This is a genomic window from Mycobacterium sp. DL440, assembly GCF_011745145.1.
In the GTDB taxonomy this organism is placed as follows: domain Bacteria; phylum Actinomycetota; class Actinomycetes; order Mycobacteriales; family Mycobacteriaceae; genus Mycobacterium.
The window spans coordinates 2,838,296-2,894,903 of record NZ_CP050191.1; the positions used below are offsets into that span (position 1 = coordinate 2,838,296).

The 56,608-nt window shown below is 66.9% G+C and carries 56 protein-coding genes, 1 tRNA gene and 1 other RNA gene (1 of these 58 only partly in view); 29 read left to right on the forward strand and 29 right to left on the reverse strand.

What is annotated here, in order from left to right; all coding sequences use genetic code 11:
* The 5 genes from sucB to HBE63_RS13770 all read left to right on the forward strand — a co-directional run.
* Positions 1–938: 2-oxoglutarate dehydrogenase, E2 component, dihydrolipoamide succinyltransferase (sucB, locus tag HBE63_RS13750; protein ID WP_166905237.1), on the forward strand; the 938-nt coding region annotated here is incomplete at its 5' end.
* 24 nt (positions 939–962) lie between these two features.
* A complete protein-coding gene (locus HBE63_RS13755; RefSeq protein ID WP_166905238.1) occupies positions 963–1,871 on the forward strand; it encodes a TIGR01777 family oxidoreductase in 909 nt (302 codons plus the stop codon).
* A gap of 27 nt (positions 1,872–1,898) precedes the next feature.
* Positions 1,899–2,597 carry a lipoyl(octanoyl) transferase LipB gene (gene lipB, locus HBE63_RS13760; protein WP_166905239.1) on the forward strand — a complete coding sequence of 233 codons (699 nt, stop codon included), beginning with the start codon at positions 1,899–1,901 and terminating at the stop codon, positions 2,595–2,597.
* 4 nt (positions 2,598–2,601) lie between these two features.
* Entirely contained in the window at positions 2,602–3,546 is a 945-nt protein-coding gene (gene lipA / locus HBE63_RS13765) for a lipoyl synthase (RefSeq protein WP_166905240.1), read from the forward strand.
* Between the two features lie 4 nt (positions 3,547–3,550).
* Positions 3,551–4,303, forward strand: a complete 753-nt coding sequence (locus HBE63_RS13770) for a DUF4191 domain-containing protein (protein ID WP_166905241.1) — start codon at positions 3,551–3,553, stop codon at positions 4,301–4,303.
* Between the two features lie 80 nt (positions 4,304–4,383).
* Here the strand turns inward: HBE63_RS13770 and HBE63_RS13775 are convergent, their stop codons facing one another.
* Positions 4,384–4,869 (reverse strand): RDD family protein, encoded by a 486-nt coding sequence (locus HBE63_RS13775; protein WP_166905242.1) that lies wholly within the window; start codon positions 4,867–4,869, stop codon positions 4,384–4,386.
* A 156-nt stretch (positions 4,870–5,025) separates the two neighbouring features.
* On the opposite strand from HBE63_RS13775, the gene glnA (HBE63_RS13780) reads away from it, so the two are divergent.
* The 3 genes from glnA (HBE63_RS13780) to HBE63_RS13790 all read left to right on the forward strand — a co-directional run bounded on the left by glnA (HBE63_RS13780) (position 5,026) and on the right by HBE63_RS13790 (position 7,591).
* Positions 5,026–6,462: a type I glutamate--ammonia ligase gene (gene glnA, locus HBE63_RS13780; protein WP_166905243.1), complete on the forward strand. Its 1,437-nt coding sequence runs from the start codon at positions 5,026–5,028 to the stop codon at positions 6,460–6,462.
* 182 nt (positions 6,463–6,644) lie between these two features.
* Positions 6,645–7,076, forward strand: a complete 432-nt coding sequence (dtd, locus tag HBE63_RS13785) for a D-aminoacyl-tRNA deacylase (protein ID WP_166905244.1) — start codon at positions 6,645–6,647, stop codon at positions 7,074–7,076.
* 32 nt (positions 7,077–7,108) lie between these two features.
* A complete protein-coding gene (locus HBE63_RS13790) occupies positions 7,109–7,591 on the forward strand; it encodes a DoxX family protein (RefSeq protein WP_166905245.1) in 483 nt (160 codons plus the stop codon).
* A gap of 28 nt (positions 7,592–7,619) precedes the next feature.
* Here HBE63_RS13790 and HBE63_RS13795 read toward each other — a convergent pair whose 3' ends face one another.
* The 7 genes from HBE63_RS13795 to HBE63_RS13825 form a co-directional block, all read right to left on the reverse strand.
* Positions 7,620–8,480, reverse strand: a complete 861-nt coding sequence (locus HBE63_RS13795) for a TIGR03619 family F420-dependent LLM class oxidoreductase (RefSeq protein WP_166909767.1) — start codon at positions 8,478–8,480, stop codon at positions 7,620–7,622.
* On the reverse strand, positions 8,477–9,106 hold the full coding sequence (locus tag HBE63_RS13800) for a PaaI family thioesterase (RefSeq protein WP_166905246.1): 630 nt from the start codon (positions 9,104–9,106) through the stop codon (positions 8,477–8,479). Before HBE63_RS13800 ends, HBE63_RS13795 begins: the two co-directional genes overlap by 4 nt.
* Positions 9,107–9,193: 87 nt before the next feature.
* Entirely contained in the window at positions 9,194–12,211 is a 3,018-nt protein-coding gene (locus HBE63_RS13805; RefSeq protein WP_166905247.1) for a bifunctional [glutamine synthetase] adenylyltransferase/[glutamine synthetase]-adenylyl-L-tyrosine phosphorylase, read from the reverse strand.
* 37 nt (positions 12,212–12,248) lie between these two features.
* Entirely contained in the window at positions 12,249–13,589 is a 1,341-nt protein-coding gene (glnA, locus tag HBE63_RS13810; RefSeq protein ID WP_166905248.1) for a type I glutamate--ammonia ligase, read from the reverse strand.
* A 52-nt stretch (positions 13,590–13,641) separates the two neighbouring features.
* A complete protein-coding gene (locus HBE63_RS13815; RefSeq protein WP_166905249.1) occupies positions 13,642–15,183 on the reverse strand; it encodes an alpha/beta hydrolase in 1,542 nt (513 codons plus the stop codon).
* Between the two features lie 88 nt (positions 15,184–15,271).
* Entirely contained in the window at positions 15,272–16,789 is a 1,518-nt protein-coding gene (locus HBE63_RS13820; protein ID WP_243858639.1) for an alpha/beta hydrolase, read from the reverse strand.
* Positions 16,790–16,854: 65 nt separating this feature from the next.
* A complete protein-coding gene (locus HBE63_RS13825) occupies positions 16,855–18,390 on the reverse strand; it encodes a wax ester/triacylglycerol synthase family O-acyltransferase (protein WP_371815029.1) in 1,536 nt (511 codons plus the stop codon).
* Between the two features lie 14 nt (positions 18,391–18,404).
* Here HBE63_RS13825 and panB point away from each other — a divergent pair, with 14 nt between their 5' ends.
* A complete protein-coding gene (gene panB, locus HBE63_RS13830) occupies positions 18,405–19,250 on the forward strand; it encodes a 3-methyl-2-oxobutanoate hydroxymethyltransferase (protein ID WP_166905252.1) in 846 nt (281 codons plus the stop codon).
* Positions 19,251–19,263: 13 nt separating this feature from the next.
* On the opposite strand, the gene HBE63_RS13835 is transcribed toward panB, so the two are convergent.
* Positions 19,264–19,695, reverse strand: coding sequence for a MarR family winged helix-turn-helix transcriptional regulator (locus tag HBE63_RS13835; protein ID WP_166905253.1), 432 nt, complete (start codon positions 19,693–19,695; stop codon positions 19,264–19,266).
* Between the two features lie 88 nt (positions 19,696–19,783).
* Here HBE63_RS13835 and HBE63_RS13840 point away from each other — a divergent pair, with 88 nt between their 5' ends.
* Positions 19,784–20,650, forward strand: a complete 867-nt coding sequence (locus tag HBE63_RS13840) for an oxidoreductase (RefSeq protein WP_166905254.1) — start codon at positions 19,784–19,786, stop codon at positions 20,648–20,650.
* On the opposite strand, the gene HBE63_RS13845 is transcribed toward HBE63_RS13840, so the two are convergent.
* Together HBE63_RS13845 and HBE63_RS13850 are read right to left on the reverse strand one after the other, a co-directional pair.
* On the reverse strand, positions 20,647–21,432 hold the full coding sequence (locus HBE63_RS13845) for an enoyl-CoA hydratase/isomerase family protein (protein ID WP_166905255.1): 786 nt from the start codon (positions 21,430–21,432) through the stop codon (positions 20,647–20,649). The two genes, HBE63_RS13840 and HBE63_RS13845, sit on opposite strands and share 4 nt — an antisense overlap.
* Before the next feature lie 10 nt (positions 21,433–21,442).
* Entirely contained in the window at positions 21,443–22,141 is a 699-nt protein-coding gene (locus HBE63_RS13850; protein WP_166905256.1) for a TetR/AcrR family transcriptional regulator, read from the reverse strand.
* A 162-nt stretch (positions 22,142–22,303) separates the two neighbouring features.
* Between HBE63_RS13850 and HBE63_RS13855 the strand changes: the two genes are divergently transcribed.
* Positions 22,304–23,800 carry a CYTH and CHAD domain-containing protein gene (locus HBE63_RS13855; RefSeq protein ID WP_166905257.1) on the forward strand — a complete coding sequence of 499 codons (1,497 nt, stop codon included), beginning with the start codon at positions 22,304–22,306 and terminating at the stop codon, positions 23,798–23,800.
* 20 nt (positions 23,801–23,820) lie between these two features.
* On the opposite strand, the gene rnpB is transcribed toward HBE63_RS13855, so the two are convergent.
* Positions 23,821–24,224, reverse strand: an RNA gene (gene rnpB / locus HBE63_RS13860) — RNase P RNA component class A.
* A 29-nt stretch (positions 24,225–24,253) separates the two neighbouring features.
* Between rnpB and HBE63_RS13865 the strand changes: the two genes are divergently transcribed.
* Both HBE63_RS13865 and HBE63_RS13870 read left to right on the forward strand, forming a co-directional pair.
* The gene (locus tag HBE63_RS13865) at positions 24,254–24,706 is read left to right on the forward strand and encodes a helix-turn-helix domain-containing protein (protein ID WP_166905258.1); all 453 of its coding nucleotides are present in this window, start codon (positions 24,254–24,256) and stop codon (positions 24,704–24,706) included.
* Between the two features lie 9 nt (positions 24,707–24,715).
* On the forward strand, positions 24,716–25,135 hold the full coding sequence (locus HBE63_RS13870) for a VOC family protein (protein WP_166905259.1): 420 nt from the start codon (positions 24,716–24,718) through the stop codon (positions 25,133–25,135).
* Here the strand turns inward: HBE63_RS13870 and HBE63_RS13875 are convergent.
* Positions 25,132–26,421, reverse strand: coding sequence for a DUF222 domain-containing protein (locus HBE63_RS13875; protein ID WP_166905260.1), 1,290 nt, complete (start codon positions 26,419–26,421; stop codon positions 25,132–25,134). The genes HBE63_RS13870 and HBE63_RS13875 overlap by 4 nt on opposite strands.
* Positions 26,422–26,456: 35 nt before the next feature.
* Positions 26,457–28,010, reverse strand: coding sequence for an FAD-dependent oxidoreductase (locus tag HBE63_RS31925; protein ID WP_166905261.1), 1,554 nt, complete (start codon positions 28,008–28,010; stop codon positions 26,457–26,459).
* 48 nt (positions 28,011–28,058) lie between these two features.
* Between HBE63_RS31925 and HBE63_RS13885 the strand changes: the two genes are divergently transcribed.
* Positions 28,059–28,640 carry a helix-turn-helix domain-containing protein gene (locus tag HBE63_RS13885; protein ID WP_166905262.1) on the forward strand — a complete coding sequence of 194 codons (582 nt, stop codon included), beginning with the start codon at positions 28,059–28,061 and terminating at the stop codon, positions 28,638–28,640.
* 1 nt (position 28,641) lies between these two features.
* On the opposite strand, the gene HBE63_RS13890 is transcribed toward HBE63_RS13885, so the two are convergent.
* From HBE63_RS13890 to cobC, 4 genes are read right to left on the reverse strand one after another with little or no spacing between them, the layout of a single operon-like run.
* On the reverse strand, positions 28,642–29,739 hold the full coding sequence (locus tag HBE63_RS13890) for a bifunctional RNase H/acid phosphatase (RefSeq protein WP_166905263.1): 1,098 nt from the start codon (positions 29,737–29,739) through the stop codon (positions 28,642–28,644).
* Entirely contained in the window at positions 29,736–30,464 is a 729-nt protein-coding gene (locus HBE63_RS13895) for a zinc ribbon domain-containing protein (RefSeq protein ID WP_166905264.1), read from the reverse strand. Before HBE63_RS13895 ends, HBE63_RS13890 begins: the two co-directional genes overlap by 4 nt.
* A 54-nt stretch (positions 30,465–30,518) precedes the next feature.
* Positions 30,519–31,652 carry a Nif3-like dinuclear metal center hexameric protein gene (locus HBE63_RS13900; RefSeq protein ID WP_166905265.1) on the reverse strand — a complete coding sequence of 378 codons (1,134 nt, stop codon included), beginning with the start codon at positions 31,650–31,652 and terminating at the stop codon, positions 30,519–30,521.
* Positions 31,649–32,611, reverse strand: a complete 963-nt coding sequence (gene cobC, locus HBE63_RS13905) for an Rv2231c family pyridoxal phosphate-dependent protein CobC (RefSeq protein WP_243858724.1) — start codon at positions 32,609–32,611, stop codon at positions 31,649–31,651. The genes HBE63_RS13900 and cobC overlap by 4 nt, the downstream gene beginning before the upstream one ends.
* A 159-nt stretch (positions 32,612–32,770) precedes the next feature.
* Between cobC and HBE63_RS13910 the strand changes: the two genes are divergently transcribed.
* From HBE63_RS13910 to HBE63_RS13920, 3 genes are read left to right on the forward strand one after another with little or no spacing between them, the layout of a single operon-like run.
* Positions 32,771–33,448, forward strand: a complete 678-nt coding sequence (locus HBE63_RS13910) for an HAD-IA family hydrolase (RefSeq protein ID WP_166905267.1) — start codon at positions 32,771–32,773, stop codon at positions 33,446–33,448.
* Positions 33,441–33,944, forward strand: a complete 504-nt coding sequence (locus HBE63_RS13915) for a low molecular weight protein-tyrosine-phosphatase (RefSeq protein WP_166905268.1) — start codon at positions 33,441–33,443, stop codon at positions 33,942–33,944. Before HBE63_RS13910 ends, HBE63_RS13915 begins: the two co-directional genes overlap by 8 nt.
* Positions 33,944–34,774: an SURF1 family protein gene (locus HBE63_RS13920; RefSeq protein WP_166905269.1), complete on the forward strand. Its 831-nt coding sequence runs from the start codon at positions 33,944–33,946 to the stop codon at positions 34,772–34,774. The genes HBE63_RS13915 and HBE63_RS13920 overlap by 1 nt, the downstream gene beginning before the upstream one ends.
* Here HBE63_RS13920 and HBE63_RS13925 read toward each other — a convergent pair.
* Entirely contained in the window at positions 34,728–35,702 is a 975-nt protein-coding gene (locus tag HBE63_RS13925; RefSeq protein WP_166905270.1) for a cobalamin biosynthesis protein, read from the reverse strand. The two genes, HBE63_RS13920 and HBE63_RS13925, sit on opposite strands and share 47 nt — an antisense overlap.
* A 36-nt stretch (positions 35,703–35,738) precedes the next feature.
* Here HBE63_RS13925 and HBE63_RS13930 point away from each other — a divergent pair, with 36 nt between their 5' ends.
* The 3 genes from HBE63_RS13930 (at position 35,739) to HBE63_RS13940 (ending at position 38,397) form a co-directional block, all read left to right on the forward strand.
* Positions 35,739–36,566 (forward strand): oxygenase MpaB family protein, encoded by an 828-nt coding sequence (locus tag HBE63_RS13930; RefSeq protein ID WP_166905271.1) that lies wholly within the window; start codon positions 35,739–35,741, stop codon positions 36,564–36,566.
* A gap of 118 nt (positions 36,567–36,684) precedes the next feature.
* A complete protein-coding gene (locus HBE63_RS13935; protein ID WP_166905272.1) occupies positions 36,685–37,188 on the forward strand; it encodes a hypothetical protein in 504 nt (167 codons plus the stop codon).
* 435 nt (positions 37,189–37,623) lie between these two features.
* A complete protein-coding gene (locus HBE63_RS13940; RefSeq protein ID WP_208301367.1) occupies positions 37,624–38,397 on the forward strand; it encodes a response regulator transcription factor in 774 nt (257 codons plus the stop codon).
* A 31-nt stretch (positions 38,398–38,428) separates the two neighbouring features.
* Here the strand turns inward: HBE63_RS13940 and HBE63_RS13945 are convergent, their stop codons facing one another.
* Positions 38,429–40,660 (reverse strand): SulP family inorganic anion transporter, encoded by a 2,232-nt coding sequence (locus HBE63_RS13945; RefSeq protein ID WP_371815031.1) that lies wholly within the window; start codon positions 40,658–40,660, stop codon positions 38,429–38,431.
* A gap of 353 nt (positions 40,661–41,013) precedes the next feature.
* On the opposite strand from HBE63_RS13945, the gene HBE63_RS13950 reads away from it, so the two are divergent.
* Both HBE63_RS13950 and HBE63_RS13955 read left to right on the forward strand, forming a co-directional pair.
* Entirely contained in the window at positions 41,014–41,784 is a 771-nt protein-coding gene (locus HBE63_RS13950) for a response regulator transcription factor (protein ID WP_166905274.1), read from the forward strand.
* A gap of 248 nt (positions 41,785–42,032) precedes the next feature.
* On the forward strand, positions 42,033–42,329 hold the full coding sequence (locus tag HBE63_RS13955) for a hypothetical protein (protein ID WP_243858640.1): 297 nt from the start codon (positions 42,033–42,035) through the stop codon (positions 42,327–42,329).
* Positions 42,330–42,363: 34 nt separating this feature from the next.
* Here HBE63_RS13955 and HBE63_RS13960 read toward each other — a convergent pair.
* The 4 genes from HBE63_RS13960 to HBE63_RS13975 all read right to left on the reverse strand — a co-directional run bounded on the left by HBE63_RS13960 (position 42,364) and on the right by HBE63_RS13975 (position 44,097).
* Positions 42,364–42,438 (reverse strand) — tRNA-Val (locus HBE63_RS13960).
* 42 nt (positions 42,439–42,480) lie between these two features.
* Positions 42,481–42,942: a peroxiredoxin gene (locus HBE63_RS13965; RefSeq protein ID WP_166905275.1), complete on the reverse strand. Its 462-nt coding sequence runs from the start codon at positions 42,940–42,942 to the stop codon at positions 42,481–42,483.
* The gene (locus HBE63_RS13970) at positions 42,942–43,376 is read right to left on the reverse strand and encodes a DUF3052 domain-containing protein (protein WP_166905276.1); all 435 of its coding nucleotides are present in this window, start codon (positions 43,374–43,376) and stop codon (positions 42,942–42,944) included. Before HBE63_RS13970 ends, HBE63_RS13965 begins: the two co-directional genes overlap by 1 nt.
* 148 nt (positions 43,377–43,524) lie before the next feature.
* Positions 43,525–44,097 carry a hypothetical protein gene (locus HBE63_RS13975; protein WP_243858642.1) on the reverse strand — a complete coding sequence of 191 codons (573 nt, stop codon included), beginning with the start codon at positions 44,095–44,097 and terminating at the stop codon, positions 43,525–43,527.
* Between the two features lie 145 nt (positions 44,098–44,242).
* On the opposite strand from HBE63_RS13975, the gene aceE reads away from it, so the two are divergent.
* The 7 genes from aceE to HBE63_RS14010 all read left to right on the forward strand — a co-directional run bounded on the left by aceE (position 44,243) and on the right by HBE63_RS14010 (position 53,956).
* The gene (aceE, locus tag HBE63_RS13980; protein WP_166905277.1) at positions 44,243–47,032 is read left to right on the forward strand and encodes a pyruvate dehydrogenase (acetyl-transferring), homodimeric type; all 2,790 of its coding nucleotides are present in this window, start codon (positions 44,243–44,245) and stop codon (positions 47,030–47,032) included.
* A gap of 118 nt (positions 47,033–47,150) precedes the next feature.
* A complete protein-coding gene (locus tag HBE63_RS13985; RefSeq protein ID WP_166905278.1) occupies positions 47,151–48,434 on the forward strand; it encodes a CdaR family transcriptional regulator in 1,284 nt (427 codons plus the stop codon).
* A 172-nt stretch (positions 48,435–48,606) separates the two neighbouring features.
* Positions 48,607–49,536 (forward strand): ACP S-malonyltransferase, encoded by a 930-nt coding sequence (locus tag HBE63_RS13990; protein ID WP_166909774.1) that lies wholly within the window; start codon positions 48,607–48,609, stop codon positions 49,534–49,536.
* A 93-nt stretch (positions 49,537–49,629) separates the two neighbouring features.
* Positions 49,630–49,926, forward strand: a complete 297-nt coding sequence (gene acpM / locus HBE63_RS13995) for a meromycolate extension acyl carrier protein AcpM (RefSeq protein ID WP_163660364.1) — start codon at positions 49,630–49,632, stop codon at positions 49,924–49,926.
* A complete protein-coding gene (gene kasA / locus HBE63_RS14000) occupies positions 49,923–51,173 on the forward strand; it encodes a 3-oxoacyl-ACP synthase KasA (protein ID WP_166905279.1) in 1,251 nt (416 codons plus the stop codon). Before acpM ends, kasA begins: the two co-directional genes overlap by 4 nt.
* A gap of 77 nt (positions 51,174–51,250) precedes the next feature.
* Entirely contained in the window at positions 51,251–52,504 is a 1,254-nt protein-coding gene (kasB, locus tag HBE63_RS14005; protein WP_166905280.1) for a 3-oxoacyl-ACP synthase KasB, read from the forward strand.
* Positions 52,505–52,534: 30 nt separating this feature from the next.
* Positions 52,535–53,956 (forward strand): acyl-CoA carboxylase subunit beta, encoded by a 1,422-nt coding sequence (locus HBE63_RS14010; protein ID WP_166905281.1) that lies wholly within the window; start codon positions 52,535–52,537, stop codon positions 53,954–53,956.
* Positions 53,957–54,067: 111 nt separating this feature from the next.
* Here the strand turns inward: HBE63_RS14010 and HBE63_RS14015 are convergent, their stop codons facing one another.
* The 5 genes from HBE63_RS14015 to HBE63_RS14030 all read right to left on the reverse strand — a co-directional run.
* On the reverse strand, positions 54,068–54,424 hold the full coding sequence (locus HBE63_RS14015; protein ID WP_166902190.1) for a hypothetical protein: 357 nt from the start codon (positions 54,422–54,424) through the stop codon (positions 54,068–54,070).
* Positions 54,336–54,788, reverse strand: a complete 453-nt coding sequence (locus HBE63_RS31420) for a phospholipase effector Tle1 domain-containing protein (protein ID WP_371814989.1) — start codon at positions 54,786–54,788, stop codon at positions 54,336–54,338. The genes HBE63_RS14015 and HBE63_RS31420 overlap by 89 nt, the downstream gene beginning before the upstream one ends.
* Positions 54,712–54,906 carry a phospholipase effector Tle1 domain-containing protein gene (locus HBE63_RS31425; RefSeq protein WP_243858644.1) on the reverse strand — a complete coding sequence of 65 codons (195 nt, stop codon included), beginning with the start codon at positions 54,904–54,906 and terminating at the stop codon, positions 54,712–54,714. Before HBE63_RS31425 ends, HBE63_RS31420 begins: the two co-directional genes overlap by 77 nt.
* Positions 54,907–54,986: 80 nt before the next feature.
* Positions 54,987–56,534, reverse strand: a complete 1,548-nt coding sequence (locus HBE63_RS14025; protein ID WP_166905282.1) for a glycerol-3-phosphate dehydrogenase/oxidase — start codon at positions 56,532–56,534, stop codon at positions 54,987–54,989.
* On the reverse strand, positions 56,531–56,608 hold the end of the coding sequence (locus HBE63_RS14030; RefSeq protein ID WP_166905283.1) for a TetR/AcrR family transcriptional regulator. 510 nt of this gene lie beyond the right edge of the window; only the last 78 of its 588 coding nucleotides appear in the window; its start codon lies off the right edge, out of view — the gene reads right to left on this strand; it ends in the stop codon at positions 56,531–56,533. The genes HBE63_RS14025 and HBE63_RS14030 overlap by 4 nt, the downstream gene beginning before the upstream one ends.

The window sequence follows — 56,608 nt, forward strand, 5'->3', positions numbered from 1 at the left end:
GCTCGCCGTACGTCACCCCGCTGGTGCGAAAGTTGGCCGCGGAGAACAGTGTCGACCTCGCTGCGGTGAAGGGCACCGGTGTCGGCGGCCGCATCCGCAAGCAGGACGTGCTCGCCGCGGCCGAGGCCAAAAAGGCCCCTCCGGCTCCGGCAGCACCGGCAGCCCCTGCCGCGGCCGCACCCGCCGCCGCGTCGGCCGCCCCGGCCCTGGCCCACCTGCGCGGAACCACGCAGAAGGCCAACCGGATTCGCCAGATCACAGCGAAGAAGACGCGCGAATCGTTGCAGGCGACTGCGCAGTTGACCCAGACCCACGAGGTCGACATGACCAAGATCGTGGCGTTGCGGGCCCGGGCGAAGGCGGATTTCGCCGAGCGCGAAGGTGTCAACCTCACCTACCTGCCGTTCATCGCCCGCGCCGTGATCGATGCGTTGAAGATCCACCCGAACATCAACGCGAGCTACAACGAGGACACCAAGGAGATCACCTACTACGACGCCGAACACCTCGGCTTCGCCGTCGACACCGAGCAGGGCCTGCTCTCCCCGGTGATCCACAACGCCGGTGACCTGTCGCTGGGCGGGCTCGCACGCGCCATCTCCGACATCGCGGGCCGCGCCCGGTCGGGCAACCTCAAGCCCGACGAGCTGTCCGGCGGCACTTTCACCATCACCAACATCGGCAGCCAGGGCGCGCTGTTCGACACCCCGATCCTGGTTCCGCCGCAGGCGGCGATGCTGGGCACCGGGGCGATCGTCAAGCGGCCGCGGGTGATCTCCGACGCCTACGGCAACGAGTCGATCGGCGTGCGCTCGGTGTGCTACCTGCCGCTGACCTACGACCACCGACTGATCGACGGCGCCGACGCCGGCCGGTTCGTGACCACCATCAAGCGCAGGCTCGAAGAAGGTGCTTTCGAGGCCGACCTCGGGCTGTAACGCCGTTAGGAGGGGCTCCCCACTGTGGCGGACGCCGTCATCGCGATAGCGGGATCATCCGGTCTGATCGGTTCGGCGCTGGTATCAACGCTGCGCGCCGCCGATCGCCGGGTGCTCCGGATCGTACGCAGGGCACCATCGAACGGCGACGAGCTGTTCTGGAACCCCGACACCGGGGAGTTCGACGCTTCCGCGCTCCACGGCGTGGACGCGGTGGTGAACCTCTGCGGCGTCGGCGTCGGCGAGAAGCGTTGGTCGGGCGCCTTCAAACAGAGTCTGCGCGACAGCCGGATCGGGCCCACCGAGGTGCTGGCCGGCGCCGTGTCCGATGCCGGGGTGCCCGTGCTGATCAACGCGAGCGCCGTCGGTTACTACGGCGACACCCGGGACCGGGTGACCGACGAGTCCGCACCCGAGGGACGCGGGTTCCTGGCCGGGCTATGTGCGGATTGGGAGGCGGCCACGGCGCCGGCAATCGCCGCCGGTTCTCGGGTGGTGCTGCTGCGCACCGGACTGGTCATGTCCCCGTCGGGCGGCATGGTGAACCGGCTCAAACCGCTGTTCTCACTGGGCCTGGGCGCCCGGTTGGGCAACGGTCGGCAGTACATCCCGTGGATCAGCCTGGAGGACGAGGTCCGCGCGATCCTGTTCGCGATGGCGAACGACAGCTTGTCGGGCCCGGTCAACCTCACCGGGCCGGCTCCGGTGACCAACGCCGAGTTCACCGCGTCGCTGGGCCGCGCCCTCAATAGGCCCACCCCGGTGATGGTTCCGGGTTTCGCGTTGCGCACGCTGCTCGGCGAGATCGCCGACGAGGGACTGCTCGTGGGCCAGCGCGCCATCCCCGCGGCTCTCGAGCGCGCCGGCTTCAGCTTCCACCACAACACCATCGGCGAGGCGCTGGCCTACGCCACCGCAACCAAGGACCTGTGACTGGGATCCTGGCGTACGGTCGAGGCTGTGACATCCATCCGCTCGGCGGCCGCTCCCGTCGAGGTGCGGCGTGTGGGGACACTCGACTATGAAGCCGCCTGGGCGCTGCAGCGCGAGATCGCCGATGCCAGGGTTGCCGGCGGGCCCGATACCCTGCTGCTGCTTCAGCACCCCGCCGTCTACACCGCAGGAAAGCGCACCGAGCCGCATGAGCGTCCGGTCGACGGCACCCCTGTCGTCGACACGGACCGCGGCGGCAAGATCACCTGGCACGGCCCCGGACAGTTGGTGGGCTACCCCATCATCGGCCTGACCGAGCCGCTGGATGTGGTGAATTTCGTTCGGCGCCTTGAGGAAGCACTCATCAGCGTGTGCGCGGATCTCGGTCTGCAGACCGGTCGCGTCGACGGACGCTCCGGCGTGTGGGTTCAGGGCGACACCGCGGCGAACCGCGCATCAGGCAGAGCGCGGCCGGCCCGCAAGGTCGGGGCGATCGGCATCCGGGTGTCCCGGGCGACGACGCTGCACGGGTTCTCTCTCAACTGTGACTGTGACCTGTCCGCGTTCTCGTCGATCGTGCCGTGCGGCATCGCCGATGCGGGGGTGACATCGCTGACGGCCGAACTCGGCCGGCTCGTCACCGTCGACGACGTCACCGACCGCGTCGCCGCCGCGGTGTGCGACGCACTGGACGGACGGCTGGAACTAGCTCTGAACGTAGGATGAACCTGTGACTGTGGTGCCTGAAGGTCGGAAGCTGCTGCGTCTGGAAGTGCGGAACGCGCAGACACCCATCGAACGCAAGCCATCGTGGATAAAGACCCGGGCCAAGATGGGCCCGGAGTACACCGAGCTCAAGGGGCTGGTGCGCCGCGAGGGCCTGCACACGGTGTGCGAGGAGGCCGGCTGCCCCAACATCTTCGAATGCTGGGAGGACCGGGAAGCCACGTTCCTGATCGGTGGCGAGCAGTGCACGCGTCGGTGCGACTTCTGCCAGATCGACACCGGCAAGCCCGCCGAGCTGGACCGTGACGAACCCCGCCGGGTCGCCGAGAGCGTGCAGGCCATGGGACTGCGCTATTCGACGGTGACCGGGGTGGCCCGCGATGACCTGCCCGACGGCGGCGCATGGCTGTACGCCGAAACCGTGCGCTACATCAAGCGTCTCAACCCGAACACCGGCGTGGAGCTGTTGGCGCCGGACTTCAACGGCGACCCGGACCAGCTGGCAGAAGTCTTCGAATCACGCCCAGAAGTGTTCGCGCACAACGTCGAAACGGTGCCGCGCATCTTCAAGCGCATTCGTCCGGCGTTCCGTTACGACCGCAGCCTGGCGGTGATCACCGCCGCTCGCAACTTCGGCCTGGTCACCAAATCGAACCTGATCCTCGGGATGGGCGAGACCATCGACGAGGTGCACACCGCGCTGCGCGACCTGCACGACGCGGGCTGCGACATCGTCACCATCACCCAGTACCTGCGGCCGTCACCGCGCCACCACCCGGTCGAACGCTGGGTGCACCCCGACGAGTTCGTCGAGTTGTCGAGCTACGCCGAGGGCCTGGGATTCGCCGGTGTGCTGGCCGGACCGCTGGTGCGTTCGTCCTACCGCGCGGGCCGGCTCTATGCCCAGGCCGCGCGGGTTCGGTTCGCTGATCAGCCCCCCGTATCCTGAAGTAATGGCGAAAACCCGCACTGCCGCAGAAACCAAGGCGGCAAAGGCCGAGGCGAAGGTTGCCCGCAAGGCGGCCTCCAAGCAGCGGCGCAGTCAGCTCTGGCAGGCATTCCAGATCCAGCGCAAAGAGGACAAGCGCCTGCTGCCGTACATGATCGGCGCATTCGTGCTGATCGTGGCCGCCGCGGTGGTCGCCGGTCTGCTCCTCGGCGGGTTCACCATGTACACGATGATCCCCCTCGGCGTCGTGCTGGGCGCACTGGTCGCGTTCATCATCTTCGGCCGCCGGGCCCAGAAGTCGGTGTACAAGAAGGCCGAGGGCCAGACGGGTGCCGCGGCCTGGGCGCTGGACAACATGCGCGGCAAGTGGCGGGTCACCCCTGGCGTCGCGGCGACGGGTCATTTTGACGCAGTGCACCGGGTGATCGGTCGGCCCGGCGTGATCTTCGTCGGCGAGGGTTCGGCCACTCGGGTCAAGCCCCTGCTGGCGCAGGAGAAGAAGCGCACCGCACGCCTGGTCGGCGACATCCCGATCTACGACATCGTGGTCGGCAACAGCGAGGGCGAGGTGCCGCTGTCCAAGCTGGAGCGCCACCTGAACAAGCTGCCGGCGAACATCACCGTCAAGCAGATGGATTCGATCGAGTCTCGGCTCGCCGCCCTGGGCACCAAGGCCGGCCCGGCCGGGATGCCCAAAGGTCCGATGCCCGCCGGCGCGAAGATGCGTGGCGTGCAGCGCACTGTCCGCCGCAAGTGAGCGCTTCACGCTGTCGAGCGTGAACAAGATCGCGAGATTTCAGGAGAATGTCGCGATCTTGTTCACATTCGGGTGAGGGGCTACCGCCGCACCACGGCAGTGAACGTCAACCGGTCGTGCAGTCCGCGCAGATCGCTGTCGGAAACCAGCGGCGGGATCACCAGGGCGATCAGCACCACCCGCAGGAATGCCCGGACGATGCCGATCCGGTCGCGCCCGTCGGCGGGCACCACAATCAGGCCGACCGCGAGCTGCCCCGGTGTGAACGAGAAGAGCCGCACCGCGACGGTGCCCAGCACCATCCAGATCACCAGCACCGCTGTGGACAACAGCGGCATAGTCACCAGCCCAAAGGCCATCGCGAGCCCTGCCAGCCCATAGGCCACCAGCCAGTCGATGCACAGCGCACCGAGTCGCCGTCCCATCCGGGCCAGTGAACCGGAGCCGGATTCGGGCAGCCCGAGGCGCTCACCGGGGTATTTTCCCCGTGAGTCCTGTGCGTCCTCGCCGTCACCGGCGTCGAAAGGTCCGGGTCCGGACAGCCAGGTTCCCATCGTGCGCGACATAAGGTCAGAATAGGCGGAGCCGGTTAAGTGACGGTCAGTAGCTCATGTCACAGAGAACGGTCATCGCGTAACTTGCACGCAACATATGGTTGACGACCGCGCAACATCGTGTCCTTAGCGTCAACCCGCGGGTTACCAGTTAAAGGAGAACACTCAGTGGCAGAAAAGACGTCCGACGACATCTTCAAGCTGATCAAGGACGAGAACGTCGAGTATGTCGACATTCGCTTCTGCGATCTGCCCGGCGTCGTCCAGCACTTCTCGATCCCGGCGTCGGCGTTCGACGCGAGCGTCTTCGAGGACGGCCTCGCGTTCGACGGCTCGTCGGTCCGCGGCTTCCAGTCGATCCACGAATCCGACATGATGCTGCTGCCGGACCCCGACACCGCGCGCATCGACCCGTTCCGCGCCGCCAAGACGCTGAACCTGAACTTCTTCGTGCATGACCCGTTCACCCGTGAGGCGTACTCCCGCGACCCGCGCAACGTGGCCCGCAAGGCGGAGAACTACCTGGCCAGTACCGGTATCGCCGATACCTGCTTCTTCGGTGCCGAGGCCGAGTTCTACATCTTCGACTCGGTGAGCTTCGACTCCAAGATGAACGGCACCTTCTACGAGGTGGATTCCGAGTCGGCGTGGTGGAACACCGGCGAGCCCTTCGAGGCCGACGGCGGCCCCAACCTCGGTTACAAGGTCCGCCCCAAGGGTGGCTACTTCCCCGTCGCGCCGTACGACCACTACGTCGACCTGCGCGACGAGATGTCGACCAACCTGATCAACGCCGGGTTCACCCTGGAGCGCGGTCACCACGAGGTGGGCACCGCCGGCCAGGCCGAGATCAACTACAAGTTCAACACCCTGCTGCACGCGGCCGACGATGTGCTGCTGTTCAAGTACATCATCAAGAACACCGCGTGGCAGAACGGCAAGACCGTCACCTTCATGCCCAAGCCGCTGTTCGGTGACAACGGTTCCGGCATGCACGCCCACCAGTCGCTGTGGAAGGACGGCCAGCCGCTGTTCCACGACGAGTCGGGTTACGCGGGCCTGTCCGACATCGCCCGCCACTACATCGGCGGCATCCTGCACCACGCCCCGTCGCTGCTGGCGTTCACCAACCCGACGGTGAACTCCTACAAGCGTCTGGTGCCGGGCTACGAGGCCCCGATCAACCTGGTGTACAGCCAGCGCAACCGCTCGGCCTGTGTCCGTATCCCGATCACCGGCAACAACCCGAAGGCCAAGCGCCTCGAGTTCCGCTGCCCGGACAGCTCTGGCAACCCGTACCTGGCATTCGCGGCCATGCTGATGGCCGGCATCGACGGCATCAAGAAGAAGATCGAGCCCCTGGCCCCGGTCGACAAGGACCTCTACGAGCTGCCGCCGGACGAGGCCGCCAACATCCCGCAGGCGCCCACCTCGCTGTCGGCGGTGATCGACCGCCTCGAAGAGGATCACGAGTACCTCACCGAGGGTGGCGTGTTCACCGAGGACCTGATCGAGACGTGGATCTCCTACAAGCGGGAGAACGAGATCATGCCGATCCAGATCCGGCCTCACCCGTACGAGTTCTCGCTGTACTACGACGTGTAAGTCGGCACGTTCTAGCGCGACGTCCAAGTCGTAAGGCATAAAAAAGGCCGGGTGGCTTCCTTCGGGGGCCACCCGGCCTTTCTGCATCCGTGGCACGCGTCGATTTCGACACCTGGGTCGTTGGTTTTCGAAAAGCACAGCCCAGGGGTAGAAGTCGCGGGCCTCCCCCGCACAATGGACCGATGCGTGTTCTGGTGCAGCGGGTGACCTCTGCGAGCGTGACGGTCGACGGCGCGGTCGTGGGAGCCATCGCTCCGAACCCGCAGGGGCTTCTCGCCCTGGTCGGGGTCACCCACGAGGACGACACGGGCAAGGCGCGCCGGATGGCCGAAAAGCTCTGGCAGTTACGGATTCTCGATGGTGAGAAGTCGGCGTCCGACGTTGCTGCGCCGATCCTGGTGATCAGTCAGTTCACGTTGTACGCCAACACCGTCAAGGGCAGGCGCCCGTCGTGGAATGCGGCAGCACCGCGGCCCGTCGCCGAGCCGTTGGTGACTGAATTCGCCGACGCGCTCCAGAAACTGGGCGCGGTTGTGCAAACGGGGATTTTCGGTGCGGATATGCGGGTGGAACTGGTCAATGACGGGCCGGTAACGGTGATGTTGGAGCTGTGAACTTACTGGGAGTCTGGGCGTACTGTCAGGCCATGACGACCAATTTGGACGCACGGCTTGCGAGCTACTCATCACCTGTCTTGAGTGCATTCCGCATCATCTTCGGTCTGTTGTTCACGCTGCACGGCAGCATGAAGCTCTTCGGCTGGCCATTGGGCGCCGCCATTCCGGTAGGCAGTTGGCCGGGATGGTGGGCCGGCCTCATCGAATTCGTCACCGGGCTACTGATCCTCGTTGGATTGTTCACACGCATAGCGGCTTTCATCGCTGCCGGTCACATGGCCGTCGCGTACTTCTGGATGCACTGGCCGCCGCTGGAAGGTCCTGCAGCCAGTTTCTGGCCGTTCGACAATGCGATGGGTGGTAACGGGGGTGAGATGACGATCATGTATTGCTTCGCCTTCCTGCTACTGGCAACCACCGGCGCCGGCAGGCTTTCGGTGGACGCCCGACGACGGCCGACTGTGCAAGCCGCGACCTCGCCGCGCCGGAGGTTCGGCCGGCTAGCGCGCTGAGCGACACTGGATCCGCGCGCTGCCGTCGTTATCGATCCAGCGCGAGATCCTTGCGGAACCGCTTCATCCCGTCGATCTTCTCGGCCAGGGTGGCGTCGGGGCCCGAGTAGAACATCCACGGCATGGTGATGATGCCCTGGATGCCGCCGGCCTCCGCGCGCGCGTAGTGCTCGGGGGTGAAGGCGTCGGTCAACGGCGTGATGATGGTGAAATCATCCATCGTCAAACCCTTTTCGGCGCGCAGATCCCGCAGCCGGTCGACCCGCTGCAAGGCGGCCTCGGTAGAGATCAGGTCGCCGATCCAGCCGTCATGGCGCGCAGCGCGGCGCAGCGCGATGTCAGACAGACCGCCCACGTAGATCGGGATCGGCGGCGGAGTGGGCTCCATCTCGAGCCGAGGCGTGGTGTAGAACTCGCCGTCGAACTCGGTCCAGCCGGGCTCCCACAGCTGCTTCATCAGCTCGAGCATCTCGTCGGTGCGCTTTCCGCGTCGCGCGAACTGCTGGCCCAGCAGCCCGAACTCCTCCTCGCACCAGCCCACCCCGATGCCGAGTTCCAGCCGTCCGCCGGCCAGATAGGCCGCGGTGCCAATGGCTTTCGCAGCCGAATACGGGTCGCGCATCGCAGGCAGGTAGACCGTGGTGACGAACTTCAGCCGAGTAGTGACCAGTGCCAGCGCCCCGATCATCACCCACGGATCCGGCCAGTCGGTGAACGCCTCCCAGCGCCGCTTGCCGTCCTTTGTGTACGGATACGGCGTGGACAGCGTCTCCAGATTCACCACATGATCCGGGATGCCCATCCCGTCGTATCCGAGATCGTCTGCGGCCCTCGCTACTTCGACGGCCTCCCGGGTGTCCATGAAAGCCATGCTCACGTAGAACTTCATCCGGCGTCCCGCGCCCATGCCGGAGTGATGAAGACGCCTTCCGCCTCGACGGTGATTCCGTCGCCGTCGCTGATGTGGCCCCTGGCAAAGGTTTTGACACCTTCGGTCCGGTCGATGTACGCCTCGGCCCGCAGCGGCCCCAGCGGCGTGCCGCGGCGGTACCGGCAGGTGATGGTGCCGGTGTAGCGCGGTTCGTTCAGTCCCCCGCTGGCCACCTCACCGAGAATGTGGTCGAGCACCAGGGCACAGATCCCACCGTGCACCCAGCCCAGCGGCCCCTCGTAGGCGGCACCCAGCACGAATTCACTCCAGCAGCTGCCGTCCTCGGAGTGCTCGATCACCAGTGGCGGGGCCAGCGCATTGCGCAGGCCGACGACCGGATTCGCCCACACCACCGGACGGTTCGTCTCGGCGTGCAGCATGGCCTGTGACCCATCGCGCTGTTCGCGGCGCAGTGCGGCGGTGACGGCCTCGACAGCCGTGGTCGCCTCGGCGATGGTCTGCGAGTCCACCTCGGTGCGGACTCCGGCGTCGACGAGTTCGCGCATGGCCCGGGCGAACGGCTCATAGAGTGCTTCGAGCCGATCGTGCTCGGCCGCGGTGATGACGTCGAACGTGTGCTGCATCCGGACTCCCAGTGAATTGGTTATACGCCCTTATTAACACCAACCACTGCGGCGTCCCGCACGCGGGGGCCAGTTAGGCCCTACCGACTACTCCCCGCCGAAAATCTTCCGGACCACGCCCTTCGCCCGCCGCGTCACCCGCAGGTAGTTGTCCAGGAACTCCCCGCCGTCGTCGCTGCCCCATCCGGCCGCCAGGGCGACCGCGTTGAGCTGACGGCCCGGACCGGGCAGCTGATCGGTGGGCTTGCCGCGCACCAGCACCAGAGCATTGCGTGCCCGCGTGGCCGTCAGCCAGGCTTCCCGCAACAGCTCGACGTCATCCTCGGCGACCAGTTCGGCCGCGCCGATCACGTCGAGGGTCTGCAATGTCGAAGTGTTGTGCAGCGCAGGCAGCTTGTGTGCGTACCGCAGCTGAAGCAGCTGCACGGTCCACTCGATGTCGGCCAGCCCGCCGCGGCCCAGCTTGGTGTGGGTGTTGGGGTCGGCACCGCGGGGCAGCCGTTCGGCGTCCACGCGTGCCTTGATCCGACGGATCTCCTGGACGGCTTCGGCCGACACCCCGCCGGCGGGGTAACGCGTCTTGTCGGCAATGAGCAGAAAGCGTTCGCCGAGTTCCAGATCTCCGGCCACCCGGTGGGCCCGCAGCAGGGCTTGGATCTCCCACGGCTGAGCCCACTGCTCGTAATAGGCCGCATATGACGCCAGCGTGCGCACCAGCGGCCCGCTACGGCCCTCCGGGCGCAGCCCGGTGTCGACCTCCAACGGCGGGTCCGCGCTCGGTGTCCCCAGCAGGGCCCTCACCTGTTCGGCGACGCTCACTGACCAGCGCACGGCTGCCGAATCCTCGACGCCGGTGTTCGGTTCGCACACGAACATCACGTCGGCGTCGGAGCCGTATCCCAGCTCGCCGCCGCCGAGCCGGCCCATGCCGATCACGGCGATGCGTGCGGGCGCACCGGATTCGGGTGTGTTGGCCCGGATCACTGCGTCCAGTGCGGCCTGCAGCACGGCGACCCAGACCGCGGTCAGCGCCCGGCACACGTCGGTAACGTCGAGCAAGCCCAGCACGTCCGCGGAGGCGATGCGGGCCAGTTCCCGACGGCGCAGCGTGCGGGCGGCGGCGATGCCGCGCACCGGGTCTGGGTGTCGGCCGGCCGAGGCCACCAGCGCGCGGGCCATGCTGTCGGGATCGCCGTCGAGCAGCTTCGGGCCGTTGGGCCCGTCCGCGTAGAGCTGGATCACCTCGGGGGCGCGCATCAGCAGTTCGGGGATGTAGGCCGAGGTGCCCAACACCCGCATCAGCCGCTTGGCCACCGCCCCCTCGTCGCGCAGAGTCGACAGGTACCAGCGCTGCTCGGCCAGTTCCTCGCTGATCCGGCGGTAGGCCAGCAGGCCGGCGTCCGGGTCGGGGGTGTCCGACAGCCAGTCCAACAGGGTCGGCAGCAGCACCTGCTGCACGGTTGCTCGCCGTCCGGTCTGCCCGGTGAGGGCGGCCAGGTGGGTCAGTGCGCTCTGTGGTCCCTCGTAACCCAGTGCGGCAAGCTGTCGTTCGGCCGCCTCGGTGCTCATGCCGGCGCCGATGCCCAGCGCCGGTTGGCCCACCGATTCCAGCAGCGGTTGGTAGAAGAGCTTGGCGTGCAATCGCGACACCCGCATGCTCTGCCGCTTGAGTTCCTCGCGCAGTACGCCCGCCGCGTCGTGACGACCGTCGGGGCGCACGTGCGCGGCCCGGGCCAGCCAGCGGTACGCCTCGTCGTCGCTCTCGTCGGGCAGCATGTGGGTGCGTTTGAGCCGCTGCAGCTGCAGCCGGTGCTCGAGCAGCCGCAGGAATTCATAGGAGGCGGTCAGGTTGGCAGTGTCGTCGCGACCGATGTAACCGCCCTCGCCGAGGGCCGTCAGCGCATCGACAGTGGACGCCACATGCAGTGAGTCGTCATTGCGTCCGTGCACCAATTGCAGGAGCTGGACGGCGAATTCGACGTCACGCAGGCCGCCGGTGCCCAGCTTGAGCTCGCGGGCCCGCACTCCGGCCGGGACAAGTTCCTCGACGCGACGGCGCATGGCCTGCACCTCGGGAACGAAATCCTCACGCTCGCAGGCGGTCCACACCATGGGCATCAATGCTTCGATGTAGGCCTTACCGAGTTCGGCGTCGCCCGCGGCGGGGCGCGCCTTGAGCAATGCCTGGAATTCCCAGGTTTTCGCCCAGCGCTGGTAGTAGGCGACATGGGAATCCAGTGTCCGAACCAGTTGGCCGCGTTTACCTTCGGGGCGCAATGCGGCGTCGACTTCGAAGAATGCATCGGCGGCGAATCGCATCATCTCGCCTGCCACCCGGGTTGCGGTGGCCAGGTTGTCGTCGTTGTCGGATTCATCCGCTCCGCCTACCAGGGGCTCCCCCACGAAGATGACATCGACGTCGCTGACGTAATTCAGTTCGTGTGCACCGCATTTGCCCATGGCGATGACCGCCAGGCGGGGCTGCATCCCGTCTTCGCATACGACGCGGGTGGCCACCGTCAGCGCTGCGCCCAGCGCGGCGTCGGCCAGGTCGGACAGGTGAGCGGCGACCTCGACGAAGGGCAGCACCGGCTCATTCTCGACGGTCGAGGCCACGTCGAGCGCGGCCAGGACCAGCAACCGGTCACGGTAGAGATCTCGCAGCGCAGGTACGGCACTGCTTGTGCCCCTGTCGATCTCGGCAGCGAGTGCAGCAGCGGTGAAGACGCTGCGCAGCTCGTCGATGCCGGGGAGTCCCACCGCGCCAACCAGCAACCGCCACGATTCCGGATGGGCTACGAGGTGATCACCGAGGGCCAGAGAGGATCCCAGTACACCGAACAGCCGGCCCCGGAGTGCCTTGTCGGTCAGGAGCTGACGGTTGAGTTCGTCGGTGCCGGCCCCGAGCGCATCGGCCAACCGGACCATGGCCAGCAGCGCGCTGTCGGCGTCCGGTGCGCGCGACAGCGACCACAGGAGCTCGACGTGTGCCTCGGTGTTCCAGCCGAGCTGTTCCAGTTCGGCTGCCGCTTGCGGATGCACCAGACCGAGCCGACCGACGCTGGGCAGTTTCGGGCGATCGGTGGCAGGTTTGGGCACGTTCACGACGGTAGCGCACATGCCGCCGGCACCGGCGCCGACTCTACAGCGAGAGGTAGGTCTTCAGCTCGTACGGGGTGACGTGGCTGCGGTAGTTCTCCCACTCTGCGCGCTTGTTGCGCAGGAAGTAATCGAATACGTGCTCCCCCAACGCTTCCGCAACGAGCTCGGAGTTCTCCATCGCCTCCAGCGCGTTGCCAAGGCTGGTCGGCAGCTCGCGGTAGCCCATGGCACGCCGCTCCTCGGGTGTCAGGCTCCAGACGTCGTCCTCGGCCTGTGGGCCCAGCACGTAACCCTTCTCCACACCGCGCAGCCCGGCGGCCAGCAGCACCGCGAACGTCAGGTACGGGTTGCATGCAGAGTCAGGGCTGCGGACCTCGACGCGTCGTGACGACGCCTTGCGCGGGGTGTACATCGGAACCCGCACCAGCGCCGAGCGGTTGGCCGCACCCCACGAGGCCGCGGTGGGCGCTTCGCCGCCGTGCACCAGACGCTTGTAGGAGTTCACCCACTGGTTGGTGACGGCGCTGATCTCGCTGGCGTGCTCCAGGATGCCCGCGATGAAGGACTTGGCCACATCGGACAGCTGCAGCGGGTCGTCGGGGCTGTGGAAGGCGTTGGTGTCGCCTTCGAACAGGCTCATATGGGTGTGCATGGCCGAACCGGGGTGTTCGCCGAACGGCTTGGGCATGAACGACGCACGCACGCCGTCGGCCAGGGCGACCTCCTTGACCAGGTAGCGGAAGGTCATCACGTTGTCGGCCATCGACAGCGCATCGGCGTAGCGCAGGTCGATCTCCTGCTGCCCGGGCGCACCCTCGTGGTGGCTGAACTCCACCGAGATGCCCATCTGTTCCAGGGCCTCGATGGCGTGGCGGCGGAAGTTGGGGGCCGAATCGTGCACGGCCTGGTCGAAGTACCCGCTGTTGTCGGCCGGCACCGGCACCGAACCGTCGTCCGGGCCGGGCTGCAGCAGGAAGAACTCGATCTCCGGATGCACGTAGCAGCTGAAGCCCAGGTCGCTGGCCTTGGCCAGCTGGCGTCGCAGCACGTGCCGGGAGTCGGCCCAGGACGGAGAGCCGTCCGGCATGGTGATATCGCAGAACATGCGCGCCGAGTAGTGCTTGCCGGCGCTGGTGGTCCAGGGCAGTACCTGGAAGGTCGAGGGATCGGGACGGGCGACGGTGTCCGATTCCGAGACGCGGGCGAAGCCCTCGATGGAGGACCCGTCGAAACCGATGCCCTCCTCGAATGCCCCTTCGAGTTCGGCGGGCGCGATCGCTACCGACTTGAGGTAGCCGAGCACGTCGGTGAACCACAACCGAACGAACCGGATATCGCGTTCCTCCAGGGTGCGCAGCACGAATTCCTTCTGGCGGTCCATGAGCGCAGCGTAGGCATCGGCTGTTAATTCTGTGTTACGGGCCTGCAAGGAGTTAGCAGGAGAGGTCGCCCGGCGAGGCCTGGTTGACGAAGAAGTTCAGCACCGCGGTGTCGACACAGGCGTCCCCGTTGAACACCACGGTGTGTTGGGTGCCCTTGAAGGAGATCAGTGCCGCGCCCATTTGCCCGGCCAGGTCCACACCGGCCTGGTACGGCGTGGCCGGGTCGCCGGTGGTGGACACCACCACGACCTTGCCGGGTCCGGGCCCGGTGATCGGGTGCGGCGCCGACGTCGCGGGCACCGGCCACAGTGCGCAGATGTCGCGGGGCGCGTATCCGGTGAACTCGCCGTAGGACATGAACGGTGCCGCGGCCCGGATCCGCTGATCGGCGTCGGCCCACACCGTCGGGTCGGTGGGGAATGGCGAGTCGACGCACCGGATCGCGGTGAACGCGTCCTGCATGTTCTGGTAGTGCCCGGCATCCGGACCGGCGGAACCGCGACGCCAGTAATCATCCGCGAGCAACAGCAGGTCACCCGCATCGGTGCCGCGCGTCAACCCGAGAAGTCCGCTGGTCAGGTACGGCCAGTACCGCGCCGAGTAGAGGGAATTGCCGGTGCCGGTGATTGCGTCGGCGTAGCCGAGCCCGCGCTGGTCCGCGGTGGGGTGCGGCGTCGTCACCAGTGGATCCACGAGCCGCCGGAACCGGCCGACGAACTGGGCTGGGTCGGTACCCAACGGGCAGTCGGCTGATCTCGCGCAGTCCGCGGCGTAGGTGTCGAAGGCCTTCTGGAAGCCGGCGAGCTGGCGGATGTTCTTGGTGATCGGATCCTGACTGGGGTCGATGGCGCCGTCGAGCACCATGGTGCGCACCCGGTCGCCGAACTGTTCGGCGTAGGCGCCACCCAGTTCGGTGCCGTAGGAGAAGCCCAGATAGTTGATCTGCTCCTCCCCCAGCGCAGCCCGCACCGCATCCATGTCCCGCACCGCCGATGCAGTGCCGACGTTGGCCAAGAACGGTGCACCCATGCGGTCCAGGCACTGCTGGGCGAATTGTCGGTAGACATTTTCGATGTGTGCGACCCCGGCCGGGCTGTAGTCAGCCATCGGCTCGCGGCGGTAGGCGTCGATCTCGGCGTCGGTGCGGCAGCGCAACTCCGGGGTGGAGTGCCCGACGCCGCGCGGGTCGAACCCGACCAGATCGAAATGATCGGTGAGTGGGGACCCGGCCAGCGCCGCGCCCATGCCGGCGACGGTGTCCACCGCCGAGGCACCGGGGCCACCGGGGTTGATGAACAGGGCACCGATCCGGTTACCGGTGGCCGGAATCCGGATGACGGCCAATTGAGCTTGTGCACCTTGGGGATCCGGGGAGTTCCATTCGACGGGTACCGACACGGTGCGGCACTGCGCCGTCGGAATCCGTGCCGGATCTTGCACCCACTGAGCGCAACTTCCCCACTCCGGCCCGGATTCCGGTGCGGCGCCCGCGACCGGTGCGGCGACGGGGCACACCACGGCGGCTGCGCCGAGCAGGGTCACCGCCAGAGCTCGCACCACTGCCCGTCTGCCCGCCCACCGCACGGCAGTCATGGTCGCATGGCGGCCGCCGCCGGGTCTGCGCCTGAGGCCGAGCAGAGATCAGCCGGAGACCATCCGGTGACCTTCCCGTCCTGATCGGTCAGCAGCGGGTCCCGGGCGGCGGCACTGTCACGTCGACGAGGTACGTCGCGGCGATATCGTCGATGCACTTGTTGCCCTGGAACACCACGGTGTGCTGGGTGCCCTCGAAGGTCACCAGGGTGCCGCCGAGTTGGCGAGCCAGGTCGACGCCGGCCTGGTAGGGCGTCGCCGGGTCGTTGGTGGTCGAGACGACCAACGTCGGAGGGAGCCCCTTCACCGAGATCTCGTGTGGCTTGCTGGTGGGCGGCACCGGCCAGAACGCGCAGGTACTCATTGGCGCGTGCCCGGTGAACTCGCCGTAGCTCATGAATGGAGCCACCTCGCGGGCGCGCCGGTCCTCTTCGACGACGGTGGCCCGGTCGGTGATGGCAGGTTTGTCCACGCAGTTGACCGCGACGCGCACGTCGGTCGAATTGTTGTAGTGGCCCTTGGCATCTCGGCCCATGTACAGGTCGGCCAATGCCAGCATGACATCGCCGTTGCCTTTCTTCAGCCCGGTCAGGCCCTCGGTCAGGTGCCGCCACAGGTTCGGCGAGTACAGCGGCAGGATGGTGCCCACCGTGGCGTCGCTGTAGCCCAGCCCCCGCTGATCGCGGGTCTTGGCCGGGTGTTCCACCAGTGGGTCGACCAGGCTCTTGTAGACCTCGACGGCCTTGGCCGGGTCGGTGCCAAGCGGGCAATCGGGGTTCTTGGTGGTGCAGTCGGTGGCGTAGTTGTCGAAGGCCTTCTGGAATGCCGCGGCCTGACGGATGTCTTCTTCGACCGGATCCGCGTTGGGGTCGACGGCACCGTCGAGGATCATCGCGCGGACGTTCTGCGGGAACTGCTCGGCGTAGGTTGCACCGATGCGGGTGCCGTAGGAGTACCCCAGGTAGGTCAGCTTGTCGTCGCCGAGGGCGATCCGGATCGCGTCCAGATCCTTGGCGACGTTCTCGGTTCCGACGTTCTCGAGGAACTCTTTGCCCATCTTGTCGACGCAGCGCTGAACGAATTTCTTGGTTTCGTTCTCCAGGTGGTCGACGCCTTCGGGGGTGTATTCCACCGTCGGATCGGCCCGCAGCCGGTCATTGTCCTCGTCGGAGTTGCACCACACCGCGGGCGTCGAGGAACCGACACCGCGCGGATCGAACCCGACGATGTCGAAGCGGTCCTTGACCGACTGCGGCAGACCCGACAGCAGGGAGACGGCCGATTCCACGCCGGATTCGCCGGGCCCGCCCGGATTGATCACCAGCGAGCCGATCTTCTGGCCCGCGGCCGGGAATCGGATTATTGCCAGGCGGGCGATGTCGCCGTCGGGCTTGGAGTAGTCGACCGGCACCGACAGCATCCCGCATTCGGCGTTGTCGGGGATCTGCACGTGGTCACCGGAACCGGCGTTGCACGGCAGCCATTGCACCGGCGTTCCGGGCCTCGGAACCGCGATCCTGGCCTGGCCCTCGACCACCTGGGTACAGCCCGCCGCGGCCACGACCGTCACCGCCAGCAGCGCGCCGAACCTCATCCTGAACTTCATGGCTGCCCATGCTGCCATGACGTGACATCGCCGCAGGCCGGGCCTGGTCACGAGGCGCCGGGACACTATCGGGTAGCGGCCAGGAGTTCGTCGAGCGCGACGTGGAAGTCGTCGGCCATATCCCACAGGTCAGGCAGCAATTCCGGGCAGGACATGATGCCGACGTCGAGCATGCCGGTCAGCGACATCACGGTGATGTTGAGACCCGATCCGTGGAAGATCGGGCCCAGCGGGTACATGGCCTTGACCTCACTGCCCAGCAGGTATAGCGGCTGCTGCGGCCCGGGCACGTTGGAGATGACGAGATTGTGGACGGGCTTGGCCCCCGACAGCCGGCTGGCCGCGTACACCCGCATCGCGGCGCCGAACACCGCGGGCGCCGCGAACTGGGTCCAGTCCTGAAGCAGCGTCGCACCGATCGCGGAACTGTGTTGTTTGGCAACCGAATTCGACGCAGCGATGGCCCTCAGCCGTTCGGCCGGATCATCGATGTTGGTTTCGAGCTTGGAGAACATCCCCGAGACCTGGTTGCGTCCGGGCCGGTCGGAACGGTCATGCACCGACACTGGCACCATCGCTACCAGGGAGTTCTCGGGCAGTTCGCCGCGGTCGCGCAGGAAGGTGCGCAGCACGCCGGACACCAGCGCCATCACCACGTCGTTGACCTTGACGTCGAAGTGGTTCTTGACGGTCTTGATGTCCTCGAGGTCCAGCTGGGCGAACGCGACGCTGCGCTGGCCGGTGATGTTGGTGTTGAACGCGGTTTTCGGCGCGTTGAACGGGGCAGCCATCGCCTGGCCATTGAAGGCCCGGCGCACAGTATCGATGACAGTGCTCGCAGTGGAGGGCAGCACGTTAGCCAGCTTCAGCGGGCGGGCCGCGAACCTGAGGGCCCCGCTGATGGCGATCTCGGCGCCGGTGGCGCCGCCCACCCCGTCCACCGGGTCGGGCGGCGGTGCGTCCGCCTCGGTGGTGCACAGCTGCGACATCAGGTTGGCGCCGGTCACCCCGTCCACGCCGGAGTGGTGCACCTTCGTCATCAGCGCCAATCGCCCGCCCGCATGGGCGTCGGTGCCCGCCACGTTCTCGATGACCCACATCTCCCACAGCGGCCGGGTCCGGTCCAGCGGCAGCGAGGCGATGTGCCCGCAGATCTCGGCCAGCTCGGCACGCCCACCCGGGGCCGGCAACCCGATTCGGTGCAGGTGCCGGTTGACGTCAAAATCCTTGTCTTCCACCCGCACCGGATGGTCGAGATTGAATCGGCTGTCGGCGAGCTTCTCCCGGAATTGCGGCATCGCCTTGATGGTCAGAGACAACGCGTCACGCATCCGGTCGAAGGTGTAGCCGCCCGGCATCGTCGACGTGTCCAGTTCGAGTACCGAGCACACGTGCATCGGCTGCGCCGCGGTTTCGAGGTAGAGGAAACTGGCGTCGAGTCCGCTGAGCCGTTGCATGCCGCTGATGTTAGGGCGCGACGCTGAAACTGTGAGGAAATCCACTCGAACGTCGCTTTGGCCTTCATTCCTCGCAGTGGCAGACTGGCGGTTGTCAGCCGAACCCGGGGACCGCGACGCGGCCTCGAGGATCGAACCGACCATCACAAGGGACGACGATGTCTGAACAATCTGTTTATGGTGCTTCCGATTCGGTCGAAGCCAAGCCCCGCACCAAGGTCCGCACGCTCACACTGCAGAAGTGGAAGTCCGAAGGCCACAAGTGGGCGATGCTCACCTGTTACGACTACTCCAGCGCGCGGGTGTTCGACGAGGCCGAGATTCCGGTACTGCTCGTCGGCGACTCCGCCGCGAACGTGGTCTACGGCTACGACACCACCGTGCCGATCTCCATCGATGAGCTGATCCCGTTGGCCCGCGCGGTCGTCAAGGGCGCCCCGCACGCCCTGGTGATCGCCGATCTGCCGTTCGGCAGCTACGAGTCCAGCCCGCAGCAGGCGCTGGCCACCGCCACCCGTTTCATGAAGGAGACCGGCGCACAGGCGATCAAGCTCGAGGGCGGTGAGCGGATGGCCGATCAGATCGCGACACTGTCCGCCGCGGGCATCCCGGTGGTGGCGCACATCGGCTTCACGCCGCAGAGCGTCAACGGGCTGGGCGGGTTCCGCGTGCAGGGCCGCGGTGATGCCGCCGATCAGACGATCCACGATGCGATCGCCGTGCAGGAAGCCGGCGCGATCGCGGTGGTGCTGGAGATGGTGCCGGCCGAGTTGGCCACTCAGATCACCGGCAAGCTGACCATCCCCACGGTCGGCATCGGCGCCGGCCCCAACTGCGATGCCCAGGTGCTGGTCTGGCAGGACATGGCCGGGCTCACCAGCGGCAAGACCGCCAAGTTCGTCAGGCGTTTCGGTGACGTGGGCGGCGAATTGCACCGTGCGGCAGCGCAGTACGCCCACGACGTGGCGACCGGGGTGTTCCCGGCCGAGGAGCACAGCTACTGATCTTGCTTCGGCGTCAGGCGAGCGCGTCGCCGAGTTTCTTGAGTAACTCGGTGAGCGCTCGCCTTTCGTCGTCGGTGAGGCCGGCAAACATTTCTTGTGCGGCGGCGGCGTAGTCGGCCCGCCAACGTCGGGCTTGTGCGCCCCCCTCGTCGGTGGTCGTCAATCGCACTGCCCGACGGTCGTTTTCGTCGGGCGCGCGGGCCACCAGGCCTTCCCGTACCAACGCTTCGACCAGGGTTGACGCGGTGGCTTGGGTGACGCCGACCGCTCGCGCCACCTCCGCTGACCGGACCGGCTGCAGCCGCTCGATCTCGGCGAGGAGCTTGGACCGCGGTGTCGAGACGCCACGATCGCCGAGGCGCTCGTCGAAAGCTCGGACAACGGATTTGGCGGCCCGGCCGAAGGCGTCGGCAAGTTCCGCAGCGGTCCGTTGGTCGTCGTCCACGACGTTCTCCTCCGATTTGGTTGACAGAGAATATCAGGGTACATATAGTTCGATCTCATATAGTTAGAGATCTAATGAAAGGCTGGCCATGGCCCCCTCCCCGCAGACATTCTCGTTAGGCTCCCAGTCCGTCCGGCGAGTCGGATTCGGCGCCATGCAGTTGCCCGGGCCCGGGGTGTTCGGACCGCCGCGCGACCATGACCAGGCCATCTCCGTCCTGCGGCGTGCCGTCGAGGCCGGCGTCGATCACATCGACACCGCCCAGATCTACGGGCCGAACATCGCCAACCAGCTCATCCGGGAGGCGCTGTACCCCTACCCGGAAAACCTGGCCTTGGTCAGCAAGGTCGGCGGCAAGCGCGACGAGGCGGCCAACTGGCTTCCTGCGCAGCAGCCCGATGAATTACGCCGCGACCTGGAAGAGAACCTGCGCACCCTCGACGTGGACCGCCTCGCCGCAGTGAATCTGCGTATGTTCGGGGCCGACGCCGGGGCCCCCGGCGACGTCGACCATGACCTGTTCGAACAGCAACTGCAGACCATGATCGCCGCGCGCGACGAAGGCCTGATCGCCGGGATCGGACTCAGCAACATCTCCCGCGAGCACCTGGAGATCGCGCTCGGAGCCACCGAGATCGTCTGCGTGCAGAACGCCTACAACCTCGCCGACCGCACCTCGCAGCCCGTGCTCGACCTGTGCATCGAACGCAACATCGCCTTCGTCCCGTTCTTTCCGCTGGGTTCGGCGTTCGCACCGGACAATCCGGTCCTTGGCCATCCGGCAATCCGGCAAGTCGCCACCGAACTGGGACGCACGCCGGCGCAGATTGCCTTGGCGTGGACCCTGAACGTGGCGCCGAACATCCTGCTGATTCCCGGTACCTCCTCCCTTGCTCACCTGGAGGAGAACCTGGCCGTCGCCGACATCGAACTGCCGGCAGATCTCGCGGTCTAGGCGAATTCGGCCTTGCGCTTGGCCAGGAACGCGTCGACGCCCTCGCGACCGTCGGCGGAGTTGGCCCGCTCGGCGATGAACCGGGCTTCGGCCGCCATCTGCTCTTCGAGGCTGTTCTTGAACGAGGACACCAGCAGGGACTTGACCGCGCCGTTGGATCCGCCGGAACCTGCCGCCACCTGCTCAGCCAGTTTCGTGGCCCGGGCAGCGAGCTCGTCGCCGGCGACCACCTCGGTGACCAGTCCCCACTCCTGCGCCTCGGCGGCCGAGAGCGTGCGGTTGGTGAGGATGAGCTCCTGTGCCCGACGCAGTCCGACCAGTCGCGGCAGGTGGTAGGACGCGCTGCCGTCGGGACTCAGGCCCACCTTGGTGTAGGCCATCGTGAAGGTGGCGGATTCTGCGGCCAGGACCAGGTCGCCGGTCACCCCAAGGCTGAACCCGGCGCCGGCCGCGGTGCCGTTGACCGCGGTGATCAACACGGCATCCATCCGGGCGAACGACGAGATGGCCTGGTGCAGATCGTCGGCGACGCCCTTGATGAAGCGGCCGCGGTCGGGTGCGGTGGCGAACGACTTCAGATCGCCGCCGGCGCAGAAGAACCGGCCCGCGCCGGTCAGCACCACGGCTTTGGTGGCGGGCGTGTCGCAGCGCCGGGCGGCGTCGGCCAGTTCGCGAGTCATGGTGTCGTTCATGCCATTCGCGGCGTCCGGGCGGTTCAGCGTGATGCGCGCGACGGCGCCGGACTGCTCGAACAAGATGGCTTCATAGCTGGGCTCGGTCACGCCCCGAACTCTAGCGGCCCGGGGTTGGCGGCGGTCGCACGCCCAGCCGGGCCGCGGTGGCACTCACGAGTGGGCCGAAATCGCCGTGGAATCCGAGGATCCGAAGCGCCCCGTCCGCGATCACCCAGGGCTGCGCCGGCGTGCCCTCGATATCGTCGGAGCGGGTGTTGACCACCGATTCCACCAACCGGAACGGCAGGTCGGCAGCAGCGGTCGGACCACCGCACTCGGCGATCACCGCCTCAGACAGCCTGCGGTAAACCTCGCGAAGGTCGGCGCGCCGGCGCCGAAACGGGTCGAACCGGTCGGTGCGGAGCTCGGGAAGCAGATAGAGGGCGCCCAGGTTCCACCGGCCGGCGCACAGCTGGCGAGCATCGGCGACGGCGAGGGTGTGCAGGTGCTGGGCCGCCGGGCCCGCGCTGTCGAGCAGTTCGGTGCCCAGATGCAGGGCCGCATCGACCGTGCCGGCCAGCAACGCGTCGAGGATGTCGTCCTTGGTGGCGAAATGGTGATACAGCGAGGCCTGTCGCACACCCACCTCGTCGGCGATCCGCCGGGTCGAGGTGCTGGCATACCCGTGGTTGGTGAACAGCTCGGCGGCCGCGTCGAGGATCTGTTCGCGGGCGGTGGCCCCCGGGCGACGTGGCCGCGTCAGACGTGGGCGTCCACGCCCTGCGGCGGTGTTCGCCGGTGTCGTCTCAGCCGCCATGCCAGCAACACTAGGAGACGCCCTCGGACCTGACCGGCAGCGCGGGGTGACAGCGGCAAGTCTTGATGCGGCTGTGACCAAGACACCGGTCGTGGCGTCTGCCCGGATGTGGCACGCTGGTGCCATCCAATCCCCCGCCTCCGGTGCACAGCGAAGGTGACTATGGCCCCCGGCAAGCCCAAGACCGCCAGGTACACCGAAATCGAGCGGAAGTTCGCGGTCACCGAGAGCACCGTCTCGCCGTCGTTCGAGGGATTGTCGACCGTCGTCGAGGTCGCACGCACCCCAACCCAGCACCTGGACGCGGTGTACTTCGACACCCCGGATCGCGACCTATCCGCGCACCGCATCACGTTGCGGCGCCGCACCGGCGGCAGTGACGCAGGCTGGCACTTGAAGCTTCCGGCTGGGGTCGACACCCGCACCGAGGTTCGCACGCCTCTAGGCGCCGGAACCGACACGGTGCCCGAGGATCTGCGCGACATCGTGCTGGCGATCGTCCGGGATCGTCCGCTGGCCCCGGTGGCCCGGATCAGCACCGAACGCAACGTCGAAGTACTGCACGGGGCCGACGGCGTTGCGCTGGCCGAGTTCTGCGATGACCGGGTGACCGCATCGGCCACCGGGCAGGGGGCCGATCAACAGAGCTGGCGGGAGTGGGAGTTGGAGCTGCTCACCGCCGATGTACCCGATGACCTGATGGATCGGCTGTCGAATCGCTTGGCGGATGCCGGAGCAGCGCCGGCCGGGCACGGTTCGAAACTGGCCAAGGTGCTCGGCACCGATCAGGCCCCGACCCCGACTCCCCCGGCCGATCCGGTGCACCGAGCCATCGCCGAGCAGATCGACGAATTGCTGGTGTGGGACCGGGCGGTGCGCGCGGACGCCTACGACTCGGTGCATCAGATGCGGGTGGCGACCCGCAAGATCCGCAGCCTGCTGCAGGAATCCAAGGACTCGTTCGGACTGGACGACGACGGCTGGGTGCTCGACGAGCTGCGGGCGTTGGCCGCGGTGCTCGGGGTGGCCCGCGATGCCGAGGTGCTGGGCGAGCGCTACCAGCGCGCACTCGACGAGATGCCCGCCGAGCTGGTCCGGGGCCCGGTGCGCCAGCGACTCGTTGAGGGCGCCAACCGCCGCTACACCGCGGGCTGGCGTCGCTCCCTGCTGGCGATGCGGTCGCCGCGCTACTTCCGCCTGCTGGACGAACTGGAGGAGTTGGTCAGCGCCGAAAAGCCGAAATCCGCGGACGCCACTGCGCCTTCGGTGACCATCGACGCCGCGTACAAGCGGGTTCGCAAGGCCGCCAAGACTGCCGCGGCGGTGACGGCCGACGATGCCAGCGCCGAGGAAAAGGACGAAGCGCTGCACCGGATTCGTAAGGGCGCCAAGCGGCTTCGTTACACCGCGGCGGCCACCGGGGCCGACAAGGTGTCCGATCGGGCGAAGAGCATCCAGACCCTGCTGGGCGATCACCAGGACAGCGTGGTGAGCAAGGCCCACCTGAGTACCCAGGCCGATGCCGCACACGCCGCCGGTGAGGACACCTTCACGTACGGCCTGCTCTATCAACAGGAGCACGACACCGCCCAGCAGTCCCGGGCGTTGCTGGACCACGCGCTGAAGAAGCTGGCCAAGGCGGTGCGCAAGGCCCACTAGGGACCGGTTGCAGGCTGGGGCGAACGAGTTGGCCTGTAAGCCGGATTCTGTGCCAGCCCTCCCGTTACCAGGAGGGCCAGTGGCGACCATCCATCTGGGCACACCGTCGCCGGGTGCCTCGAGCGGCCTACCCGCAGGCTCGGGCGAGCAGCCCTCGAACGCCTGCGCGGCCGCAACCAGGTTGCGGCCTTCTTGGCCTTGCTTCGGGTGGGGTTTGCCTAGCCACCCCGGTCACCCGGGGTGCTGGTGCGCTCTTACCGCACCGTTTCACCCTTACCCCCGTGCCTCAAGGGCTCGGGTGGCGGTCTGTTTTCTGTGGCACTTTCCCGCGAGTCGCCTCGGATTGCCGTTAGCAATCACCCTGCTCTGTGAAGTCCGGACTTTCCTCGACACCCGAGGGTGCCGCGGCCGCCCGGCCAACTCGTTCGCGCTGATCACCATAACCTCAAACGCATGGCTCAGGTGCCACCGGCACGATATTTGCTCCGCGCGAAGGATCTGGCGGATGCCCGCTACGCGGATCCGATCACCGTCGACGACCTCGCCGCGGAGGCCGGCTTGTCCCGCGCACATTTCAGCCGCATGTTCACCCGCGCCTTCGGTGAGTCCCCGCGCGCCTATCTGCAGACGCGGCGTCTCGAGCGGGCCGCCGCGCTATTGCACAACACTGACCGTTCGGTGGCCGACATCTGCGTGATGGTCGGCCTGCAGAGCGTCGGCTCGTTCACCACCAGCTTCGCGCGGGCGTACGGCAAGCCTCCGGCGGCGTACCGCGCCAGCCTGCCGCCGGCGATGCTCCGCGCTCCGGTGCCCAGTTGCATCCTGGCGCGGGATACCCGGCGTTCCCATCTCCGCCGCGCCAAGACAGCACAAACGGAGAAGACGGCCGGGCCGGACCGAACGTAGCGTCGGCTCATGATGAAAATCGCGTACACGCATCTGTGGGTCCACGACCAGGAAGTCGCACTGAAGTTCTGGACCGAGAAGGTCGGAATGGAAGTGCGCGAAGATGTTTCGTTCCCGGAGGAGATGGGCGACTTCCGGTGGGTCACCGTCGGCCCACCCGGACAGGACGATGTCGGCATCGTGCTGATGGCCGTTCCCGGGCAGCCCGTGATGGATGAATCCACGCGCAAACAGGTGTTGGACCTGACCGCAAAGGGCTTCGCCGGCACGGTGTTTCTGACCACCGAGAACTGCCAGAAGAGCTACGAGGAGCTGAGCGCCCGCGGCGTCGAGTTCACCGAGCCGCCGAATCAGATGCCCTACGGCATCGACTCGGGCTTCCGTGACCCGTCGGGCAACAGCATCCGGCTGACCCAGCGCACCGACTAAGCAGCCAGAGCGCATCTACCGAATTCGATGGCCAGTCGTAGTTCGGTGACGCATTCATATAGTTCGACGGGCCCGGGTGGTGGCGGCGCGGTGGAGCGGTACCGCGCACCGGTAGGAGTCACGAATTCAGCTGTGTGCACACCGTTCTCGTCACGGGCCGCCACCTTCCATCCGGGTGATTCCTTGACGTAGTTGCACCGCTCGCATTCGCCGAGACCGTTCAGTGCACTGGTGGGACCGCCCCGGGCATGCGGTTGGGCGTGGTCGTGATGGCGGATCGGCGCATCGCAGTACGGAGTCCTGCAGGTCTGATCCCGCAATCCGATGAATTGCGCCAGCCCCTGGGGGAACAACCGCGATCGTGACTCCATCGCCACCAGCGCACCGGACTCCGGATTCCGGTAGAGCCGCCGCAGCGTGGCTCGCGAACGCTCGTCGGCCACCGCATCGCTCACCAGGTTTCGGGCCACGGTCGCGGGCACCGGGCCGTAGCCCTCGACCACTGCCGGACTTTCGTCGTCTCCGACCAGAGTCTGATCGGAGAGCACCAGGTTTACTGCGACCGGCTCAGGCACCTCGGCGGGCCGGCCGGTCACCCGCTCTGCCACGGTGTCGGCCATCACCTGCCCGCGAGTCCGACCGTCGAACGTCGTGTCAGCGCTCCGCTTGAGCGCCGCGTACACGCCAACACCCTTCTGCACGGGTAGCAGCACCGTCAGCCGCGCCATGCAGTCCGGCGCCGGCCGGATCCAGACATTTCGATCCTCGGCCGCTGTCGCCGCCCGGTCGACGACAGCCTGCGGATCCAGGCGATAGGCAATCTTCTTCGCCTCCGCCTCGATCCGCTTGTCGCCCATACCGTCCAGCTTCGTGACGTCGGCGCACATCTCGGCATCCAACGCGCGCCGATCCTCCACGGACAGGCATGCCGACTCCCGCACAATCAACGTGGCCCGCCACTCCGACAACACCCCGGTCTCCAGCGCCCAGAGCGTGTGCGGCATCTCGTACACCAGCGCCTTGGCGAACCCGAGATGCCGGCTCCCCCGGTTCGGCGAGTCATGGCGGGCCAGCGCGACCTCCGAAGCCACCCCGCGGCCCCGTTTGGCGCTCGGCACCCCTGCCGCCATCGCGTCGGCCCGGCGCTTGGCGTCCAACAAGGCCGCGCACCGGGCCTGCCCGGCGGCCGCCGCCGACTTCGCGCGCTCGAGTTCCTCGATACGCCGATGCAGCATCGCCTCGTCAGCGTCCGGGTTGACCTGTGACAACCCCGCCATATCGAACATACTTGCGATAGTACTCAGCGCGCCGACAAGTTGATTCAGCCCAGACGACGCAGCACCATCACATTGTCGATCAGGGTGCCGTGCTGCCCGTCCGGGCCGGTCGCCTCCCGCTCGTCGGTACCCACCCGGATACGTTCCCATTGCGCGTCATCGAGGTTCATCGAGTCGACGACGTCCTCGGCGCTGGGGAATGGGAACTTCCGGACGTGCTCGGGGGCCCAGGGTGGCGCGGCCCCGTGGTCGACGATGACCAGTAGGCCTCCGGGCGCCACAGCACCGGCGGCACGACGCAGCAATCCGGCGCGGTCCATCGCGATGGGCGACTGCAGGAACTGGGCCGAGACCAGGTCAAAGCGACCGTCCGGGACACTCTCGGACAGGTCGTGGCGTTCGAACGTGATCTGCTCTGCCACGCCCCGCTCCTGCGCTTCGGCTGCAGCCCGCGCGAGCGCGGTCTCCGACACGTCGACGGCGGTGACCCGCCACCCGTTTTCGGCCAGCCACACGGCGTCGCCCCCTTCGCCGCAGCCAAGATCCAGCGCGGTGCCCGTGGGCAGATCCGCCGCGATCTTCGCCAGCTGGGCGTTGACCCGTCCGCTCCAGATACGGCCGCGCTGCCCGTAGTGCCGCTCCCAGTACTGGGCGGTGACGGCCGTTTGCGCGGGCCAGGGTGGTACCGGAAGCCCGACGTCTTCGCCGAGCAGATGCTGCACGACGGCTGCGCCGGCCTGACTGCCCGACGCTACTGCCGCGGCCACCTGCGGCAGCTGGGCGCTCAGGTCGCCCGCGGCGAACAGGCCCGGCACCGAGGTGCGGGTGAACGGGTCGACGACGAGGGCGTCCGCAGCGATCGGCCCGGGTGCCGAGACGGCGCCGAGCTGCGCGGCCAGCGGTGAGCGCTGGTACAGCGTGGCGGCAACGAGCGCGCCACGCCTGGCCAGCCGGGTGCCGTCGGTGAACTCCACGGCCGCCAGATCGCCGCCCTGAGCGACGAATCGGGCTATCGGGCGCTCGTCCACGCCGATTCCGGCCGCGTCCAACTGCTTGGCCTGTGCTTCGTCCAGCCCTCCGTCGCCATTGGTCAGCACCACCAGGTCGTCGGTCCAGCCGCGCATCATCAACGCCGAGTGCACGGCGCGGTCACCCTGGGCGATCACGGCGACCGGCGCATCACGCATCTCCCAGCCGTGGCAGAACGGGCAGTGGAAAACCGATCCGCCCCACAGGCCTTCGAGCCCGGCGATGTCGGGCGAGCGGTACTCCATGCCGGTGGCCAGCAGCACTGTCCGAGCCTCTTCGTGGGTTCCGTCGGCCAGCTCGAGCGCGAAACCAGCCTCCCCGCGCACGACTTCGCCGGTACGCACCTCCACTGTGGGGTAGCCCGCCAATTCGGCGCGGCCGGCCGCATAGAGGTCCGCGGGCGGACGGCCGTCGCTGCCCAGCAGGCCGCCGATTCCGGGTGCGGCCAGGTTGCTCTGATTCCCCGCGTCGACCAGCAGTACGCGTCGACGGGCCCGGCCCAGTACCAGCGCCGCACTCAAACCGGCCGCCCCGCCGCCGACGATGACGCAATCCCAAACTTTCTCCATGCCTTTCAGCTTGCCCAATCACATGGCAAAGTGCCAAGCTAATTTGCCATGGAGGCAAACGCGGTCGAACCCGCCGACATCGACGCCCTGGTCCGGAGCCGGCTTCGTGAGTTGCGGACCCAACGCGGGCTCACCCTGGAAGACGTCGCGCGCCGCGCACAGATCGACGTCTCCACGCTGAGCCGGCTGGAATCCGGCAAGCGCCGACTGGCACTGGACCACCTGCCCAGGCTTGCCGGTGCGCTGTCGGTGACCACCGACGAGTTGCTGCGAGCGCCGCAGACCGAGGACCCCCGGGTCACCGGCAGCTCACACACCCACCACGACATCACCTACTGGCCGCTGACCCGGCAGGGCCCGGCGGCCGGGTTGCACGCCTACAAGGTCCGGATCAGCGCCAAACGGCGCAAACCTCCCGCCGAATTCCCCGTCCACGAGGGACGCGACTGGATGTACGTGCTCTCCGGACAACTGCGACTGATCCTGGGCGAACAGGATTTCGTCGTCAATCCCGGTGAGGCCGTGGAATTCTCGACCTGGACCCCGCACTGGTTCGGGGCAGTCGACGGCCCGGTCGAGGCGATCACCATCTTCGGCCCGCACGGCGAGCAACTACACCTGCACGCCTGACCTACAGGTAGGCGGTCTGGTTCACCAACCGCACCGAGGAGCCTCCGTCGGCATAGAACTCGGCGATCGACAGCGAAGCCAGATCCAGGTGCAGCCGGTACAGGATGCCCTCGCCCGCATCGAGTGCCAATCGGAGGATCGTCTTGATCGGGGTCACGTGCGAGACCACCAGAACCGTTGCCGCACCGTGCTCGGCGATGATTCGGTCGCGAGCGCGACCGACCCGGCGCGCCACCGCATCGAAACTTTCGCCACCGGGCGGCTCGACGCTGGTGTCACGAAGCCACCGCCGGTGCAGTTCCGGATCCCGTTGCGCGGCTTCGGCGAACGTCAGTCCTTCCCACTCACCGAAGTCCGTCTCGATCAGGTCATCGTCGACACGGACATCGATGCCCAGCGCCTTGGCGGCCGCCGCAGCCGTCTCATACGCCCGCCCCAACGGCGAGCTGACCACCGCCGCGACGCCCCCGCGTGCGCCCAGATACCGCGCGGCGGCGTCGGCCTGCCTGCGCCCCTCTTCGGTCAGCACCGGATTGCCGCGCCCCGAATAGCGCCGGGCGATGGACAATTCGGTCTGGCCGTGGCGCAGCAGCAACAGCCGGGTCGGGGCTCCGGTGGCACCGGTCCAGCCAGGTGCCGACAGCGCGGCCTTCTCGGCCTCGGCGGGCTTCTCGGCAGCTTGTTCGCTGACGATCCCCGCCGCCGCGTCCATGGCTTCGTTGGCCAGCCTGTCGGCATGGCTGTTGCGTTCCCGCGGAATCCACGTGTAGCTGACCTGCTCGAAACCCGCGGCCAACTCGGCGGCCCGGCGCTGCAGAGGAATCAGGTCAGGATGTTTGACCTTCCAGCGCCCCGACATCTGTTCCACGACGAGCTTGGAATCCATCGACACCGCCACCTGGGCAGCGCCCAACTCGGCGGCGGCCTCCAAACCGGCGATCAGGCCGCGGTATTCGGCGACGTTGTTGGTGGCCCGGCCGATCGCCTCTTTGCGTTCGGCCAGGACTGCGACGTGCTCGGCATCGAACACCACCGCGCCGCAGCCCGCCGGACCGGGATTTCCCCGGGACCCCCCGTCCGCTTCGACGAGAACCTTCACTGCTTGAACCGCAAGAGGATTGCCCCGCACTCGGGGCAGCGCAGCACGTCATCTTCGGCGGCCGCGGCGATCCGGGCACTCTCGCCGCGGTCGATCTCGATCCGGCAGGCACCGCAGCGCCGGCCCTGCAGCAGTCCGGCCCCCGCCCCGCCGCGGGACCGCTGGCGTTCGTAGAGATCGACGAGTTCAGGATCGATCAGACCTACCAGGCCTTTGCGGCGGGTCACCGCCTGATGCTTGGCCTGGTCGATCTCCGCCAGTGCGGCGTCGCGGGCCTGCTGTGCCGCCGACAGCGCGGCCTGCAGGTCATCGATGCGCTGCAACGCCTCGGCCTGCTGTCCCGCCAGTTCCTCGCGGCGCTCCATGAGCTCCAGCAGCGAATCTTCCAGGCTGGATTGCCTGCGCTGCAAGGTTTCCACCTCATGCTGGATCTCGGCGACCTGCTTGGCGCCCACCGTGCCGCCGTCAATCAGCTTGCGGTCGCGGTCCTCACGCTGACGGACCGAGTCGATCTCGCTTTCGAGCTTGGTCACCTGGGCTTCCAGGTCTTCCAGGGCGATGCCCAGAACGCCCACCCCGTCGCCGGCGGCGGCGTGCTCGGCCTGCGCCTCGTCCATCTTCTGCTGTTCGGCCAGGTGCTTGGCGCGGTGCTCGATGCGCCCGAGTTCGGCATCGACCTCGGTCAGTGCGAGAAGCGAACGTTGTTGTTTTACTTCGGCTTTCATGCCCTGACTTTCATGTAGCTATGGGATTCTTCTGTGTTCATACGTTTACTGCGGTCAGCACTCGACGTTCCACGGGTCGGTGCGCACCGAGGAAACCCGCACGGCAAGCGCGTCACCGAACTGCCCGCGCAGCACAGCGGCCGCCTGGGCGCACCAAGGGAACTCGGTGGCCCAGTGCGCCACATCGACAAGCGCGACCGGTGAGGCGCGTCGGTGCTCATCGGCAGGATGGTGCCGTAGATCCGACGTGACGTAAGCCTGTACGTCGGCGCGGGCCACCGTACCCAGCAGTGAGTCGCCCGCTCCCCCGCACACCGCGACCCGCGACACCATGGCGTCGGCTTCTCCCGAGGTCCGCACCCCCCACGAAGTGGCCGGCAGCGCGGCCCGTACCCGGGATGCGAAGGCCGACAACGGCTCTGGCCGGTCCAATTGGCCGATCCGGCCGATTCCCACATCACCGGGGATGGGAGCCAGCGCGATGATGTCGAAGGCGGGTTCCTCATAGGGATGGGCAGCCCGCAGGGCGGACAGGATGGTGGCGCGTAGACGCGAGGGCGCGATCACCTCCACCCGGTCCTCGGCCACCTGCTCGACGGTGCCCACCTCGCCGATGGCCGGGGCGGCCCCGTCGTGCGGCAGGAACTGCCCGGTACCGGGCACGCTCCAACTGCAGTGCGAATAGTCGCCGATGCGCCCCGCCCCGGCGTCGAACAATGCCTCCCGCACCCGCGCCGCATCCGCAGCCGGCACGAACACCACCCATTTGTCCAGATCGGGCCCCGGCGCCGCCGGCGACAGCACCGTCTCGACGGTCAGGCCCAGCGCCTCGGCCAGCGCGTCGGAAACTCCGGGCGACGCGGCATCGGCGTTGGTGTGGGCGGTGAACAGGGCTCGTCCGGTGCGGATCAGCCGGTGGATCAGGGCGCCCTTGGCGGTGTCGGCGGCCACGGTGTCCACGCCCCGCAGCAGCAGCGGATGGTGGGCCAGCAGCAGACCGCGCTCAGGCACCTCGTCGATCACGGCCGCGGTCGCGTCGACGGCGATCGTCACCGATTCGACGGCTTCGTCGGGGTCGCCGCACACCAACCCGACCGAGTCCCAATCGTGCGCCAGGTGCGGCGGGTACGCCGCGTCCAGCGCCGCGATCACGTCGGCCAATGGCACCCCGGCCGGTCGCGCGCTCATTGCAGCACCTCCGTCATGGCGTCGAGCAGTACTGGCCATTCCGGCCGCACCGCGGCACGCAGATAGTTTTCCGGCAGGCCCACGAAAGTATCGCAGCGGCGTACCGCAATGCCTTTGCTTTCCAGATGTTTCCGCATCAACTCCGCGTCGGGCACGGCGAACAGTACAAATGGCGCCTCGCCGGCCACCACGCCCAGCCCAAGCGCTTCGAGCCCGGCGACCATCGAGGCCTTCAGCCCGGCGAGCCGACGCGCCCCGGCGTCGGCCTCGGCCACCGCTTCGGGACTACTGGCCGCGGCTATGGCCTCCAGTTGCAGGGTTCCCAGTGGCCAGTGCGGGCGCGGCGCGGTGAGCCGGGCAAGCACGTCGGGTGCACCCAGGCCGTATCCCACCCGCAGCCCGGCCAGTGACCAGGTCTTGGTCAGGCTACGCAGCACCAGCACGTCGGGCAGCGATTCGCCGGCCAGCGTCTGGGCCTCGCCGGGAATGCCGTCGGCGAACGCCTCGTCCACCACCACCAGCCGGCCCGGCCGGCGTAGCGCCACAATGTCGTCGACGCGGTGCAGCACGCCGGTCGGATTGGTCGGGTTGCCGACCACGACGAGGTCCGCCTCGTCGGGCACCGCTGCGCCGGCCAGGGTGTAGGGGAACGGCAGCACCACGTGGTGGATCGGCACACCGGCCGCGGCCAGCACGGCTTCGGGTTCGGTGAATGACGGGGCCACGAGCGCGGCCAGGTGTGGCCGCAACCCGGCCAGCAGGGCGAATCCCTCGGCGCCGCCGGCCAGCAGCGCCACCTCGTCCGCACGGCGTCCGTGGCGCGCCGCGACCGCCTCGACGGCACGGCACTGATCGGCGGGGCTCGGGTAGCTGCCCAGGTCGGGCAGTCGGGCGGCCAGCCGGTCGATCAGCCAGACGGGCGGACCACCGGGGCGGACGTTGACCGCGAAGTCCAGCATGCCCGGCAAGGCGGCCTGGTCGCCGTGGTAGCGGGCGCCGGAACGGGCCCGGGCAGGGGTCCCGCCGTGGGGTGGGCAGAGCACAGCACGACCCTAGTGGTCAGAGGCCCTCAACTGGGCATCCGGAGGACTGCCAGCGCCGTACGGGAGAATGGGCACGTGACCGACACGCTGGAACTCACCCGACCGCAGCTGGTGCTCTTCGATCTCGACGGCACCCTGACCGATTCGGCGGCCGGGATCGTGTCGAGCTTCCGCCACGCGCTGACCCACGTCGGCGCCGGAATCCCCGACGGTGACCTGGCCGGACGTATCGTCGGCCCACCCATGCACGAGACGTTGCAGGGGTTGAGTCTGGGCGCGACGAGCTTCGATGCCGACGCCGCGATCGCGGCCTACCGCGCCGATTACACGAGCCGCGGCTGGGCGATGAACAGCCTGTTCGACGGTGTCGAGGCACTGCTGGCAGATCTGCAGGCCGCAGGGGTGCGGCTGGCGGTGGCCACCTCGAAGGCCGAGCCCACCGCGCGCCGCATCCTGGAGCATTTCGGCCTGGGTGGCTACTTCGAGGTGATCGCCGGGGCCAGCCCGGACGGGGTCCGGGCAGCCAAGGCGGACGTGGTCGCCTACGCGCTGGCCCAGTTGCAGCCGCTGCCCCAGCGCGTCCTGATGGTCGGTGACCGGATGCACGACGTCGAGGGCGCGGCCGAGCACGGCATCGACACCGTGGTGGTCGGCTGGGGTTACGGTGCCACCGATTTCACCGGGCCCACCGCGGTGACCGCGCACGCCCACGTCGACACCGTCGCCGCGCTTCGGGAGGTGCTCGGTGTCTGACCTACTGCATGTGACATTCGTGTGCTCGGGCAACATCTGCCGGTCCCCGATGGCCGAGAAGATGTTCGCCCACCAGATCGGTGAGCGGGGCCTGGCCGACGTGGTCCGGGTGAGCAGTGGCGGTACCGGCGGCTGGCACGCCGGCGACGGCGCCGACAGCCGCGCCTGCCTGGTGTTGGGTGAGCGCGGTTATCCCAGCGACCACGTCGCCGCCCAGGTCTGCGATGACCATCTCGGAGCCGACATGGTGGTCGCGCTGGGCCGCAATCACCTGCGCATCCTGACCGATCTGGGCGTGGCGGGCGACCGGCTGCGGATGCTGCGCTCGTTCGACCCCCGCTCAGGCGCACACGCCCTCGACGTGGAGGATCCGTACTACGGCGGCAAGACCGATTTCGAGGATGTGTTCACCGTGATCGAGGCGTCCCTGCCCGGTCTGCACGCCTGGGTCGACGCCGCCTTGGCCGGCCGGGGAATCCGGGGAACGGCAGTCTGATGCGACGCTTGACCTTCCTGCTGCGACCGCAATGGGTGGCATTGTTCATCGTGGTGGCGGCGTTCGCCTACCTGTGTTTCACGGTGCTGGCGCCGTGGCAGCTGGGTAAGAACACCAAGACCTCGCGTGAGAACGACCAGATCTCACATTCGCTGCAGGCCGATCCGGTTCCGGTGACCACCGTTCTGCCACACCAAGATTCGGTCGCACCCGATGCCCAGTGGCAACGGGTCACGGCGACCGGGCACTACCTGCCGAAGTCGGAGGTGCTGGCCCGGCTGCGGGTGGTCGACGGTGAACCCGCCTTCGAGGTCCTCACGCCGTTCGCCGTGGACGGCGGGCCGGTGGTGCTGGTCAATCGCGGCTTCATCACCCCGATCGACGGGAACAAGGTGCCGCAGTTCGCGCCCGCGCCGGACGGCAGGGTGACCATCACTGCCCGGGTACGTGATGCGGAAGCCCTTGTCGTGGGCAAGGAACCGTTCCGGGGCGACGACGGCGCACAGCAGGTGTACTCGATCAACACCGACCAGATCGCCTCGCTGACCGGCGTTGGGCTGGCGGGGTCGTATCTGCAGCTGGTGGCCGGCCAATCCGGCGGTCTCGGGGAGATTTCCCTTCCGCACCTCGACGCCGGACCGTTCCTGTCCTACGGCATCCAGTGGATCGCATTCGGCATCGTCGCCCCGCTCGGAATGGGCTACTTCATCTATGCCGAGTTGCAGCAGCGCCGGCGCGAACGCGCAGCCGCTCAGGCGGCCTCGAAGGAACCGCCCCGGGAGCTCACCGGCGAGGAGAAGATCGCCGACCGCTACGGCAAGCGCCGCTGACCACCACCAGCAGCACCGACACGGCAGCCGCCGAGGCTTGCACCGCGCGCGAGAGTCGCACCGCCCGGGCCACATCCACCACCTCGGGGATGCGACCGTCGCCCAGAGTCGGCCGGATCTCGAGTTGATGCGCGTACTGCGTCGGGCCGCCCAGACGCACCCCGAGCGCGCCGGCGAAGGATGCCTCGGCCACCCCGGCGTTGGGGCTGGGATGGCGGGCCGCGTCGCGCCGCCACGCCCGCAGCGCGGCCCGGGGTGACCCACCCACCGCCGGTGCGCACAGCGCGGCCAGCACTCCGGTCAGCCGGGCCGGCAGATAGTTCAGTACATCGTCGAATCGGGCTGCCGCCCAACCGAAGTAGGCGTACCGCGGTGTCCGGTGCCCGATCATCGCGTCCAGCGTGTTGGCGCCCCGGTACACCAGCACCCCGGGCACCCCGCCGATTGCCGCCCACAACAGCGGCGCCACCTGGGCATCAGACGTGTTCTCGGCCAGCGATTCCACCGTGGCCCGGGTCAGGCCCAAGGCGTCCAGCGCGGCCGGATCCCGCCCGCACAGCGAGGGCAGCAGGGCGCGGGCATCGTCGAGGTCATCGGCCTGCAGCAGCGTCGACATCTGGTGCCCCACCCGGTTGAGCGAGGTTCCGCCGAGCGCGACGTACGTGGCCACCGCGGTCACCCAGATCCGGTCGCCGCGTCCGGCGGCCCAGCCCAGGCCGGCCAGGCCACCGAGCAGCAGCCCGGTGTGCACTGCGCCTGCACCGCGGTTGTCGGCATAGGTCAGCTTTTCCAACCGTGCTGCGCCCGTACCGAACCCGGCCACCGGATGCCCGCGGCGTGGATCGCCCAGCAGCAGGTCGGCCAGGAATCCGAGGCCAATGCCGGCGGCCCGCCGGTGCCAGACCTGCCGGCTTCTACGCGCAAACACCCCGGCAGCGTCTCACAAGGTGGTCTACTCGAAGTCATGAGGCTGGGTCCGCCACGACACCCGCGCCGGGTCACTGATCTGCTCAACCCTGCCGCGGCACTACTGCCCGCGGCAAACGTCATCATGCAGCTGTCCTCCCCCGGTGTCGGTTACGGGGTGCTGGAGAGCCCGGTGGACAGCGGCAACGTCTACAAGCATCCGTTCAAACGGGCCCGCACCACCGGCACCTATCTGGCCGCGGCCACCATGGGCACCGACGCCGACCGCGCGCTGCTGCGCGCGCAGATCGACAAGGTGCACGCGCAAGTCCGCTCACGGGCCTCAAGCCCGGTGTCCTACAACGCTTTCGACCCTCGGCTGCAATTGTGGGTGGCGGCCTGCCTGTACCGCTACTACATCGACATGCACGAATTCCTCTACGGCCCGCTCGACGAGGAATCCGCCGACGCGATCTATGCCGACGCCCGCGCGCTGGGCACCACATTGCAGGTGCGCGACGACATGTGGCCGAAGGACCGGGACGCGTTCGATGCGTACTGGAAGCAGTCGCTGCAGGAACTGCGGATCGACCCACCGGTGCGCGAGCATCTGCACGGGGTAGCCGCGATGGCGTTCCTGCCCGCCCCGCTGCGGCTGCTGGCCGGCCGGTTCAACCTGTTCGCCACCACCGGGTTCCTGCCAGCGGAGTTCCGCAGCCACATGCAGATGCGCTGGACGGCAGATCGGCAGCGGCGCTTCGAGCGACTGCTGACCGGACTGCGGGTCGCCGATCGCGTGATCCCGCACGAGGTGTGGCTGTTGGGTTATCAGATCTATCTGTGGGACATGCGGATCCGTGACCGACTCGGCAAGCGGGTGGTCTGATACCGGCTGAGCCGGCGAAGATGACGTTTCCCGCGCTCGCTCATGTGGCGGTCCTGAACGCGGGTGGTACGGCAGGGTCTCGCCGAGTCCGTGGATATGATCCGACGCGGAGGAACCCTTGAAAGAGCTCATTGCCCCCGTTGCCGCTTCCCTGGCAATCGGTTTCGCGATCGGCGGCCTCCCGTCATCCGGCCCGCCGGTGGCCGCCCCGGAGTCGTCGGCCCCACCGCTGCCTCGACCGGGCCTCTACACCGTCACCGAGACCTCCGCCGACCGTGCGCCGGAACCCTACAACTGGACGTTGTCGGGGTGCGGCCCCCAATGTCTGCGGGTGCTCTCCCCCGCCCCGGAGGGCACCTGGCAGCTGGACCTGGCCTGGGATTCCGCCGCCGATCGGCACCAGGGCGCCTGGGTCGGTGAGCGCGTCAACGCGGGCATGCGGTGCCGGCCTGGCAGCCCCGAGTACAAGACTGGCCCGGTTCCGTTCAAATACGTCATCCGTCGCGATCTCACGGGCTTCGTGAACATGAAGTTCTCCCGGGATAGCCCGTCGTGCCGGGGCGATACCGCCATGCGCGGGCAACGACTCGCGCTGACGCGTGCGAAGGCGGTGTGGTCTTAGGACCAGAACACTTTGAACAGCTCAACGCCTCGTGGACCAGGATCTTTCGAACGAAACCCCATGCACGATACAAAGCCTTGCTCGTGCCAATAACCGGCCTGGCAGCCATCGATGGTGATGTGCTTACATTGTGAACCATTTCTAATGCCGGTAACCGTCCGCGACGGCGGGCGGGAGCCGCCGGACGCCAAGCGCTGTCGACTGTCTGTTTGAGTTGCGGCCCAGCATCTTTGGCCCGATAGGTGTGGAGCGTCCAGAGCATGCCCGCCGGCCGCGCCCGCACCGCTCAGACACAGAGAATTTCAATATGGAAGATATCTGACTGTGTATTGCCAGGCATGTGCGGTCAGTCTTTGAGCACCCACTGGCCCAATTTGAATATGTATTTGGCATGAACCGTGTGACACAAATCTATGCATCTGGACAATGGGTGTTATGGCGGCGATGTCGGTGTCTCCACGTGGACAAGCACCCCGGCAGGCGATGCTCGGTCAGCTACCCCGGATGCATCGTGCTGACGGGTCACCGATCCGGGTGTTGCTGGTCGACGATGAGCCGGCGTTGACCAACCTGGTCACGATGGCACTGCGTTACGAGGGCTGGACCGTCGACGTTGCCCACAACGGCAGCGCCGCAATGGCCATGTTCACCGACACCGCGCCCGACGTCGTCGTGCTGGACATCATGCTGCCCGACATCGACGGGTTGCAGATCTTGCAACAAGTGCGGGCGGCCGAGACATACACACCGACGTTGTTTCTCACCGCGCGTGATTCGGTGGTGGATCGGGTATCGGGGTTGACCGCCGGTGCCGACGACTACATGACCAAGCCGTTCAGTCTGGAGGAACTGGTCGCCCGGCTGCGGGGTCTGCTGCGCCGGTCCAGCCATATTGCACCACCGGTCGATGAGGTGCTGCGAGTCGGCGACATCGTGCTCGACGGCGCCAGCCACGAGGTGACGCGCGACGGTGTGGCGTTGACGCTGACCGTGACCGAGTTCGAACTGCTGCGGTATCTAATGCGTAATCCGCGGCGCGCTCTGAGTCGCGCCGAGATACTCGATCAGGTGTGGAATTACGGTTTCGGCGGCAAATCGGGCATCGTCGACCTCTATATCTCATACCTGCGCAAGAAGGTCGACGCGGGCCAGAAGCCGATGATTCACACCGTGCGCGGTGTCGGATACATGCTGTGCCCCAAGGGATGACGAGGCACGACACGACGGTCCTAGTACACCACTACGGTGGTGCGTGTCCCAGCTCGAATGCGCTCACCTCGGTCGGCGTCACCCGTAGCACCCCCGCGCTCGGGATGTCATAGAACAGCCCGAGAATGTCGAGCCGACCCTGCTCGTGACGCTCGCGCAACAGTGGATGCTCGGTCAGCGTCTGCACCTGCAGCGCAATGTTCACCATGCTCAGCTGATCAACGGGGTCGAACCCTTCGGCGGCTGCCGACTTCGCGATCGGATGGCAGCCACCGTCGAAAGCGGCCAGTGTCGGCCGCGCATACTCCAGCCAGGTGTCGAGCACTTCGTCACCAGTGGAATGCCCTGGGCCATCGCGCAATACCGCGTTCATGGCACCGCAGCTGGAGTGTCCGCACACCACGATCGACGATACGTCGAGGGCCTTCACCGCGAAGGCGATCGCAGCGTCCACCGACACGTCCTGGCGCCCGCTCGGGATGAAGTTACCTACGTTGCGGACGGTGAACAGGTCGCCGGGTCCGCTGCTGGTGATCACGTTGGGCACGATCCGCGAGTCAGCGCATGTGATGAACAGCGTCTCGGGACGCTGTGCGTGCTCCAGCTCTTTCATGTGCGGCCGAATGTAGGGCGCGGTGCGGCGGTGGTAGACCGTCAGTCCGTGCAGCACCGACGGCCGCAGCCGCGGCTGCCAGGAGCTCCAGGGCACCACGCCGGTGCGTTTGTCGATGGAGGTGAATCCGCGCATCGGCGGCCCAGCGACGGCACTGTCCATCTCCACCGCGCCGACATCGTGGATGTCGACGCTGCCGCCAGACGCGACCTGCTGGCGCTGCCAAGAGTCGATGGTCTCGTAACCGGCATGGTCGATGAAGTCAACCGATAACTCGACGGTGACATGCGACCTCTCCGGCACCGACGCCAGCACGCTGTTGAGTCTTGGAAGCGACAGGAAAGTCACCGAACCGTCGATGACGACGCGCCACTCACCGTCGCCGGTCGGATCGGCTGTGATCTTGACGCGCACCACCCGCCAGACGATCAGCGAGACGGCAAGTGCCAGGCCGATCAGCACGCCCTCGAGCAGGTTGAGAAACACCACGCCAACGATCGTCACGAGGTAGACCGCAAGGTCGCCGGTGCGCCAAGCGATCTTGATGTGGGCCCATTTGATCAGTTGTATGCCGATCACGATGAGTAGGCCGGCCAACGCCGACGTCGGTATCAGCTTGGCCAAACCCGCGAACGGCACCGCGAACGCCAGCACCCACACGCCGTGCAAGATGGCCGACGCGCGGGTCTGGGCGCCGGCGGCAACGTTGGTGGAGCTGCGCACGATCACACCGGTCACCGGCAGGCCGCCGATGGAGCCCGACGCAATGTTGGCCACACCCTGACCGAGCAGCTCACGGTCGAAATTGGTGCGCGGAGCGCGGCTTTGCAGGCGGTCTACCGACACTGCGGACAACAGGCTTTCGACGCTGGCGATCAGCGCCACCGTCAGCACGCCCGTGGCGAATACACCCCAATTGCCGTGGGGCAGGTTCGGGAGTTGCAGGGCATCTATCAGCGAGCCGTCGATCCTGATCCGCGAGACATCGAAGGGTGCGACGAGCGAGAGCACGGTGACGCCCAGGATCGCCACGAGCGGTCCGGGCACCACCTTGACCCGCGCGGGTATCCAGCGCCATCCGACGAGGATGCCGATGACGAGCAGGCCGAGAAACGTACCGGGCCCGTGCGCGTCGAGTATCTGCCCGGGCAGTCCGGTGACGTTGCGCCAGGCCGAGCTCGCGGAGTCGCCGCCGAGCAGCACGTGAGTCTGCTGTAAGGCGATCGTGACTCCGATGCCGGCAAGCATCGCGTGTACGACGACCGGCGAGATCGCCAGCGCCGCGCGGGCAATCCGGCTGAGCCCCAGCAAGACCTGGAGCACACCGGCGCAGATGGTGATCGTGCAAGTGACAGCCCAACCGAACTCGGCGACGAGTCCGGCGACGATGACCGTCAGCCCGGCGGCTGGTCCACTCACCTGCAGAGGTGAGCCACCCAGAATGCCCACCACGATGCCGCCGACGATCGCGGCGATGATTCCGGCGAGCACAGGTGCATCGGAGGCAACCGCGATACCCAACGACAACGGCAGCGCGACGAGGAAGACGACGAGCGACGCCGGCAGGTCATAGCGCAGCAGTGAATGCAGACGCGACTGCTCCGACGGGCCAACGGGCTCGTCGGCGGGCCGCTGCGCGGCCGGCGTCAGTCGCTGCTGAATGGCCGGCTCCTTCGGTCAATGGTGAGCGCCGAATCTGACCCGAAACGGCCATGTCGGCGACGACGGCTTTTCGTTGCCGTCGTCGACACCAAAAGAAAGCTGTGCAATATTCACGAACGAATTCACCCGAGGGTGGGCGATCGTCGCTTACCCTGCATTCCACTACCAGGATATTTACCCTTGGAAAGGGGCGTCAAGCAATGCGGGCCGACGCACAGAGAACCCAAATATTTGCGCTTCGAATGTAGTTCGGCGTTTCATTCAACGTATCGCGAGCTGCGCACATTAGGAGTCGATATGACCTCGGTGACAGCGATAGCCGTCGCCAGGAAAATAGAATCATGACGTCGGTATCCGTCAAAGGTGTGGAGCGACCCCACCGGGCAGCCCCCGGTCAGCAGTCGCGCATTCACCGTGCCGACGGTTCGCCCATTCGAGTCCTGCTGGTGGACGATGAGCCGGCGCTGGCCAACCTCGTGAAGATGGCCCTGCACTACGAGGGCTGGGTGACGGAGGTCGCGCGCAACGGCCAGGAAGCTGTCAGAAGTTTCGATGAGACCGACCCAGATCTCGTGGTGCTCGACGTAATGCTGCCCGATATCGACGGCCTGGAGGTTCTGCGACGCGTCCGGGAATCCGCCAGCTACACGCCAACCCTGCTCCTCACTGCGCGCGATTCGGTAATGGACCGCACACCAGGGCTGGCGGCGGGAGCCGATGACTACATGACCAAGCCATTCAGCCTCGAAGAGCTGATGGCGAGGTTGCGCGGCCTGCTGGGCAGGTCCAGTGACGTGGCATCGCCTGAGGTCGAGACGCTACAGGTGGGTGATCTGGTGCTTGACGACGCCAGCCGTGAGGTGTTGCGCGACGGGGCGCCCGTGTCGTTGTCCGCCACCGAATTCGAGCTGCTGCGGTACTTGATGCGCAACCCGCGCCGGGCGCTCAGCCGCGCCGAGATTCTGGACCGGGTGTGGAATTACGGTTACGGCGGCCGGTCGAGCATCGTCGACCTCTACATCTCATATCTGCGGAAGAAGATCGACACCGGCCGTTTGCCGATCATCCACACCGTTCGCGGAGTCGGATACATGCTGCGGCCAGGGGAATGACGGCCTAGAACGTAAATCACCGCCGACTGCTGATGGCGCAAAGATATTACCGTGGCCATTATTTTCACTGCGCCCTCTATGAATTGGCCATTCGTTTCGTATGAATTCTCTGTGGGTGTCGTCCAGTGAAATCATGTGTTTTCGATATGAGGTGGTCGATATCACGTCTATTCAAACCTAGACTGAAGGATATTTCACCTACTGGAAAGGTGGTGTTTCCAATCATGAAAGGACCGCAATATAACCGAGTGAAAGGCGCTGTGGCGATTCTCGGAGGCGCAGCGGCGCTGGGCTTGATGGTGGCCGCTCCCGCGGTCGCCGCACCGTCGAACCCCTCCGCGCAAGAGACCATCGACAAACTTCGGGCCGAGGGCTACAACGTCATCGTGGCCAAGGTCGGCACCGGGTCGTTGGATCAGTGCAACGTCTCCACAGTGCGTCCAGGCCACGACATCAAACACAATTGGATCATCCGTGGTCCCCAGGGTCAGGTAGGCAACCTCACGCGCTACACGACGGTCTACGTCGACCTGCACTGCAAGTGATGACGCCGTCCACCGGACGGGCTGATGATGATCTTGGTGGGCGCGGACGGTATCGAACCGCCGACCGCTGGTGTGTAAAACCAGAGCTCTACCACTGAGCTACGCGCCCCGTCGCAGGCACGGTACACGCCGCAAGGGCGTGACCGGAAATTCAAGCCTGCAATGCCGACAATGCCTCCCGCCACACCGCCTGATCTCGCGCCTGGCCCGGGTCCATCATCTCGGCGAAGCGGATCTGACCGGCCTTGTCGACCACGAAGGTGCCGCGGTTGGGGTAGCCGGCGTCGGAGTTGAACACGCCGTAGGCCTGGGTGACGGCGCCGTGCGGCCAGAAATCCGACAGCACCGGGAACGTGAATCCACTTTCGATGGACCAGATCTTGTGCGTCGGGGGCGGCCCGACCGAGATGGCCAGGGTCGCGGTGTGCTCGTTCTCGTACAGCGGCAGCTTGTCGCGGATCTCGCCGAGTTCGCCTTCGCATACGCCGGTGAACGCCAACGGAAAGAACACCAGCAGCACGTCCTTGGCACCGCGGTACCCGCTGAGGGTGATCGGCCTGCCGTTCTGGTCCCGAAGCGTGAAATCCGGCGCCGGGGTACCGACAGCGAGCACTAACCCCTCTTTCCCGCGGCCTTCGATTTCGGCTGCACCAACCGGCTCGCCGTCCAGTCCCCCAATTTGGCCGACGAGGTCTGCATCAACCCTGCCGTCGGCGCCGATTCGGCGATCTCCGCGGGCTGAACGTGCCCGGGTTTACCGGTCTTGGGAGTCACCACCCAGATCACGCCGTCCTCGGCGAGTGGGGTGATGGCATCCATCAGCCGGTCGACGAGATCCCCGTCGTCGTCCCTCCACCAGAGCAATACGACATCGACTACTTCGTCCGAATCCTCATCAACCAGCTCAGATCCGCACGCTTCTTCGACGTCGGCCCGGATGTCGTCGTCGCTATCCTCGTCCCAACCCAGTTCCTGGACTATCTGATCCTTCTGGATGCCCAGTATGTGGGCGTAGTTCGGGCCTGAGTCCGTCCCCGCCGCGACCACCTTCGGTCCTCCTTAACGTTTCTTCGAGCCTCTTTCAAGACTTTTTCCATCACTCGTTCATCCGCGTGCGCGATGCGTGTTGCGACCTATCGTCGCACGGCGAGGCATCAGCGCGGGTGTCCGGCGGGCCAGTTTGTCCGCTCACCTGTCAGTAAGCCTTGTCGCATCTGGTCAGTGCGTTCTCTCGGGCGGTGTTCGAGCGCTGCGATGCCGAGTTGAACTGGTCCGGGCCGACATGGCCGGAAATGGCGCTGACGAGGACTCTCGCCGAGTCGACCCACTCGGTCAGGGCGGCGTGCAGGTCCGGGGACAGCGCGTCGGACAGGCCGGAACTGACCAGGTCGGCGCTCCGGTTGAGCCCGTCGATCGCGGGGCCGGCCTTGGCCGCGGTGTCGCCACCGTTGTTGACCGCCTCGACGTAGCCGTTGACTGCGTTGACCGCGTCGACGGCAGAGGTGCTGAGGTCCTCGCACACGGTGTGCACGGCACGCGTGGTCAATGAGGCCTGGCGCTCGGATTCTCGGGTCACCGAGCTCGCCGAGGACTCTTCGATGGACGCCTTCACCGACGCCCGGTAATCGGGGGCCGCGGCGGAATCGACCTGTGCGGTACCGCCGGTAACGGACGTACAACCCACCACGACCATCGCGATCACTGCGGCGCCACCGAGTGCGCACGCGACGATCCTCGCCTTTGCCCCAAACCGCCCATCAACCGGCACGATCTGCAGACGTTACCGGTTCACAAAGCAACCGATGGGTAACTTGCGCACCGCCACCCCCAGCGGCACGAAGGCGGCAAGATGGGGGGACGATAGAAGGTGCCACAAGCACTGTCAGTTGTTACCGCCTAACAAGGAGCGGAAGTTGACCACCGAGTTCGTGCGCCAGGACCTGGCCCAAAACTCCTCTACCCCAGCCGAACCCGACCGGGTACGGGTCATCCGGGAGGGGGTTGCCTCCTACCTTCCGGATATCGATACCGACGAGACCGCGGAATGGTTGGAGTCGTTCGACGAGTTGCTGGAGCGATCGGGGCCGGCGCGTGCCCGGTATCTGATGCTTCGCCTGCTGGAGCGCTCCCGCGAGAAGCGCGTCGCCATCCCGGCACTGACGTCGACCGACTACGTCAACACCATCCCAACCGAACTGGAGCCCTGGTTCCCCGGCGACGAGGACGTCGAACGACGCTACCGCGCCTGGATCCGTTGGAACGCGGCCATCATGGTGCACCGCGCCCAGCGGCCGGGAGTCGGTGTGGGCGGCCATATTTCGACGTACGCGTCGTCGGCGTCGCTGTACGAGATCGGGTTCAACCACTTCTTCCGCGGCAAATCGCACCCGGGCGGCGGCGACCAGGTCTTCATTCAGGGGCACGCCTCCCCCGGCATCTACGCGCGCGCCTTCCTGGAAGGCAGGCTGACGACCGACCAACTGGATGGTTTCCGCCAGGAACACAGCCATCCCGGCGGCGGCCTGCCGTCCTACCCGCACCCGCGCCTGATGCCGGATTTCTGGGAATTCCCGACGGTGTCGATGGGCCTGGGCCCGATGAACGCGATCTACCAGGCCCGGTTCAACCACTACCTGCATGATCGCGGCATCAAGGACACCTCCGATCAGCACGTGTGGGCATTCCTCGGCGACGGCGAGATGGATGAGCCGGAGAGCCGCGGCCTGATCCAGGTGGCCGCCAACGAGGCACTGGACAACCTGACCTTCGTGGTGAACTGCAACCTGCAGCGCCTGGATGGCCCGGTCCGCGGCAACGGCAAGATCATCCAGGAACTGGAGTCGTTCTTCCGCGGCGCCGGCTGGAACGTCATCAAGGTGGTGTGGGGCCGCGAGTGGGATGCGCTGCTGCACGCCGACCGCGACGGCGCGCTGGTCAACCTGATGAACACCACGCCCGACGGCGACTACCAGACCTACAAGGCCAACGACGGCGCCTACGTGCGCGACCACTTCTTCGGCCGCGACCCGCGCACCAAGGCCCTGGTCGAGCCGATGACCGACCAGGAGATCTGGAACCTCAAGCGCGGCGGTCACGACTACCGCAAGGTGTATGCCGCATACCGTGCCGCGATGGAGCACAAGGGCCAGCCGACGATCATCCTGGCCAAGACCATCAAGGGCTACACACTGGGCAGCCACTTCGAGGGCCGCAATGCCACGCACCAGATGAAAAAGCTTGCGCTGCAAGATCTCAAGGATTTCCGTGACGTCACGCGGGTACCGATCACCGATGAACAGCTCGAGCAGGACCCGTATCTGCCGCCGTACTACCACCCGGGGCCGGAAACCCCCGAGATCCGGTATCTGCTGGACCGGCGCCGCGCCCTGGGCGGGTTCGTGCCCGCCCGTCGGAACAAGTCCACGCCGCTGGCGCTTCCCGCGGCAGACGCCTACTCGGCACTGAAGAAGGGGTCCGGCAACCAGTCCGTGGCCACCACCATGGCGACGGTGCGTACATTCAAGGAACTGTTGCGGGACAAGAACATCGGTCCTCGCCTGGTGCCGATCATCCCCGACGAGGCCCGTACCTTCGGCATGGACTCGTGGTTCCCGAGCCTGAAGATCTACAACCGCAACGGGCAGCTGTACACGTCGGTGGATTCGGCATTGATGTTGGCCTACAAGGAATCCGAGATCGGCCAGATCCTGCACGAGGGTATCAACGAGGCCGGGTCCACCGCGTCGTTCACCGCGGTCGGCACGTCGTACTCCACCCACAACGAGCCGATGATCCCGATCTACATCTTCTATTCGATGTTCGGTTTCCAGCGCACCGGCGACGGCCTGTGGGCGGCGGCCGATCAGATGGCCAAGGGCTTCGTGCTCGGGGCGACGGCCGGGCGCACCACGCTGACCGGCGAGGGTCTGCAGCACGCCGACGGCCATTCGCTGCTGCTGGCGTCGACCAACCCCGCCGCGGTGACCTATGACCCGGCGTTCGCCTACGAGGTCGCCCACATCATCGAGAGCGGCCTGCAGCGGATGTACGGCGAGCACGCCGAGAACGTGTTCTTCTACATCACCATCTACAACGAGCCCTACGTACAGCCCGCAGAGCCGGCCAACCTGGACACCGAGGCCCTGCTGCGCGGCATGTACCGCTACCGCAAAGCTCCCGAACAACGCACGAACACCGCCCAGATCCTGGCATCGGGTGTGTCGATGCCCGAGGCACTCCGCGCGGCGGACATGCTGGCGGCAGAGTGGGATGTGGCGGCCGACGTGTGGTCGGTAACCAGCTGGGGCGAGCTCAACCGGGAAGGCGTGGAGATCGAGCGGCACCGGCTGCGCCATCCGGATCAGCCCGCCCGCACCCCGCACGTCACCAGCGCCCTGGCCGATGCGGCTGGCCCGGTGGTGGCGGTGTCGGACTGGATGCGTGGGGTGCCCGAGCAGATCCGGCCGTGGGTGCCGGGCACCTACATCACGCTGGGTACCGACGGCTTCGGCTTCTCCGACACCCGACCGGCGGCACGGCGTTTCTTCAACACCGACGCCGAGTCGGTGGTGGTCGCGGCGCTGGAGGGGCTGGCGCGTGATGGCGAGATCGATCCCTCGGTGCCCATCGCGGCAGCCAAGCAGTACAAGATCGACGACGTGTTCGCCGCGGCGGTGTCCTTCGTGGACACCGGCAGCGCCTAGTTTCTTCGCGCGAGCAGACGCTCCGGTACCCCGGATCGCGACAATTCGGGTGCCGGAGCGTCTGCTCGCGGAAGGACTGTTGGAGGAATCCACCAGAAAATAGGCGTAGCTTTTAGGGATGCCCGACAAGCGGTTCATACCGCCGAAATCGACCGTCGAGGTCCTTGAGAGCGTGCCCGACTCGGTGCTGCGCCGGTTGAAGCAGTACTCCGGCCGACTGGCCACCGAGGCGGTACACGCCATGGCGGAGCGCCTGGACTTCTTCTCCGATCTCGACGCATCGCAGCGGGCCAGCGTGCAGCTGGTGGTGCAGACCGCCGTCGTCAACTTCGTCGAATGGATGCGGGACCCAACCAGCGACGTCAGCTATACCGCCCAGGCCTTCGAAGTGGTGCCGCAGGACCTGCGCCGCCGGATCGCACTGCGCCAGTCGGTCGAGATGGTGCGGACCTCGATGGAGTTCTTCGAGGAGGTGGTGCCGCTGCTGGCCCGGTCCGAGGAGCAGCTCAACGCGCTGACCGCGGGCATCCTGCGCTACAGCCGAGACCTGGCGTTCGCAGCGGCCAGCGCCTACGCCGACCAGGCGGAGGCCCGCGGGGCCTGGGATCTGCGGATGGAGGCCAACGTCGTCGACGCCGTGGTGCGCGGCGACACCGGGCCCGAGTTGCAGTCCCAGGCCGCGGCCCTGAACTGGGATGCGACCGCGCCGGCCACAGTGATCGTCGGCCTGCCGCGTCCAGATCGGTTGGACCTCGCTCGCGATGACATCCATGACGTTGTGAAGCGTCATAAACGCGCGGCACTGTCCGATGTGCACGGCACCTGGCTGGTGACCATCGTGTCCGGCGCGCTGTCAGCAACCGACCGCTTCCTGGTCGACCTGCTGTCGGTGTTCGCCGACGGCCCGGTGGTGACCGGGCCGACCTCCCCGACGCTGACGGCCGCGCACCGCAGCGCCACCGAGGCGATCTCCGGGATGAACGCGGTGGCCGGCTGGCCCGGTGCACCCCGGCCGGTGTCTGCCCGCGAGCTGCTGCCCGAACGGGCCCTGATGGGCGATGCGACGGCGCTCGCGGCACTGGAGAGCGAGGTCATGCGCCCGTTGGCCGATGCCGGGCCGGCACTCACGGAGACCCTGGACGCATTCCTGGATTCCGGGGGTGCCATAGAAGCTTGTGCGCGCAAATTGTTCGTTCATCCAAACACCGTGCGCTACCGGCTGAAACGGATCGGCGACTTCACCGGGCGCGATCCAGCGGTGCCGCGGGACGCGTACGTGCTGCGTGTGGCTTCGACAACCGGCAGACTGAGCAAACAGGCGTACCAGCCGAGCACGCCAAATGCCGGAACCGTGGTGATACCGGCGATTCGCCCGGCACATTCTGCCAGACAACGGGCCTGAGCTGGGCTCACCCGACGTCCGAGCGGCTGTGACAGATTTCGCTGCGGTGAAGGCAATGTCGCATCACATGCACTTTTGTGGGGAACCTACAAAAACATAAGACAAGGTTCATAATCTCTTACACCCCACAAAACCGTCTTCACAGTGTTCTCTTAATGACGTGCCTCAACCCATGCTCGCATTGCTTGCTCCCGGACAGGGATCGCAGACGCCCGGCATGCTCTCCTCTTGGCTGGAGCTGCCCGGTGCGGCCGATCGCCTCGCCACGTGGTCGCAGATCAGCGGCCTGGATCTGGCGCGTCTGGGAACCACCGCCACCGCCGAGGAGATCACCGACACCGCGGTGACGCAGCCGTTGGTGGTGGCCGCCACGCTGCTGGCCTATGAGGAACTGACCAAGCGCGGCGTGCCCGAGACCGCTGAAACCATCGTCGCGGGCCATTCGGTCGGTGAGATCGCCGCCTACGCCATCGCCGGCGTCATCTCTGCTGACGACGCCGTCAAGCTGGCCGCCACCCGTGGTGCCGAGATGGCCAAGGCCTGCGCGGCCGAGCCGACCGGCATGTCTGCGGTGCTCGGCGGCGACGAGGCCGAAGTATTGGAAGCGCTGGCACGTCTTGACCTGATCCCCGCCAACCGCAACGCCGCGGGCCAGATCGTAGCCGCCGGCGCGATCGCTGCCCTGGAGAAGCTCGCCGAGGATCCGCCGGCCAAGGCCCGCGTCCGTCAGCTGGCCACCGCGGGCGCGTTCCACACCCGGTACATGGCCTCCGCACTGGACGGGTACGCCGCCGCCGCGGAGTCTGTAACGACCACAGAGTCCTTGGGCCCGACCACGATTCTCCTGTCGAACGTGGACGGCCAGCCGGTCGCCTCGGCCGCCGATGCCATGGAGAAGCTGGTGTCCCAGCTGACCAAGCCGGTGCGCTGGGATCTGTGCTCGGCCACCATCCGGGAGCGCTTCCAGGGCGCCGAGCGCGCCGGGATCGTCGAGTTCCCGCCGGCGGGCACCCTGGTCGGTATCGCCAAGCGTGAACTGAAGGGCACGCCGACCCGCGCGGTCAAGGCCCCCGCAGATCTGGACGGGCTGGACGAGCTGTAAGTCCAGCGACAACCGAATAGCCAACGAAATACCGAACGACCCGAATTGTCCTCCGCATCCGGAGGGCAGTCTCAACAAAAAGAAGGAAACACCATGGGCGCCAGCCAAGAAGAAATCATCTCCGGTCTCGCCGAGATCATCGAAGAGGTCACCGGCATCGAGCCGTCTGAGGTGACCCCCGAGAAGTCGTTCGTCGACGACCTGGACATCGACTCGCTGTCGATGGTGGAGATCGCCGTGCAGACCGAGGACAAGTACGGCGTGAAGATCCCCGACGAGGACCTGGCCGGCCTGCGCACCGTCGGTGACGTCGTCTCCTACATCCAGAAGCTCGAGGAAGAGAACCCCGAGGCCGCCGCCGCCCTGCGCGAGAAGTTTGGCTCGGAATGACCAGACCTTCCACTGCTAACGGAGGCTTCCCGAACGTCGTGGTGACTGCCGTGGAGGCCACCACGGCGCTCGCTGCTGACATCGAGAGCACGTGGAAGGGCCTCCTGGCCGGAGAAAGCGGCATCCGTGAGTTGACCGACGACTTCGTCACCAAGTGGGACCTGCCGGTGCGTATCGGTGGTCACCTGGTCGACGACATCGACAGTTACCTGACCCGCATCGAGTTGCGCCGTAACTCCTACGTGCAGCGCATGTCTCTGGTGCTGGCCCGCCGGCTATGGAAGAACGCGGGTGCACCCGAGGTCGATCCGGATCGTTTCGCGGTCGTGATCGGCACTGGTCTCGGTGGTGGCGAGAAGATCGTCGAAACCTACGACGCGATGAACGAGGGCGGGATCCGCAAGGTCAGCCCGCTCGCCGTTCAGATGATCATGCCCAACGGTGCCGCCGCAGTCGCCGGTCTGGAACTAGGTGCCCGCGCCGGGGTCATCACCCCGGTGTCGGCATGCTCGTCGGGTTCTGAGGCCATTGCCCACGGCTGGCGTCAGATCGTGATGGGTGATGCGGACTTCGCCGTCGTCGGTGGCGTGGAAGGCGGTATCGAGGCACTGCCGATCGCGGCGTTCTCGATGATGCGCGCCATGTCGACCCGCAACGACGATCCCGCGGGTGCGTCCAGGCCGTTCGACAAGGATCGCGATGGTTTCGTGTTCGGCGAGGCCGGCGCGATGATGATCATCGAGACCGAGGAGCACGCCCTGGCTCGTGGCGCCAAGCCGCTGGCCCGCGTGATGGGTGCCGGTATCACCTCGGACGCGTTCCACATGGTGGCTCCGGCCGACAACGGTCAGCGTGCCGGTGCCGCGATGAAGCGTGCACTGGAAACCGCCGGTATCGACGCCAAGGACATTGACCACGTCAATGCCCACGGCACGGCAACCCCGATCGGTGACACCGCCGAGGCCAATGCCATCCGCGTTGCCGGATGCGAGAACGCCGCGGTCTACGCCCCGAAGTCGGCGCTGGGTCACTCGATCGGTGCGGTCGGTGCGCTGGAGTCGGTGTTGACGGTGCTCGCATTGCGGGACGGGGTCATCCCCCCGACCCTCAACTACGAGACACCTGATCCTGAGATCGATCTCGATGTGGTTGCGGGCGAGCCTCGTTATGGCGACTACAAGTACGCCATCAACAACTCGTTCGGATTCGGTGGCCACAATGTGGCTCTGGCCTTTGGGAAGTACTGAGACCGGGCAGACAGCCCGGTAGGTAACCCCCGAAGTAAACAACCGAGGGAATGCACGGAAGGAAGAACTCCGTAAATATGGCGGGATTGTCCACTGGGAATGGTCTTCCCAATGTGGTTGTCACCGGCGTAGCCATGTCAACGGCGCTGGCAACCGATGCTGAGAACACGTGGAAGAAGCTGCTCGACGGTCAGAGCGGGATCCGGTTACTCACTGATCCGTTCGTCGAGCAGTACGACCTTCCGGTCCGTATCGGCGGGCACCTCCTGGAGGATTTCGATCATGAGCTGACGCGGGTCGAACTGCGCCGGTTGTCATATTTGCAAAAGATGTCGACGGTGATCGGCCGCCGGGTTTGGGCCAATGCAGGCTCCCCGGAGGTCGATACCCGCCGCCTCATGGTGTCCATCGGCACCGGCATGGGTTCCTCTGAGGAACTCCTGTTCGCCTACGACGCCATGCGGAACAAGGGCCTGCGCGCCGTGTCGCCGCTGGTGGTCCAGATGTACATGCCGAACGGGGCGGCGGCGGCCGTCGGTCTCGAACGCAAGGCCAAGGCCGGCGTCAGCACCCTGATCTCGGCCTGTGCGTCCGGCTCGGAGGCGATCGCGAACGCATGGCGCAACATCGTGCTCGGGGAAGCCGACATCGCCATCTGCGGTGGTGTGGAGACCAAGATCGAGGCCGTGCCGATCGCCGGCTTCGCCCAGATGCGCATCGTCCTGTCCAACAGCAACGACGATCCGGCCGGCGCCTGTAAGCCGTTCGACAAGGATCGCAACGGTTTTGTGTTCGGCGAGGGCGCCGCCCTCATGGTGATCGAGACCGAGGAGCACGCCAAAGCCCGGGGCGCCAATATCCTGGGCCGGCTCATGGGCGCGAGCATCACCTCTGACGGTTACCACATCGTGGCGCCGGACCCCAACGGTGAGCAGGCTGGTCACGCCATGACCCGCGCCATTCAATTGGCAGGCCTGCAGCCCACAGACATCGATCACATCAACGCGCATGCCACCGGCACCAGCGTCGGCGATGTGGCCGAGGGTAAGGCAATCAACAATGCGATGGACGGCCATGCGCCCGCGGTCTACGCGCCCAAGTCCGCGCTCGGCCATTCGGTCGGTGCGGTCGGTGCGGTCGAGTCCATCCTGACGGTGATGGCGCTGCGCGACGGCGTCATTCCTCCTACGCTCAATCTGCACAACCTCGATCCGGAGATTGATCTGGACGTGGTGGCCGGTGAGCCGCGACAAGGCGACTACAAGTACGCCATCAACAATTCGTTCGGATTCGGTGGGCACAACGTCGCGCTCGCCTTCGGGAAGTACTGAACCCAGCGCTTTCCACTAGAGGAGACCTTTATGACGATCATGGCCCCCGAAACTGCTGCTGAATCGCTCGACCCCCGCGATCCGCTGCTGCGCCTGCAGACCTTCTTCGATGACGGCAGCGTCGAGCTGCTGCACGAGCGGGACCGCTCCGGCGTGCTGGCCGCGGCCGGCACCGTCAACGGCGTTCGTACGGTGGCGTTCTGCACCGACGGCACCGTGATGGGCGGCGCCATGGGCATCGAGGGCTGTGCCCACATCGTCAATGCGTATGACAACGCGATCGAGGAGCAGAGCCCGATCGTGGGGATCTGGCACTCTGGCGGCGCGCGGCTGGCCGAGGGCGTCAAGGCGCTGCACGCGGTCGGTCTGGTCTTCGAGGCGATGATCCGGGCCTCGGGCTACATCCCGCAGATCTCGGTGGTCGTCGGCTTCGCGGCCGGCGGTGCGGCTTACGGCCCCGCCCTGACCGACGTCATCATCATGGCCCCCGACAGCAAGGTGTTCGTCACCGGTCCGGACGTGGTGCGCAGCGTCACCGGTGAGGACGTCGACATGGTGTCGCTGGGCGGCCCCGACGCCCACCACAAGAAGTCCGGTGTGTGCCACATCGTGGCCGACGACGAGCTCGACGCCTATGAGCGCGGTCGCCGTCTGGTCGGATTGTTCAGCCAGCAGGGTCATTTCGATCGGACCAAGGCCGAGGCCGGCGACACCGACCTGACCGCGCTGATGCCCGAATCGGCTCGTCGCGCCTACGACGTGCACCCGATCATCGAGGCTCTCCTCGACGAGGGCGTGCCGTTCGAGGAATTCCAGGGCAAGTGGGCCCCGTCGATCGTGGTCGGTCTCGGCCGTCTCGCCGGCCGGTCTGTCGGTGTGATCGCCAACAATCCGCTGCGCCTCGGCGGCTGCCTGAACTCCGAAAGTGCCGAGAAGTCAGCACGTTTCGTGCGGCTGTGCGACGCCTTCGGTATTCCGCTGGTGGTCATCGTCGACGTCCCGGGCTACCTGCCCGGCGTGGACCAGGAGTGGGGCGGCGTGGTCCGCCGCGGCGCCAAGCTGCTGCATGCCTTCGGCGAGTCCTCAGTCCCCCGCGTCACCCTGGTGACCCGCAAGATCTACGGCGGCGCCTACATCGCGATGAACTCGCGTTCGCTCAATGCCACCAAGGTGTTCGCCTGGCCGGACGCCGAGGTCGCCGTGATGGGCGCCAAGGCAGCCGTGGGCATCCTGCACAAGCGCAAGCTGGCCGCCGCTCCGGATCACGAGCGCGAGGCGCTGCACGAGGAGCTGGCCATCGAGCACGAGCGCATCGCCGGCGGTGTGGATTCCGCGATCGAGATCGGCGTGGTCGACGAGAAGATCGATCCGGCGCACACCCGCAGCAAGCTGACGCAGGCGCTGGCCGAGGCCCCGCACCGGCGCGGCCGCCACAAGAACATCCCGCTGTAACTCTTCAGCTGGCTCGAATGGCCAGTTATTGCACACTTTCGACGAAAAGTTGTGCGATAACTGGCGATTCGGCGTTTTGACCCAACTGGCGCGTGGTGCAACCGCCGGGAGTCAGCCGATCCGGCTCAGGTCATTGCCCACTGCGATCTGCATGATCCGGCGCTCCGGATCGTCGTTGGGTACAGCGGCTTTCCACCAACCACGTGATCGCTCTTGCCGGCAGACGGTCGAGGCGATGTATTCGTTGCCGCCCTTTCCACCCTCGCGCGAATGGGGAGGCAGGAAGCGGTAGATGCCTTTCCGCGATTTCTCCGCCGCCTGAGCCGGATTCGGGTTGATGCGGGTGTATGCGTCGACTATGTCGTCGAGCGTTGTCGCCTCACCGGGGAACGCGCCGGGCTGGAAGGCTTTGTCGACGAACGACAGTCCCGCGCGGCGAGCCTTCTCCACCCACATCGGAGTGCGCACCGGCGAACCACACCTGTTCCAGACGCTGCTCGGGCGGAGCCTTATCCGATTGGGACCAGATGGTCGGTACGAACGGACCGCGCCGCTCGTCGATCGCGAGTGCCTGGTAGGCCTCCCCGACCTTGGAACTCAGGGTGGTGTCGTGAAACTCGTACCGCTTGTTGAATTGACGGGCCAGCCACCCTCCGACTGACGGTATCCCCAGGGCGCCCACGGTGTCCCAGACGCCGACGAAACGGATCTCGGGTTCACAGGAGTACATCTTCCGGAACAGTGCCGCCGTAACGCTACGCCGAGCAGTCGGTCGGACCGGGTGGTGCCCACCCCCCGGTGGTAGAACAGCCGCTGCTCTCGCCCTGCTCATCGTGAGAAGCCAGCCCCATCGCCACTTTCGCGACGTTGGTCGGCGTCGGCTTGCCCTTCGTTGTCTGATCAGGTGTGTTCCACGTGCCGTCGCAGCACACCACCAGTCGCTTCGCCATGATCGAGCTCCCTCACCACACAGGTTTGCACCTCTTGGGTCAGTGTGCGCGCGGCGACCAGCGACGCCACGCGTAGTGGTCTACTCGACTTCCCCGAATTCCGCGATCATCTCGGCAGCCGCCTCACCTGCGCGGTCCCGGTCGGCGCTGACCAGCCCGATGCGCGTACGCCGGTCGAGGATGTCGTCGGCCCCCAGGGCCCCTTCGTGGGTGACGGCGTACTCGAATTCGGCGCGGATGACGTCGATTCCGTCGGCAACCGATTCGGTGGGGCGGGCGCAGCGCGCCTGGGCGATCACGTTGGGCGCCTCGGCGCCGTACCGGGCTACCAGCGAGGACGGCAACGCATGTTCAGATCGCAGGGTGGACACCGGATTGGCCGGGGCTCCTACGAGCGGCAGGTTGGCCGTACGGCAGCCCGAGCCGGTGAGCCCGCGCAGGGACAGCGCGCGGTCGAGCACATCCTGGGCCATGTACCGGTATTCGGTGAGCTTCCCGCCGATGATGCTGATCACCCCGCTCGCCGATTCCACCACTGCGTGCTCGCGGGACACGTCGGCCGTGTTGCCCTGCCCGGTGTCGATCAACGGCCGCAGCCCGGCATAGGCCCCTCGCACATCTGACGTGGTCAGCTCGGTGGCCAGCGCGGTGTTGACGGTGTCCAAGAGAAAGCCGGTCTCCTCCGGAGTCGGTTGTGGCACATCGGGAATGGGACCCGGTGCATCCTCGTCGGTCAGCCCGAGGTACACGCGACCAAGCTGTTCGGGCATGGCGAAGACGAACCGGTTCAACTCCCCCGGTATCGGAATGGTCAGGGCCGCGGTGGGATTGCCGAACGCGGCAGCGTCGAAGACCAGATGCGTTCCACGACTGGGCCGCAGCGTGAGCGCCGGATCGAGATCGCCGGCCCACACTCCGGCGGCGTTGATGACCACGCCGGCGGTCGCGTCGAAGGAATCCCCGGTCAGTTCGTCGGTCAGGCGTACCCAGGTGGCGCCGGCGGCACTGGCCGACACCCTGGTCAGGATGCGGGCTCCGTGCTGGGCGGCGGTGCGGGCGACGGCAGCCACCAGGCGGGCGTCGTCGATGAGCTGGCCGTCGTAGGCCAGATAGCCGCCGTCGAGCCCCTCGGTGCGCACGGTAGGCGCCAGTTCGACGGCACGATGTGCGTCCACCCGGCTCGACCGCGGCAGGGTGGACGCGCTGGTTCCCGCGAGCCTGCGCAGGCCGTCGCCGGCGACGAATCCGGTGCGCACCAACGCTCGCGACGCACGTCCCATCGACGGCAGCAGCGGCACCAGCTGCTGCATGGCGTTGACGAGGTGAGGTGCGTTGCGGGTCATCAGGATTCCGCGTTCGATCGCACTGCGGCGAGCGATCCCGATGTTGCCGGTGGCCAGGTAGCGAAGTCCGCCGTGCACCAGTTTCGAGCTCCACCGGCTGGTTCCGAATGCCAGATCGTGCTTCTCCACCAGCGCCACACTCAGACCTCGGGTGGCGGCATCCAGCGCGATGCCCGCACCGGTGATCCCACCTCCGATGACGATCACGTCGACCGGTTGCCCGTTGGCGAGTGCGGCCAGTTCGGTTGTGCGCCTGGTGCGGTTGAGTGCCGTCGGGCCGGTCATGATGCCAGGTATCCGTTCAGTGCGTGGGTGAGCTCGGCCACCAGCGCGTCGGCGTCGAGGATGGGCTCGACCAT

Excerpts from the sequence above, each read along its gene's own strand:
- HBE63_RS13770 (WP_166905241.1), top strand. The coding sequence starts at position 3,551 with ATGGCGAAAACCCGCACTGCCGCAGAAACCAAGGCGGCAAAGGCCGAG.
- HBE63_RS13775 (WP_166905242.1), bottom strand. The coding sequence starts at position 4,869 with ATGTCGCGCACGATGGGAACCTGGCTGTCCGGACCCGGACCTTTCGAC.
- dtd (WP_166905244.1), top strand. The coding sequence starts at position 6,645 with ATGCGTGTTCTGGTGCAGCGGGTGACCTCTGCGAGCGTGACGGTCGAC.
- HBE63_RS13790 (WP_166905245.1), top strand. The coding sequence starts at position 7,109 with ATGACGACCAATTTGGACGCACGGCTTGCGAGCTACTCATCACCTGTC.
- HBE63_RS13795 (WP_166909767.1), bottom strand. The coding sequence starts at position 8,480 with ATGAAGTTCTACGTGAGCATGGCTTTCATGGACACCCGGGAGGCCGTC.
- HBE63_RS13800 (WP_166905246.1), bottom strand. The coding sequence starts at position 9,106 with ATGCAGCACACGTTCGACGTCATCACCGCGGCCGAGCACGATCGGCTC.
- glnA (WP_166905248.1), bottom strand. The coding sequence starts at position 13,589 with ATGGACCGCCAGAAGGAATTCGTGCTGCGCACCCTGGAGGAACGCGAT.
- HBE63_RS13815 (WP_166905249.1), bottom strand. The coding sequence starts at position 15,183 with ATGACTGCCGTGCGGTGGGCGGGCAGACGGGCAGTGGTGCGAGCTCTG.
- HBE63_RS13820 (WP_243858639.1), bottom strand. The coding sequence starts at position 16,789 with ATGAAGTTCAGGATGAGGTTCGGCGCGCTGCTGGCGGTGACGGTCGTG.
- HBE63_RS13825 (WP_371815029.1), bottom strand. The coding sequence starts at position 18,390 with ATGGTCGGTTCGATCCTCGAGGCCGCGTCGCGGTCCCCGGGTTCGGCT.
- panB (WP_166905252.1), top strand. The coding sequence starts at position 18,405 with ATGTCTGAACAATCTGTTTATGGTGCTTCCGATTCGGTCGAAGCCAAG.
- HBE63_RS13840 (WP_166905254.1), top strand. The coding sequence starts at position 19,784 with ATGGCCCCCTCCCCGCAGACATTCTCGTTAGGCTCCCAGTCCGTCCGG.
- HBE63_RS13850 (WP_166905256.1), bottom strand. The coding sequence starts at position 22,141 with ATGGCGGCTGAGACGACACCGGCGAACACCGCCGCAGGGCGTGGACGC.
- HBE63_RS13855 (WP_166905257.1), top strand. The coding sequence starts at position 22,304 with ATGGCCCCCGGCAAGCCCAAGACCGCCAGGTACACCGAAATCGAGCGG.
- HBE63_RS13865 (WP_166905258.1), top strand. The coding sequence starts at position 24,254 with ATGGCTCAGGTGCCACCGGCACGATATTTGCTCCGCGCGAAGGATCTG.
- HBE63_RS13870 (WP_166905259.1), top strand. The coding sequence starts at position 24,716 with ATGATGAAAATCGCGTACACGCATCTGTGGGTCCACGACCAGGAAGTC.
- HBE63_RS13875 (WP_166905260.1), bottom strand. The coding sequence starts at position 26,421 with ATGTTCGATATGGCGGGGTTGTCACAGGTCAACCCGGACGCTGACGAG.
- HBE63_RS31925 (WP_166905261.1), bottom strand. The coding sequence starts at position 28,010 with ATGGAGAAAGTTTGGGATTGCGTCATCGTCGGCGGCGGGGCGGCCGGT.
- HBE63_RS13885 (WP_166905262.1), top strand. The coding sequence starts at position 28,059 with ATGGAGGCAAACGCGGTCGAACCCGCCGACATCGACGCCCTGGTCCGG.
- HBE63_RS13895 (WP_166905264.1), bottom strand. The coding sequence starts at position 30,464 with ATGAAAGCCGAAGTAAAACAACAACGTTCGCTTCTCGCACTGACCGAG.
- HBE63_RS13900 (WP_166905265.1), bottom strand. The coding sequence starts at position 31,652 with ATGAGCGCGCGACCGGCCGGGGTGCCATTGGCCGACGTGATCGCGGCG.
- cobC (WP_243858724.1), bottom strand. The coding sequence starts at position 32,611 with ATGCTGGACTTCGCGGTCAACGTCCGCCCCGGTGGTCCGCCCGTCTGG.
- HBE63_RS13920 (WP_166905269.1), top strand. The coding sequence starts at position 33,944 with ATGCGACGCTTGACCTTCCTGCTGCGACCGCAATGGGTGGCATTGTTC.
- HBE63_RS13930 (WP_166905271.1), top strand. The coding sequence starts at position 35,739 with ATGAGGCTGGGTCCGCCACGACACCCGCGCCGGGTCACTGATCTGCTC.
- HBE63_RS13940 (WP_208301367.1), top strand. The coding sequence starts at position 37,624 with ATGGCGGCGATGTCGGTGTCTCCACGTGGACAAGCACCCCGGCAGGCG.
- HBE63_RS13950 (WP_166905274.1), top strand. The coding sequence starts at position 41,014 with ATGACGTCGGTATCCGTCAAAGGTGTGGAGCGACCCCACCGGGCAGCC.
- HBE63_RS13985 (WP_166905278.1), top strand. The coding sequence starts at position 47,151 with ATGCCCGACAAGCGGTTCATACCGCCGAAATCGACCGTCGAGGTCCTT.
- HBE63_RS13990 (WP_166909774.1), top strand. The coding sequence starts at position 48,607 with ATGCTCGCATTGCTTGCTCCCGGACAGGGATCGCAGACGCCCGGCATG.
- acpM (WP_163660364.1), top strand. The coding sequence starts at position 49,630 with ATGGGCGCCAGCCAAGAAGAAATCATCTCCGGTCTCGCCGAGATCATC.
- kasA (WP_166905279.1), top strand. The coding sequence starts at position 49,923 with ATGACCAGACCTTCCACTGCTAACGGAGGCTTCCCGAACGTCGTGGTG.
- kasB (WP_166905280.1), top strand. The coding sequence starts at position 51,251 with ATGGCGGGATTGTCCACTGGGAATGGTCTTCCCAATGTGGTTGTCACC.
- HBE63_RS14010 (WP_166905281.1), top strand. The coding sequence starts at position 52,535 with ATGACGATCATGGCCCCCGAAACTGCTGCTGAATCGCTCGACCCCCGC.
- HBE63_RS31420 (WP_371814989.1), bottom strand. The coding sequence starts at position 54,788 with ATGAGCAGGGCGAGAGCAGCGGCTGTTCTACCACCGGGGGGTGGGCAC.
- HBE63_RS31425 (WP_243858644.1), bottom strand. The coding sequence starts at position 54,906 with ATGGCGAAGCGACTGGTGGTGTGCTGCGACGGCACGTGGAACACACCT.
- HBE63_RS14025 (WP_166905282.1), bottom strand. The coding sequence starts at position 56,534 with ATGACCGGCCCGACGGCACTCAACCGCACCAGGCGCACAACCGAACTG.